The organism is Streptomyces sp. NPDC057623 (assembly GCF_042800355.1).
Classification (GTDB): Bacteria; Actinomycetota; Actinomycetes; order Streptomycetales; family Streptomycetaceae; genus Streptomyces.
The window spans coordinates 25,590-81,753 of the sequence record NZ_JBHVGZ010000013.1 but is presented as its reverse complement, the minus strand read 5'-3'; the positions used below and the strand labels follow the sequence as shown (position 1 = coordinate 81,753).

51 protein-coding genes (1 of these 51 running past the window's edge) are annotated in these 56,164 nt (G+C 72.2%); 30 read left to right on the top strand and 21 right to left on the bottom strand.

Translation table 11 applies throughout. The features are described from left to right. The 3 genes from ACFU95_RS16315 to ACFU95_RS16305 all read right to left on the bottom strand — a co-directional run. On the bottom strand, nt 1-561 hold the 5' end (the start) of the coding sequence (locus ACFU95_RS16315) for a family 43 glycosylhydrolase (RefSeq protein ID WP_383827644.1). It extends 876 nt beyond the left edge of the window; the window shows 561 of its 1,437 coding nt (coding positions 1-561); the start codon lies at nt 559-561; its stop codon lies off the left edge, out of view. After that, nucleotides 543-1,556: an arabinan endo-1,5-alpha-L-arabinosidase gene (locus tag ACFU95_RS16310; protein WP_383827642.1), complete on the bottom strand. Its 1,014-nt coding sequence runs from the start codon at nt 1,554-1,556 to the stop codon at nt 543-545. The genes ACFU95_RS16315 and ACFU95_RS16310 overlap by 19 nt, the downstream gene beginning before the upstream one ends. Before the next feature lie 163 nt (nt 1,557-1,719). Then, nucleotides 1,720-2,172, bottom strand: coding sequence for an ATP-binding protein (locus ACFU95_RS16305; RefSeq protein ID WP_383827640.1), 453 nt, complete (start codon nt 2,170-2,172; stop codon nt 1,720-1,722). A 131-nt stretch (nt 2,173-2,303) separates the two neighbouring features. On the opposite strand from ACFU95_RS16305, the gene ACFU95_RS16300 reads away from it, so the two are divergent. Continuing rightward, nucleotides 2,304-3,125 (top strand): helix-turn-helix domain-containing protein, encoded by an 822-nt coding sequence (locus tag ACFU95_RS16300; RefSeq protein ID WP_383827638.1) that lies wholly within the window; start codon nt 2,304-2,306, stop codon nt 3,123-3,125. Continuing rightward, a complete protein-coding gene (locus ACFU95_RS16295) occupies nt 3,122-3,388 on the top strand; it encodes a DUF397 domain-containing protein (protein WP_383827636.1) in 267 nt (88 codons plus the stop codon). Before ACFU95_RS16300 ends, ACFU95_RS16295 begins: the two co-directional genes overlap by 4 nt. On the opposite strand, the gene ACFU95_RS16290 is transcribed toward ACFU95_RS16295, so the two are convergent. The 5 genes from ACFU95_RS16290 to ACFU95_RS16270 form a co-directional block, all read right to left on the bottom strand. After that, complete coding sequence (locus ACFU95_RS16290; RefSeq protein ID WP_383827634.1) at nt 3,348-4,016, bottom strand: winged helix-turn-helix domain-containing protein; 669 nt, start codon at nt 4,014-4,016, stop codon at nt 3,348-3,350. The two genes, ACFU95_RS16295 and ACFU95_RS16290, sit on opposite strands and share 41 nt — an antisense overlap. A gap of 160 nt (nt 4,017-4,176) precedes the next feature. Next, nucleotides 4,177-5,400: an RNA-guided endonuclease InsQ/TnpB family protein gene (locus ACFU95_RS16285; RefSeq protein WP_383827632.1), complete on the bottom strand. Its 1,224-nt coding sequence runs from the start codon at nt 5,398-5,400 to the stop codon at nt 4,177-4,179. Nucleotides 5,401-5,533: 133 nt separating this feature from the next. Then, on the bottom strand, nt 5,534-5,785 hold the full coding sequence (locus ACFU95_RS16280) for a hypothetical protein (RefSeq protein ID WP_383827630.1): 252 nt from the start codon (nt 5,783-5,785) through the stop codon (nt 5,534-5,536). Between the two features lie 133 nt (nt 5,786-5,918). After that, the gene (locus ACFU95_RS16275) at nt 5,919-6,305 is read right to left on the bottom strand and encodes a peptidase inhibitor family I36 protein (protein ID WP_383827628.1); all 387 of its coding nucleotides are present in this window, start codon (nt 6,303-6,305) and stop codon (nt 5,919-5,921) included. A 117-nt stretch (nt 6,306-6,422) separates the two neighbouring features. Continuing rightward, nucleotides 6,423-7,556 carry a methyltransferase gene (locus ACFU95_RS16270; RefSeq protein WP_383827627.1) on the bottom strand — a complete coding sequence of 378 codons (1,134 nt, stop codon included), beginning with the start codon at nt 7,554-7,556 and terminating at the stop codon, nt 6,423-6,425. Between the two features lie 358 nt (nt 7,557-7,914). On the opposite strand from ACFU95_RS16270, the gene ACFU95_RS16265 reads away from it, so the two are divergent. Beyond that, nucleotides 7,915-8,685 (top strand): intradiol ring-cleavage dioxygenase, encoded by a 771-nt coding sequence (locus ACFU95_RS16265; protein ID WP_383827625.1) that lies wholly within the window; start codon nt 7,915-7,917, stop codon nt 8,683-8,685. Between the two features lie 66 nt (nt 8,686-8,751). Here ACFU95_RS16265 and ACFU95_RS16260 read toward each other — a convergent pair whose 3' ends face one another. Continuing rightward, a complete protein-coding gene (locus tag ACFU95_RS16260) occupies nt 8,752-9,411 on the bottom strand; it encodes a DUF4360 domain-containing protein (protein WP_383827623.1) in 660 nt (219 codons plus the stop codon). A 236-nt stretch (nt 9,412-9,647) separates the two neighbouring features. On the opposite strand from ACFU95_RS16260, the gene ACFU95_RS16255 reads away from it, so the two are divergent. After that, complete coding sequence (locus ACFU95_RS16255) at nt 9,648-10,487, top strand: intradiol ring-cleavage dioxygenase (RefSeq protein ID WP_383827622.1); 840 nt, start codon at nt 9,648-9,650, stop codon at nt 10,485-10,487. Nucleotides 10,488-10,497: 10 nt separating this feature from the next. On the opposite strand, the gene ACFU95_RS16250 is transcribed toward ACFU95_RS16255, so the two are convergent. Continuing rightward, nucleotides 10,498-11,412 (bottom strand): sulfite exporter TauE/SafE family protein, encoded by a 915-nt coding sequence (locus tag ACFU95_RS16250; protein ID WP_383827620.1) that lies wholly within the window; start codon nt 11,410-11,412, stop codon nt 10,498-10,500. A 153-nt stretch (nt 11,413-11,565) separates the two neighbouring features. Beyond that, nucleotides 11,566-13,080, bottom strand: a complete 1,515-nt coding sequence (locus ACFU95_RS16245) for an alpha-N-arabinofuranosidase (protein WP_383827618.1) — start codon at nt 13,078-13,080, stop codon at nt 11,566-11,568. Between the two features lie 194 nt (nt 13,081-13,274). Here ACFU95_RS16245 and ACFU95_RS16240 point away from each other — a divergent pair, with 194 nt between their 5' ends. After that, entirely contained in the window at nt 13,275-13,583 is a 309-nt protein-coding gene (locus ACFU95_RS16240) for a hypothetical protein (RefSeq protein WP_383827616.1), read from the top strand. A gap of 238 nt (nt 13,584-13,821) precedes the next feature. On the opposite strand, the gene ACFU95_RS16235 is transcribed toward ACFU95_RS16240, so the two are convergent. The 3 genes from ACFU95_RS16235 to ACFU95_RS16225 are packed head-to-tail and all read right to left on the bottom strand — an operon-like array spanning nt 13,822 to nt 16,966. Further along, nucleotides 13,822-14,676: a carbohydrate ABC transporter permease gene (locus ACFU95_RS16235; RefSeq protein WP_383827614.1), complete on the bottom strand. Its 855-nt coding sequence runs from the start codon at nt 14,674-14,676 to the stop codon at nt 13,822-13,824. Next, nucleotides 14,673-15,611 carry a carbohydrate ABC transporter permease gene (locus ACFU95_RS16230; protein ID WP_383827858.1) on the bottom strand — a complete coding sequence of 313 codons (939 nt, stop codon included), beginning with the start codon at nt 15,609-15,611 and terminating at the stop codon, nt 14,673-14,675. Before ACFU95_RS16230 ends, ACFU95_RS16235 begins: the two co-directional genes overlap by 4 nt. Next, a complete protein-coding gene (locus tag ACFU95_RS16225; protein WP_383827612.1) occupies nt 15,611-16,966 on the bottom strand; it encodes an extracellular solute-binding protein in 1,356 nt (451 codons plus the stop codon). The genes ACFU95_RS16230 and ACFU95_RS16225 overlap by 1 nt, the downstream gene beginning before the upstream one ends. 261 nt (nt 16,967-17,227) lie before the next feature. Between ACFU95_RS16225 and ACFU95_RS16220 the strand changes: the two genes are divergently transcribed. From ACFU95_RS16220 to ACFU95_RS16210, 3 genes are read left to right on the top strand one after another with little or no spacing between them, the layout of a single operon-like run. Next, complete coding sequence (locus ACFU95_RS16220; RefSeq protein WP_383827610.1) at nt 17,228-17,878, top strand: toxin-antitoxin system, toxin component family protein; 651 nt, start codon at nt 17,228-17,230, stop codon at nt 17,876-17,878. A 47-nt stretch (nt 17,879-17,925) separates the two neighbouring features. After that, entirely contained in the window at nt 17,926-19,140 is a 1,215-nt protein-coding gene (locus tag ACFU95_RS16215) for an MAB_1171c family putative transporter (protein ID WP_383827856.1), read from the top strand. Continuing rightward, a complete protein-coding gene (locus tag ACFU95_RS16210) occupies nt 19,137-20,543 on the top strand; it encodes an FAD-dependent oxidoreductase (RefSeq protein WP_383827608.1) in 1,407 nt (468 codons plus the stop codon). The genes ACFU95_RS16215 and ACFU95_RS16210 overlap by 4 nt, the downstream gene beginning before the upstream one ends. 52 nt (nt 20,544-20,595) lie before the next feature. On the opposite strand, the gene ACFU95_RS16205 is transcribed toward ACFU95_RS16210, so the two are convergent. The 3 genes from ACFU95_RS16205 to ACFU95_RS16195 form a co-directional block, all read right to left on the bottom strand. After that, complete coding sequence (locus ACFU95_RS16205) at nt 20,596-21,447, bottom strand: SMP-30/gluconolactonase/LRE family protein (protein WP_383827606.1); 852 nt, start codon at nt 21,445-21,447, stop codon at nt 20,596-20,598. Continuing rightward, nucleotides 21,444-22,217 (bottom strand): IclR family transcriptional regulator, encoded by a 774-nt coding sequence (locus tag ACFU95_RS16200; protein ID WP_383827604.1) that lies wholly within the window; start codon nt 22,215-22,217, stop codon nt 21,444-21,446. Before ACFU95_RS16200 ends, ACFU95_RS16205 begins: the two co-directional genes overlap by 4 nt. A 148-nt stretch (nt 22,218-22,365) precedes the next feature. Continuing rightward, nucleotides 22,366-22,842: a hypothetical protein gene (locus tag ACFU95_RS16195; RefSeq protein WP_383827602.1), complete on the bottom strand. Its 477-nt coding sequence runs from the start codon at nt 22,840-22,842 to the stop codon at nt 22,366-22,368. Nucleotides 22,843-22,959: 117 nt separating this feature from the next. On the opposite strand from ACFU95_RS16195, the gene ACFU95_RS16190 reads away from it, so the two are divergent. Beyond that, entirely contained in the window at nt 22,960-23,538 is a 579-nt protein-coding gene (locus ACFU95_RS16190) for a DUF2269 domain-containing protein (RefSeq protein ID WP_383827600.1), read from the top strand. 107 nt (nt 23,539-23,645) lie between these two features. Beyond that, nucleotides 23,646-24,500 (top strand): hypothetical protein, encoded by an 855-nt coding sequence (locus ACFU95_RS16185; RefSeq protein WP_383827598.1) that lies wholly within the window; start codon nt 23,646-23,648, stop codon nt 24,498-24,500. A 15-nt stretch (nt 24,501-24,515) separates the two neighbouring features. On the opposite strand, the gene ACFU95_RS16180 is transcribed toward ACFU95_RS16185, so the two are convergent. Both ACFU95_RS16180 and ACFU95_RS16175 read right to left on the bottom strand, forming a co-directional pair. Continuing rightward, nucleotides 24,516-25,802 (bottom strand): PucR family transcriptional regulator, encoded by a 1,287-nt coding sequence (locus tag ACFU95_RS16180; RefSeq protein ID WP_383827596.1) that lies wholly within the window; start codon nt 25,800-25,802, stop codon nt 24,516-24,518. A 2-nt stretch (nt 25,803-25,804) separates the two neighbouring features. Beyond that, entirely contained in the window at nt 25,805-25,957 is a 153-nt protein-coding gene (locus ACFU95_RS16175) for a hypothetical protein (protein WP_167348315.1), read from the bottom strand. 222 nt (nt 25,958-26,179) lie between these two features. Here ACFU95_RS16175 and ACFU95_RS16170 point away from each other — a divergent pair, with 222 nt between their 5' ends. From ACFU95_RS16170 to ACFU95_RS16125, 10 genes are all read left to right on the top strand, one after another. Next, nucleotides 26,180-27,166, top strand: a complete 987-nt coding sequence (locus ACFU95_RS16170; RefSeq protein WP_383827595.1) for a DUF3068 domain-containing protein — start codon at nt 26,180-26,182, stop codon at nt 27,164-27,166. 220 nt (nt 27,167-27,386) lie between these two features. Then, nucleotides 27,387-28,535, top strand: a complete 1,149-nt coding sequence (locus ACFU95_RS16165; RefSeq protein WP_383827593.1) for a glycosyltransferase family 4 protein — start codon at nt 27,387-27,389, stop codon at nt 28,533-28,535. 121 nt (nt 28,536-28,656) lie between these two features. Beyond that, the gene (locus ACFU95_RS16160; RefSeq protein ID WP_383827591.1) at nt 28,657-29,382 is read left to right on the top strand and encodes a class I SAM-dependent methyltransferase; all 726 of its coding nucleotides are present in this window, start codon (nt 28,657-28,659) and stop codon (nt 29,380-29,382) included. Next, a complete protein-coding gene (locus tag ACFU95_RS16155) occupies nt 29,379-33,896 on the top strand; it encodes an alpha-(1->3)-arabinofuranosyltransferase family protein (protein WP_383827589.1) in 4,518 nt (1,505 codons plus the stop codon). The genes ACFU95_RS16160 and ACFU95_RS16155 overlap by 4 nt, the downstream gene beginning before the upstream one ends. Continuing rightward, on the top strand, nt 33,893-35,296 hold the full coding sequence (locus ACFU95_RS16150; protein ID WP_383827587.1) for a condensation protein: 1,404 nt from the start codon (nt 33,893-33,895) through the stop codon (nt 35,294-35,296). The genes ACFU95_RS16155 and ACFU95_RS16150 overlap by 4 nt, the downstream gene beginning before the upstream one ends. Further along, a complete protein-coding gene (locus ACFU95_RS16145; RefSeq protein WP_383827585.1) occupies nt 35,293-36,030 on the top strand; it encodes a class I SAM-dependent methyltransferase in 738 nt (245 codons plus the stop codon). The genes ACFU95_RS16150 and ACFU95_RS16145 overlap by 4 nt, the downstream gene beginning before the upstream one ends. 24 nt (nt 36,031-36,054) lie before the next feature. Further along, complete coding sequence (locus ACFU95_RS16140) at nt 36,055-36,984, top strand: hypothetical protein (protein WP_383827854.1); 930 nt, start codon at nt 36,055-36,057, stop codon at nt 36,982-36,984. After that, entirely contained in the window at nt 36,981-37,217 is a 237-nt protein-coding gene (locus ACFU95_RS16135; RefSeq protein WP_383827583.1) for a Trm112 family protein, read from the top strand. The genes ACFU95_RS16140 and ACFU95_RS16135 overlap by 4 nt, the downstream gene beginning before the upstream one ends. Beyond that, nucleotides 37,214-38,017, top strand: a complete 804-nt coding sequence (locus ACFU95_RS16130; protein ID WP_383827581.1) for an FkbM family methyltransferase — start codon at nt 37,214-37,216, stop codon at nt 38,015-38,017. The genes ACFU95_RS16135 and ACFU95_RS16130 overlap by 4 nt, the downstream gene beginning before the upstream one ends. Continuing rightward, entirely contained in the window at nt 37,983-38,582 is a 600-nt protein-coding gene (locus tag ACFU95_RS16125; RefSeq protein WP_383827579.1) for a hypothetical protein, read from the top strand. The genes ACFU95_RS16130 and ACFU95_RS16125 overlap by 35 nt, the downstream gene beginning before the upstream one ends. On the opposite strand, the gene ACFU95_RS16120 is transcribed toward ACFU95_RS16125, so the two are convergent. Then, nucleotides 38,572-39,447 carry a RimK family alpha-L-glutamate ligase gene (locus tag ACFU95_RS16120; protein WP_383827577.1) on the bottom strand — a complete coding sequence of 292 codons (876 nt, stop codon included), beginning with the start codon at nt 39,445-39,447 and terminating at the stop codon, nt 38,572-38,574. The two genes, ACFU95_RS16125 and ACFU95_RS16120, sit on opposite strands and share 11 nt — an antisense overlap. Nucleotides 39,448-39,589: 142 nt before the next feature. Between ACFU95_RS16120 and ACFU95_RS16115 the strand changes: the two genes are divergently transcribed. After that, nucleotides 39,590-40,657, top strand: a complete 1,068-nt coding sequence (locus ACFU95_RS16115) for a MerR family transcriptional regulator (RefSeq protein ID WP_383827575.1) — start codon at nt 39,590-39,592, stop codon at nt 40,655-40,657. Between the two features lie 48 nt (nt 40,658-40,705). Here ACFU95_RS16115 and ACFU95_RS16110 read toward each other — a convergent pair whose 3' ends face one another. Then, nucleotides 40,706-41,398 carry a FadR/GntR family transcriptional regulator gene (locus ACFU95_RS16110; RefSeq protein WP_383827852.1) on the bottom strand — a complete coding sequence of 231 codons (693 nt, stop codon included), beginning with the start codon at nt 41,396-41,398 and terminating at the stop codon, nt 40,706-40,708. A gap of 218 nt (nt 41,399-41,616) precedes the next feature. Between ACFU95_RS16110 and ACFU95_RS16105 the strand changes: the two genes are divergently transcribed. The 9 genes from ACFU95_RS16105 (at nt 41,617) to ACFU95_RS16065 (ending at nt 56,121) form a co-directional block, all read left to right on the top strand. Continuing rightward, nucleotides 41,617-42,972, top strand: coding sequence for an SLC13 family permease (locus ACFU95_RS16105; protein ID WP_383827573.1), 1,356 nt, complete (start codon nt 41,617-41,619; stop codon nt 42,970-42,972). A 93-nt stretch (nt 42,973-43,065) separates the two neighbouring features. Next, nucleotides 43,066-44,517 (top strand): acyl-CoA synthetase, encoded by a 1,452-nt coding sequence (locus tag ACFU95_RS16100; RefSeq protein ID WP_383827571.1) that lies wholly within the window; start codon nt 43,066-43,068, stop codon nt 44,515-44,517. Beyond that, nucleotides 44,510-45,868 carry a carboxyl transferase domain-containing protein gene (locus tag ACFU95_RS16095; protein WP_383827569.1) on the top strand — a complete coding sequence of 453 codons (1,359 nt, stop codon included), beginning with the start codon at nt 44,510-44,512 and terminating at the stop codon, nt 45,866-45,868. Before ACFU95_RS16100 ends, ACFU95_RS16095 begins: the two co-directional genes overlap by 8 nt. 157 nt (nt 45,869-46,025) lie before the next feature. Then, a complete protein-coding gene (locus tag ACFU95_RS16090; RefSeq protein ID WP_383827850.1) occupies nt 46,026-46,376 on the top strand; it encodes a CU044_2847 family protein in 351 nt (116 codons plus the stop codon). Next, complete coding sequence (locus ACFU95_RS16085) at nt 46,373-48,046, top strand: trypsin-like peptidase domain-containing protein (protein ID WP_383827567.1); 1,674 nt, start codon at nt 46,373-46,375, stop codon at nt 48,044-48,046. The genes ACFU95_RS16090 and ACFU95_RS16085 overlap by 4 nt, the downstream gene beginning before the upstream one ends. 28 nt (nt 48,047-48,074) lie before the next feature. After that, entirely contained in the window at nt 48,075-49,079 is a 1,005-nt protein-coding gene (locus tag ACFU95_RS16080) for an AAA family ATPase (protein WP_383827565.1), read from the top strand. Beyond that, nucleotides 49,069-54,144 (top strand): SAV_2336 N-terminal domain-related protein, encoded by a 5,076-nt coding sequence (locus ACFU95_RS16075; protein WP_383827563.1) that lies wholly within the window; start codon nt 49,069-49,071, stop codon nt 54,142-54,144. Before ACFU95_RS16080 ends, ACFU95_RS16075 begins: the two co-directional genes overlap by 11 nt. A 237-nt stretch (nt 54,145-54,381) precedes the next feature. Continuing rightward, nucleotides 54,382-55,416, top strand: coding sequence for a rod shape-determining protein (locus ACFU95_RS16070; protein WP_383827561.1), 1,035 nt, complete (start codon nt 54,382-54,384; stop codon nt 55,414-55,416). Between the two features lie 387 nt (nt 55,417-55,803). Then, nucleotides 55,804-56,121, top strand: coding sequence for a DUF1876 domain-containing protein (locus tag ACFU95_RS16065; protein ID WP_383827559.1), 318 nt, complete (start codon nt 55,804-55,806; stop codon nt 56,119-56,121). Nucleotides 56,122-56,164 lie beyond the last annotated feature (43 nt).

Sequence of the window (56,164 nt, the reverse complement as noted above, 5' to 3'; positions counted from 1 at the left end):
GGCGCCGCTGACCGTGTACGGGTTGGACATCGGCGCGATGACGAGGTTCTGGGTGCCGCTGGTGATCGCGCTGCCCAGCATGTACAGCCGGCCGTTCACGTTCAGCACGCTCGGGTCCAGCATCCAGGCGGAGTTGAGCTGTCCCTTGTAGGTGTACGGCCCCATGGGGTCGGAGCCGGCGCTCTCCAGCACATGGCTGCGCTGGGTCGGGTTGTAGTCGGCGATGTTCTGCCCGGCGACGTAGTACAGGTACCAGCGGCCGTTGAGGAAGTGCAGCTCCGGGGCCCAGATGTTGCAGCAGCGCGAGGCCGCGTCGCCCTGCCACACCTGGACGCTGGGGGCCGTGGCCAGCCCGGCGAGGGTGGTGGACTTGCGGATGGTGATGACGTCGGTCCAGCTCGTCGTCACCAGGTAGTAGTTGCCGTCGTGGTACGAGATCCACGGGTCGGCACCCTTGACCGACTTCACCGGGTTCGCGAACGAGGCGGCACTGGCGGAAGGCTGGCCGATCGAGAGGGCCAGCAGCAGTGCCGCCAGCAGGGTCAGTAGGCGACGGGCCATCCGCTGCTCCAGTTCAAGAGGTTGACGCCCAGCTTGGGCGTGCCGTTGTCGTTGCCGTCGTAGTAGTGGTAGACGATCAGGTCCCCGTCGGCGTCGTTCATGATCGACTGCCCGCCGGGGCCGATGACGCTGCCGTGCGACTCCAGGACAGGGGTCCCGCCGTTGTTCATCATCGAGACGCCGTTCCTGTCGGAGTACGGCCCGGTGATGCTGGTGGCGCGCCCGACCTTGACCTTGTAGGTCGAGCTGGTCCCGGCGCAGCAGGTGTCGTAGGAGGCGAAGAGGTAGTAGTAGCCGCCCCGCTTGACGATGAAGGGCGCCTCGACGGCCTTGGTCCCGGTGGGGCGGGAGGCGAGCGAGTAGCGGGTGGTGTTGGAGCCGAGCTGCTTTCCGGTGGACGGGTTGATCTGGATCATCTTGATCCCGGTCCACCAACTGCCGAAGGACAGCCACCACTTGCCGTCGTCGTTCACGAAGAGGTTCGGATCGATGGCGTTGAAGTCGCTGGAGGAGCCGGAGGTGTAGACGGTGCCCTGGTCCGTCCAGCTGCCCGGCTGGCCGGTGGTGGAGGTGGCGAGGCCGATGGCGGAGGTGTTCGAGCCGAACTTCGAGACGGAGTAGTACATCAGGTACTTGCCGCCGTGGTACGAGATGTCGGGCGCCCAGGCCTCCGGTACGGAGGAGTAGTTCGACCACCAGCCGGGACGGCTGCCGAACGCGTCGGCGCCGTTTCTGAAGGCGGTGCGGTCGCTGGAGGTCTTGCTCGCGATGCCGCCGCCGGTGGCGTAGAGCAGGTACTGGCCGGACGAGGTGCGGATCATCGACGGGTCGTGGGTGACGACGTCGCCGGTGACACGGCCGGGGTTGGGGTACGCGGAGGCCGTGGAAGGGATCAGGGCCAGCAGGGCGGCGGCGGGGAGGGCGATCAGGGCGGTTCGCTTGCGGAGGGTGCGGCGGGCACGGGGCGTGCGGGAGGTGCGGGAGGTGGGGCTCATGCGGTCCTCCTTGCGGTGGGGGTGACAGGTCGGTAGATATCCGGCCAGCAAATGGTCGACATCTCGAACAGTGCTCGCAAGTTCGAACGGACCGTAGAATCGAACCACTTGCGCGTCAATGGTCCGCGCAGCAACAGCTGTTCCCGGGTGGCGGGCAGGCCGGCTACCGCCCTGACCCGCGCCCCCGGACCACGGCCAGCCACCCCGGCAGATCGACCTCGGCACAGACGGTCTTGCCGGGCGACCCGTCCCGCTCCACCACCTCCCACCGGGAGGCCAGCGCCTCGACGAGAACAAGGCCGCGACCGTGTTCGTCGAGGGGGTGCGCAGGCGGTACGTCTCCGGGTTTCGGGGGGTGGGACTCCGTACGGGTGTCACTGACCTCGATACGGATGCTGCCCGTCGGGAGGGACACCCGCAGCTCGAAGTCCCGGCCGGGGACCCGGCCGTGGGTGACGGCGTTGGCGGCCAGCTCGGCGACGATCGCGGCGACGGCGTCGGAGGCGGTACTGCCGAGCGGGACGCCCCAGGCGTGCAGCTGGTTCAGGGCGAGGTGCCGGGCGAGGCGGGCGCCGCGAGGAGTGGCACTGAGGCGCTGGGTGAGCGGAACTGGCATGCGCTCAATCTGGCGGTGGTGCGCGGCAGTTCACCAGGCGAGAGGCGCGTACGGTGCGGGAGCGTACGCGGTTACCTGCTGGACAGTACGCGTGACTGACCGTGACCATGTACTGCGGGAGGTGACCTGCCTTGGTCGAGTGTGGTGAGCCGGAGTCGTCGGACAGTCTGCGGACGTTCGGGGCGGTTGTACAGGCCCTGCGGGAGCATGCGGGGTTGAGCAGGGAGGAGTTCGGGGACCGGGTGGGTTTGTCGAAGCACACGGTGGCTTCGCTTGAGTTGGGGCGGCGAATGCCGGATCCGACGTTCCCGGAGCGGTCGGAGCCGGTGCTGGGGAATACGGGGGCGCTGACGAGGGCGGCTCAGCATCTGGCTCGGCAGCCGGGGTTGGCGGCTTGGTTTCGGCGGTGGGCTCAGCTGGAGACCACGGCGATCACTCTGTACACGTACGAATGCCGGTTGATTCCAGGGCTGTTGCAGACCGAGGAGTATGCGCGGACCCTGTTCACGAACCAGCTGCCGCCGCTGAGCGACGAGCAGATCGAGGCGCAGTGGGTAGCGCGCGCGGAACGGCAGCGGTTGCTACGGGAGCGGCCGAACACGGCCTTCGCTTTCATTCTGGAGGAGCATCTGTTCCGGCGGCACACGGGTGGGGTGGAGGTCACGCGGGGGCTCATCGACCATGTGCTGGAGATCGCTCAACTGCGGAACGTGGAGCTTCAGATCATGCCGACGGAGCAGGAGACGCACGCGGGACTGGACGGCCCAATGCGCCTGCTGGAGACGCCGGAGAACAAGTGGTTCGCCTACTGCGAGGGACAGGAAAGCGGCCAGTTCATCGCTGACTCAAAGGTGGTCAGCATGCTCCAGATGCGGTATGCCAGGATGCGCTCACAGGCTCTCACTCTCAAAGACTCTATGAGCCTGTTGCAGCGGATGCGAGGAGACCTATGAGCACCGGCGAACTGGCCTGGTTCAAGAGCAGCTACAGCGGCGGGTCCGGCGACGACTGCGTCGAAGTCGCCCTCTCCTGGCACAAGTCCAGCTACAGCAGCAGCGGTTCGGGCGACTGCGTAGAGGTAGCCACCTGCCCCCACACCATCCACGTCCGCGACACCAAGCACCGCACGGCGGGCCCCACGCTCACCCTCTCCCCCGCCACCTGGACGGAGTTCCTCACGCACGTCCGTCCAGAAGGGCCAGCCCCAGCGGTGTAACGGAATGCAGTACGGCTTTCCCCGCCCTGCACGTGCTGAGTAACCCGGCCCTGCGCAGGATGCCGACATGATGGCTGGCCGTGGCCGGGGCGATCCCCGCGTCATGGGCGAGTTCCGTGGTCGTCACCCCGTGCTCAGCAACCGTTTCGAGGATCCCGGCCCGGGTGCGGCCAAGGAGGGCGTTCAACGAGCGGAGCCCTGCCGTGCCCCCGCTCAGGACCGTCTCGTGGGTCATCGGGTAGACCACGACGCACGGCAGCCCGGGATCCTTCAGCAACGTCGGCTTGCGCCAGCAGAAGTACGACGGGAGGACCAGCAGCCCCCGTCCGTCGAGCCGGACGTCACGATCCGTCGCCCCCAGTCCCGTCACTTCAAGGACCGGTCGCCGCCAGACGAGGCCGGGGTGGAGGGAGCCGAGCAGCGCACCGAGGTCGCCGCCCGCCAAGTACCGCCCGTGGACGGCGCGTTCGGCGTCGAAGCGGGCGCGTACCTGGCCCCACCAAGGGGCGAGCGCGGTGGCGAAGTAGCCCCGGAACGAGCGGGCGAGATGGCCGACGGCCTCCTTGTCACCGTCGGCGAGCGGCCTCGCCCAGGACGGCAGTCGTCGCCCGGCGCGGGACAGTTCCACCAGGTCTCCCCGCAGCCGCTGCCGTGGCGTCGACAGCAGGGCGCCGATCCCGGCGTCCAGGCCACCCGTGCCGGCCGCCGGGGTGAGGAAGTCAGCCGATTGACATGCTCCTCGTCCTGAAGGACGAGGATTCTGGCCTTCTCTACCGGTTGCTGTGCCGCTACGCGGCACGGTCTCCGGTCGGGAATCCGTGGCTTCCTGTTTCTTCGCGCTGTGCCGGGATCGCTCCTGGTCTTACCGGCGCTCCGCAGGCTGACACCGCCAGTCCGGCGGCCGTCTTCACGTTGAGTGCGGCGTTGGTGTCCCGGTCGTGGACGGCGCCGCAGGCGGCACAGGTCCATTCCCGGACGTTCAGGGGTTTGGGTCCGTCCTTGACCCCGCAAGTGGAGCAGGTCTGGGAGGTCGGCTCGAACCGGCCGATCTTGACCAGGGTGCGACCGAACCGTTCCGCTTTGTACGCGAGCATGCTGAGGAACGATGACCATCCGGCGTCGTGCACGGACTTGGCCAGCTTCGTGCGGGCCAGTCCCACAACCGACAGGTCCTCCACGGCGATCCCTTGGTTCTCGGAAATCAGCTTCGTGGAGAGCTGGTGGTGGAACTCACGGCGCGCGTCAGCGACCTTGGCGTGGGCGCGGGCGACCTTCAAGCGGGCCCTGGCCCGGTTCTTCGATCCCTTCTGCTTGCGGGACAGCTCCTGCTGGGCCTTCTTCAGCTTCTTCTCCGCACGCCGGAGGAAGCGCGGAGAGCCGATCTTCGTGCCGTCGGACAGGACCGCGAAGTGGGTGAGGCCGAGATCGATGCCGATGGTGCGGTCGGTCTCGGGCATCCGCGCTTGGTCGGCGGCGGGGTCGGTGTCGATGACGAAGGAGGCGAAGTACCGTCCGGCCGCGTCCTTGATGACGGTGACGGAGGTGGGGGCGGCGGGCAGGGTACGGGACCACTTCACCTTCACCGCGCCGATCTTCGGCAGGTTCAGACGGCCGGCGTCAGTGATGCTCCAGCGGGCGTTGGCCGTGAACCGGATCGACTGCCGGGCGTCCTTGCGTGACTTGAACCGGGGCGGGCCCAGTTTTGGCCCCTTCCGGGTGACCTTGAGCGAGGCGAAGAAGTTCCTGTAGGCGGCCTCAGCGTCCCGCAGAGACTGCTGGAGGACGACGGCCGACACCTCCCCCAGCCAGGCCCGTTCCGGAGTCCGTTTCGCTTCCGTGATCAGGCATGTGGACAGCTGCCCGGCCGTCGGGAACGGCTCCCCGGCCTTACGAGCGTCCTCGCGGGCACGCACCGCGTCGTTGAACACGACGCGTGCGCACCCGAACGCCCTGGCCAGCACGGCCTGCTGAGCGGCGCCGGGGTACAACCTGAAGGCGTACCGGAGCTGCATGACGATCACACTAGGCAAGTCGAACCCACGTCGTCACCGGGAACATGTGAACGATCCGTCACCGTCACGAAGCAGGGTCCGGCTCCGCCGGAACGAGACCGCGACGCTCCGCGTCGCAGCCACAGGATTCGCTTCACCCCCGGCCTGAAGGCCGGAGCACTGCGAATGATCTCCGGTAGCCGACGGGTGGGGCGAGGCGTAGTAACGGGCGTACACCTGCGGCCAGTTCGCGACGCACTCTGCCCCGCCAGCCGCCGAAGACCGCGGATCCGGTGTCCGTCTGGAGCATGTGCATGCTGAGCAGCGCCTCCCACATGGGGTCGGGAGCCTGCGCCAGCCTGATGCCCGCGAGATCGTCGTCGCTGAAGTGAATGCGTACCGCCATGTGAGCCATCCCCGTTCGGCACATCGTGCGTGCCCTCACATGGTCCGAGGATCTTCGGCTCTTGCCATCCTCAGATGTCATGGGGCTGTCCCCCTCCGGGCAGAGGGGGACAGCCCAAGTGGCCGTAGACCTGTCAGCAGGGCTCGACGGAGCTGACCTGGTCACGGACCGGAGACGCCAGGTCCAGCGCCTGGCCGTCCAGGATCACCTGGATCTCGTTCTCGTAGTCCGCGTCCCGGTACAGGCACCACGAGTCGCCGGAGATGTTCTTCACCGACCACACGTGGTCGTTGAGACCGCCCGCCAGCTGGCCGAGGTTGGACGCCCCGTCGGACAGCGAGTAGTGCGCGCCGCCGCCCTGCCCGTCGTGGTAGATGCAGAACTCGGACGGGTCGCAGGGCCAGGTGGCCGGGTCGCCGGCCGCCTGCGCGGACGTGGGAACCGCCAGCATGGCGAAGCTGCCGACGAGGGCTGCCAGGCCGAGGGAGAGACGACGCTTGCGAATGGAGCGCATGGACATGAGGTGCTTCCTTTCCCCGTTGTCGTGCGTACAGCGACCAGCCTGCGCTCCGTACACCCGCACCCGCACCCGGCTTCGATCTGGGTCGAATCGAACCCGGAGGAGTCATGGTCACGGTCACGACGCGGCGAGCCGCCACAGTGACGTGACCTCCGCGGCGCGTGCGGCGTGCAGAGGATCAGCGGTGTCCCTCGCTCGTGGGTGGCGGGGCCTGGTGTCGGTTCGGTCCAGCACGCGCAGGCCCGCCGCTTCGATGCCCGCGAGGAGTTCGCCGCGTGTCCTGAGTCCGAGGTGCTCGGCCAGGTCCGACAGGATGAGCCATCCTTCGCCGCCCGGTTCGAGACGGGCGGCGAGTCCGGCCAGGAAGTCGCGGAGCATGCCGCCGCCCGGGTCGTAGACGCCTTGCTCCACGGCGGAGGTGGGCCGGGCCGGGATCCAGGGCGGGTTGCAGACGACGAGGTCCGCGCGTCCGTCCGGGAAGAGGCGGGGGCCCACGATGTCGACGCGCCCGGTGAGGTCCAGTCGGCGGACGTTGTCGCGTGCGCAGGCCAGGGCGCGCGGGCTGATGTCGGTGGCCACGACGTGGTCGATCCCCCGGCGGGCGAGGACGGCCGCGAGCACTCCCGTCCCCGAGCCGAGGTCGAACGCCGTACGGCGGCCCGCGCGCCGGTCCGTGGGCGCGGGGAGCGGGGCCTGTGCGACAAGGTCGACGTATTCGCCCCTGACCGGGGAGAACACGCCGTAGTGCGGGTGGACGCGAGCGCCGAGGGCCGGTACCTCCACTCCCTTCGTCCGCCACTGGTGCGCTCCGGTCACGCCCAGCAGTTCGGTGAGCGAGACGGCCATCGGCCCGGACGGCGGGCCGTACGCCTCGGTGCACGCCTGGCGCACGTCGGGGGCTCTGCGCAGGTCCAGGCCGTAGTCGTCCGCCAGCAGAACGAGGAGCCTGCCCAGCACGCGGGCCCGGTGGCCGCGGGCACGGCGGTGCAGGTGGAAGGCGTCCGCCGGGCTGTCGCCTCGCAGGGGAGGCTTCCGGTCGATCCGGCGGCCCATCGCCTTCAGCAGCCGGCGGGCGTTGTGGAAGTCGCCGCGCCACAGCAGGGCGGTGCCTTCGCAGGCCAGACGGTGGGCGGTGGCGGCTGTCGTACGGTCGTCCGCGCCGACGACCCGGCCCGGCGGCGGGGTCGCGTTCTCGGAATGCCAGCGGGCGGAACAGGGGGTGTTCGTCTCGGTCCAGTGGATGGTGGACACCACGTACTCCTCGTGATCGTCGTGATCGAACGCGCGGGGGCACGAAGAGCACTTCGACGAGGAGCACGGCGAACGGCCCGTGCCGCGGCACGGGCTCGTGTGTCAGGGCAGGTGGGGCTACCGCTCCCGCGTCGAAGTGCGCGAGGAGGAGTCGAAGACAACCATGCCGACAACCATGCCGAGAGTCATGACCAGCCCTTTCAGACGATGACTGTCAGAGGATCGCACAGCCGCGGAGCAGCGGGGCAGGGCGGAGGTCCGCTGGGTGATGTGGCGTGTCCGACAAGAAACTTGACGGTCTCTCACTTTGCCCAACTGACAGCCCATCAACAGTATCCGTCCCTACGGTGCCGTGCTCATGACAGACACTTCAGAGGCAACCCCCACCCCGATCGGCCGCCGCACCGTGCTGATCGCCACCGGCGCCGCGGCCGCCTCCCTGGCCGTCACCGCCGCCGCGCCCGAAGCCCCCACAGCCGAGGCGGCCGGCACGGCCCCCGTCGCCGCCGCGGCCGTCTGCACCCTCACGAAGGAGATGACGGAGGGCCCCTACTACCTGGACGGACAGCTCGTCCGCGCCGACATCAGCGAGGACAAGACCGGCATCCCGCTGGAGCTCACCCTCACCGTCGTGGACGACGACACCTGCGCACCGCTGAACAGCGCCCTGGTGGAGATCTGGCACTGCGACGCCCTCGGCGAGTACTCCGGCTTCGTCGGCAACAACGGCCACAACGAGCCCGACAACGGCACCTTCCTGCGCGGCGGAGTGCTCACCGGGCCGGACGGCGTCGCCGAGATCACGACCGTGTACCCCGGCTGGTACCGCGGCCGGTGCGTCCACATCCACGTCAAGGTGCACACCGACGTCACGCTCACCGCCGACGGCTCCTTCACCGGCGGCCAGGAACTCCACACCGGTCAGCTCTTCTTCGACGAGACGACCACGACCCGGGTCGCCGCACTCGCCACCTACGCCGCCAACACCGTCCCGCGCACCACCCTCGCCCAGGACGGCATCTACGACGACGGAGGCGCCGCGTCCGGGCTGCTCACCCTGACCGCGCTGGGCACCTCGCCCTCCGCGGGGTACGCGGGTGCGCTGACCCTCGGGGTGGAGAGCAGCTGACCCCGACCGACCGGCAGAAGGCCGCGCCCGGCTCCCCGCCGGGCGCGGCCTCAGCCATGTGCGGGACTACTTCCCGGGGCACTCCTTCCACGCCAGGTGGTACACCGTGCTGATGTCGCCGTCCGTCGAGTCCATGGTCATGAAGCTGACCTTGCTCGACGAGGACGAGCCGAGGTTCACCCGCAGCTCGGTGTTGATGTTGAAGTTGCGCTGGACTCCGCAGGGCGCCCAGACCAGTTGGGCCCAGTCCGTCTCGTCGGTGGCCTGCCAGTTGTCGTTGAGGGGGCCGCTGTAGGCGTGGTTGCGGTACTGCGTGTTCGGCGAGCCCTGGAAGTAGTACGACGCTCTCTGCATGGCGTTCGAGCCGGACTGGAGGGCGGCGAAGCCGCGGTAGTCGGCGCTGGCGATGGCGTAGGTGAAGCCACCGGGGACGTGCACGACCAGGCTGAGCTGGCAGTTCTTGCGGAACGCCGTGGGGTCGGAGTTGCCGCCGACCTGGGCGAGGTAGTCGCTGTAGGTCACGGTGAAGGCGGTGTTGTCCTCGGAGACCGCGACGGCGGTGGTGCCCTGGGGGCAGCCGGAGCCGTTCACCGTGGCGACCTTGATGACGATCTTGTCCGGCGGCGGGTTCTCGAACGCCGGGGCCGCCTGCGCGGGCAACGCCGCAGTGAGCAGACCGGCCACTGCGCCGCCGCTCAGCAGGTATCTCAGGAGTGCACGTGCCATGGAGCTCTCCTCGGGGATGGGGGGTGGCTGCGCGCCCGACCCACACTCCACGGTTGAATCTTTGAAGAAACGGTGGGGTTTCTGTGAAGACCGGAGGCGTTGGAATCGTAGGAAGCCACCTGAGGGGTGGCCAGGGTGAACTCCAGCCATTTACAGCCGAGTTGGGCGATGCATCCCCAGGTCATTCACAGCCGCACATGCGGCTTCTCCTCAGCTGCACCCCTAATTTCCTTCACATGACGGGAAACGCAGCGCACGACTCAGAGCACAGCGAGCAACGACCCGGCACCCACCGGCGAGACCCGGGCATGCGGCGTCGCCGCGTCCTGATCGGCGGTGGCGGTGTCGCCGTGGCGGGCGGGCTGGCCGTCGCCGGGATCGCCTCGGCCGACACCACCACCGAGGAGAGCGAGGCGTCGACCACCGCCGCGACGGAGGCCGCCGCCTCCGCCAACGCCGGCGTCTGCGTCCTCAACGCCGAGGTCACCGAGGGTCCGTACTCCCTCGAAGGCGCCCTCGTACGGGAGGACATCCGGGAGGACAAGGAGGGCTTCGAGGTCCGGTACACCTTCACCGTCGTCGACACCGCGAACGACTGCGCGCCGCTCGCGGACGCCCTCGTCGAGATCTGGCACTGCGACCATCTCGGCGAGTACTCCGGCTTCGTCGGCGGCAACGGCCACCAGGAGGAGGACAACGGCACCTTCCTGCGCGGCGGCCAGATGACCGACGACAGCGGCCAGTGCGACATCACGTCCATCTGGCCGGGGCACTACGTCTCGCGCGCGGTGCACGTCCATATGCGGGTGCACACGGACGTCACGCTCACCGACGACTCGTACACAGGCGGCGAGATCGTTCACACCGGGCAGCTCTTCTTCGACCCGGACATCAACACGGAGATCCAGGCGACCTCGCCGTACTCGGAAAACACCACGCGGGAGACCCGGTTGGCGGACGACGGCATCTACGACGACGGGGGCGCGTCATCCGGTCTGCTGGCCCTGACGGCACTCGGTGACAGCGTGTCCGACGGCTACAAGGCGACCTTGACAGTAGGCGTCAGCACCGCCTGACACCCGTCGGTCAGGTGCTGACGGGCTGCCGCTCCTCGACGGACTCGGTCCCGGCCGCCTTCCCTTCCTTCAGGTGGGCGCGGATCGAGTACGTCAGGGCGGCGGCCCACAGCGCGTACAGGGCGACGTACACCGCCACGGCCGTCACCCCGGAGACCGTCAGCCAGTCGCTGTTCAGCAGGGTGCGGACGTTGGTGACGAGGATGACGCCGCCCACCGCGGAGCCCAGCACCCGGGGCGGCAGGATGCGCACCAGCCAGGCGGCGACCGGGGCGGCGACGAGGCCGCCGGCGAGGAAGGCGGCGACCCAGACGAAGTCGATGCCCTGCGAGCCGAGCGAGAACAGGAAGCCGAGACTCGCGGCGACCGCGACCAGGAACTCACTGGTGTCGATCGAGCCGATGACCTTGCGCGGCTCCATCCGGCCGGAGGCGAGCAGGGCGGGCGTCCCGACCGGGCCCCAGCCGCCACCGCCCGTCGCGTCCAGGAACCCGGCGACCAGGCCGAGCGGGGTCAGGAAGCGGCGGCGCAGCGGCAGGCCCACGCGGTCCTTGGGCAGGCCGCGGAAGGTGAAGCGGGACATGACGTACACGCCGAGGCCGAGCAGGATCAGGGACATCAGCGGTGCGGCCACGTCGGTGGACAGCTTCGACAGCACGGTCGCCCCGAGGAAGGCGCCGACCGCGCCGGGCACGCCGATCTTCCCGACGACCTTCCAGTCGACGTTCCCGAAGCGCCAGTGCGAGGCGCCGGACATCAGCGTCGTACCGATCTCGGCCAGATGGACGGTGGCGGACGCGGCGGCCGGATTCGTACCCAGCGCCAGCAGCAGCGTGGTCGAGGTCACCCCGTACGCCATGCCGAGGCTGCCGTCCACGAGCTGGGCCCCCAGGCCCGCGAGGGCGAGCAGTATCAGCGTGCGCATGCGGCCGGTCCCGTCTTTCCGAGGTTCCCTACCGGGTTGGTAGGGATGGACGGGACCAGACCCTAGGGCATCTGCCTGGGGGCGAGCTGTGGGTATCCGAGGTGTGGGACGGATGTCCGAGGCGTGGACCCCGGCCGGGCCGGGGCGTGGACCTCAGCCCAGCCGGATCACGTTCCAGGACAGCGGTTCCAGTACGGCGGTGAGGCGGCCGTCCGTCAGCGCCGTGCCCTCGACCGCGTGCGGGGCGACCCGCTCGGGGGCGTCGGCGGCGTTCCGGGCGTCCGGGTCGGCGTCCGCGAGGGCGCTGTGCTCCACGACCCGCGCCAGGTCGAGGCCGTTCAGGGCGACCTCCAGGGGCAGCGCCTCGGTGCGGCTGCGGTTGACCGCGAACACGGTGACCGTGCCGTCCTCGGCGCGCACGGCGGTGGCGTGCAGCAGGTCGGCCTCGCCGTACTTCTTCGTCTCGTACGTCGGGGAGGCCACGCGGACGTCCAGGACCTGGCCGCGGCCGTACCGCGAGGCCTGCGCGAAGGGGAAGAACGTCGTCTGCCGCCAGGCCGCGCCGCCCGGCTCGGTCATGATCGGGGCGATCACGTTGACCAGCTGGGCGAGGCAGGCGACGGTGACGCGGTCGGCGTGCCGCAGCAGCGCGATCAGGAGCGAGCCGAAGACGACCGCGTCCATGACGCTGTAGTTGTCCTCCAGCAGGCGGGGGGCCTCCGCCCAGTCCCGCTCACCGGAGTTCTCGATCTCGTGCCACTCCGAGATGTACCAGACGTTCCACTCGTCGAAGGAGAGGTTGATCTTCTTCTTCGACTTCAGCTTCGCGCCGATGTGGTCGGCGGTGGCGACCACGTTCTCGATGAAGGACTCCATGTCGACGGCGGAGGCCAGGAAGGAGTCGATGTCGCCGTTCTCGGGCTGGTAGTAGGCGTGCAGGGAGATGTGGTCGACGAGGTCGTACGTCTCCTCCAGGACCGTCGCCTCCCAGGCGGCGAAGGTCGGCATGGACTGGCTGGAGGAGCCGCAGGCGACGAGTTCGATGCCCGGATCGATCTGACGCATCGCGCGGGCGGTCTCGGCGGCGATCCGGCCGTACTCCTGGGCGGTCTTGTGGCCGGTCTGCCAGGGGCCGTCCATCTCGTTGCCGAGGCACCAGAGCTTGATGCCGAAGGGGTCCTTGTCGCCGTGCGCGGCACGGAGGTCGGACCGGGCCGTGCCGGCGGGGTGGTTGGCGTACTCCTGGAGTTCGAGGGCCTCGGCGACGCCCCGGGTACCGAGGTTGAGCGCCATCATGGGCTCGGCCTGGGGGCCGACCTTCTTCAGGAAGGCGATGTACTCGGAGAGGCCGAAGCGGTTGGTCTCGGTGGAGCGCCAGGCGAGGTCGAGGCGGCGGGGGCGGTCCTCGACGGGGCCGACGGAGTCCTCCCACTTGTAGCCCGAGACGAAGTTGCCGCCGGGGTAGCGGATGGCGGTGACGCCGAGTTCCCGGACCAGGTCCAGGACGTCGGTGCGGATGCCGTCCTCGTCGGCGGTGGGGTGGCCGGGCTCGAAGATGCCGGTGTAGACGCAGCGGCCGAGGTGTTCCACGAAGGAGCCGAACAGGCGGGGGTTGACCTCTCCGACGGTGAATGCGGGGTCGAGGGTGAAGCGGGCGGTGGTGCTCATGGGCGCCTTTCGGGGTGGGTGGTTCTTGTTGCGTTGGCGGGTGCGGGTTGGTGGGGGCTGGTCGCGCCCACGCGGCGGAGCCGCATGTCGGACACAGCCCCGCGCCCCTAAGCGGCGATTGGCCAGCCGTTGGCCGTCCAGTGCAGCTTGTTCAGTCCCAGCTTGGGGGCGCCGTCGTCCTCAGCGTCGTCATAGTGGTACGCCAGCCAGTCCTGGCCGCGGTCTCGGTACACCGACTGGCCGCCCGTCCCGACGTACCGTCCATGTCCCTCCAGGAGCAGGTCGCCGCCGCCCTCCAGCAGCTGCTGGTCCAGTACGAGCCGAAGGCCAGCCACAGGTGGCCGTCGGCTCGGACGATCGCCGGGTCGATGGCGTTCCAGGAGTCGGTGGTCCCGGAGGTGAAGGCGGGGCCGTGGTCGGTCCAGGTGCCGGGGAGACCGGACGGGGACGCGGTCACGTCGATCGCCTCCTGGTTGACGAGCCAGGAGGAGACGACGGCGTAGTAGAGCCATTGACGCCCTCGCCTGCTGAAGAGCCGACGATTCCGGCCTGCACCACGTCGTAGCGCATCCGTGGGTTCCTGCTTCGACAGCCTCCGCCACGCAGGTTCGCGTGGTCTTACGTGGCCTCCACAGGCCTGACTTCCCGCCCGCCCGGCGGTAGGTCCGGCAAGTGTTCTGCCGGACAAGGCCACCTTGGCGATGGACCGGGCACGCACTTGGCGACTCCCGCCCTGTCGCGTCACTGTCCCGCCAGTCCCGTGTGGGCGACGCCCGCCACGATCTGCCGCTGGAAGAAGACGAACACGACGATCAGCGGCAGGCCCGCCATCAGGCCGCCGGCCATGAGCTGGGCCCACTGGATGCCGTAGGAGTTCATGACGGTCGCGATGCCGTTCGGCATGGTCATCAGGTCGGGGTTGTTGGTCACCATGTACGGCCACAGGAAGTTGTTCCACGACGCGATGAAGGTGAAGATGCCGACCGCCGAGAGGGACGGGCGGGCCAGCGGGACCACGATGGTGAAGAAGACGCGCCAGCGGCCCGCGCCGTCGATGAAGGCGGCCTCCTCCAGCTCGCGCGGGATGCCCTGGAAGAACTTGTAGAGGATGTAGACCATCGCGGCGGGCGCGCACTGCGGCAGGATCATGCCCCAGTACGTGTCGACCATCCCCATCTGCTGGACGGTGGTGAAGAGGGGGACCCCCAGGACCGCCGGGGAGATCATCAGGCCCGCCATGACGACCGCCATGAGGGCGCCCTTGCCGCGGAACTCGGTGCGGGCGAAGCCGTATCCGGCCAGTGCGCTCACCAGCAGGACGACGGACGTCACACAGACCGAGACGACCAGGGAGTTCACGAACCAGTCCGTGATGTTGCCCGTCTCGAAGAGGGCCTTCCACGCCTGGCCGGTCCAGTCCCGCGGCGGCCAGTGCGGGGGTACCTCCACCGCCTCGGTCTCCGACTTGAGGGACGTGAACAGGCCCCAGGCGAAGGGGGCGAGGAAGACGACCGAGACGGCCGTACCGAGGAGGGTGAGGATGATCTGGCTGGGGGTCCACGCCTTGCGGGGCTTCGTCGGAACGGCGGTGGTCATCGGGCGCCCTCCTCACGGTCGCGCAGCAGCCACATCCTCGCCAGGGCCACGGCGGCGATGAGCACGAAGAAGATGACGGAGATCGCGGAGGCGTAGCCCACGCGGTAGCTGGTGAAGCCCTCTTCGAGGGTGTACTGGACGAAGGTGCGGGTCGCGTTCTCCGGTCCGGGGCCGAAGTCCAGCATCACCACGGCCTGGTCGAAGACCTGGAGCGAGGCGAGGATCTGGAGCGCGATGACGAGGCCGGTGATGTTGCGGAGCATCGGCAGGGTGATGTGGAGCATGCGGTGCCAGGCGTTCGCCCCGTCCAGCTTCGCGGCCTCGTAGAGGTGGTCCGGGATGGACTGGAGCGCGGCCAGGAAGAGCAGGAAGCTGAAGCCGACCGTCCACCACAGCGTCATGATGACGATGGCGAGCATGGCGTACGACTTGTCGGTGAGCCACGGCGTCTCGATGCCGAAGACGTGGTTGATCATGCCCGTGCCGGGGTTGAACAGCCACTGCCAGAGGTTGCCCGCGACGGTGGAGGGCAGCAGGAACGGGGCGAAGAAGCAGAGCCGCCACAGCCATTTGCCGCGCTCGATGTGGTGGGCCAGCATCGCGAGGAGGAAGGCGATGACCGTGATGCAGGGCACCACCAGGAGCGTGAAGTACGCGCTGTGGCCGAGGGCGTCCCACATCAGCGGGTCCTGAAGGGCCTCGCGGTAGTTGTCGAGGCCGACGAAGTTCGCGCCGTCGCCGGAGATGTTGGCGTCCGTGAAGCTGAGGTAGACGCCGCGCAGCAGCGGCCAGATCACGAACAGCGCGAACAGGGCCAGGAAGGGGGCGACGAACCAGCCGCCGTGCTGGAAGCCCTGTTTGCGGCGGAGGGTGGCGCTGTCGGCGGCGGTCCTGGCGCGTGCGGGGGCGAGGGCGGGCTGAGCGCTGGTCGCCATCATGCGGCCGTGCCTCCTTGTGCGGCTGTCCTGCCGTCCATGGGGTTCTTCATGGCGAGCAGCTGGGCGAGCGCGCTCTTCATCCGGCGGGCGGCGACGTCCGGCTTCGCGGAGCCCACGGTCGAGGAGACGACGACGGGGCCGATGCGCTGGGCGAGGATGCCGGTGGAGCCCGCGAACCACACCTTCGGCTCGGTGGCCTGGTGGTCCATGGCCGAGACGTACTCGCTCTGCGGCTGGAGCTCTCGGTACGCGGCCGTGGACAGGGTGGGTGTGTAGGCGGGTATGTGACCGCCGGCCGCCCACTGCTGGGCGTGCGTGACCACGTACGCGGCGAGCCGGTGGGCGGCCGCGTTGGTGGCGCCGCCGCGGTCGGACTGGTGCGGCAGGACGAAGGCGTGCGACTCGGCGTGGGTGGCCTGCTCGCCGAAGACGGGCGGCAGCGGGGTCGCGCCGTAGTCGAGCTTCGCGCCGGAGAAGACGGGCACGGACCAGTTGCCCTCCCAGGCGAAGGGGGTCCCGTTGAGGAACTGTTCGGCGCCGACGGAGCCCAGGGCGGGGTCGGCGTATCCGTCGGTGATGTGGCGGCGCAGGAACTCCAGGACCCGCGTGGCCTTGTCGGTGTCAAAGGTGACCTCGGTGTTGGCGGCGTTGAACCAGGTGCCGCCGAGCTGGGTGTAGAAGGCGACGAAGAACCACCACTGGAAGTTCTGGTCGTTGCCCCACAGGCCGATGGTCTGGAGCCCCTTCCTGGTGGCCTTCCTGGCCTCCTTGAGCATGTCGAACCACTCGTCGGTCGACGTGACCGGCACGATCCGGCCGTCGTCGCCGAGCAGCCCCGCCTGCTTCAGGACGTCCTTGCGGTAGAAGCAGAGCTGGACGTGGATGTCGAGCGGGAGGGCGTAGAGCTTGCCGTCGATCACGCCGCGCTTCCACAGCGCGGGGTTGTAGTCCCGCTCCCGTACGCCGTACTCGGCGAGCAGTTCGACGTCCCAGGGATCCAGCAGCCGGCCCGGCGAGAAACCGGGGACCCGGCCCATGTGCATCACGCCGAGGTCGGGTGCGCGGTTGCCGGCGGCGGCCATGGCGAGCTTGGTGTAGAAGGGGTTGCCCCACTGGAGGGTCGAGTCCTTGACGTCGATGTCGGGTTCGGCCTCACGGAAGGCGTCCAGCATCGCGATCATGTTGGCGCCGTCGCCGCCGCTGAAGAGGTTCCAGTACCGCACCCTCGTACGCGCGTCGGAGGCGAGCGCGTCGGCGCCCGTGCCCAGTGCCGCGAAGCCGAAGCTGCCGGCCACCGCGAGTCCCCCGGCGGTGGCCAGAAGTTGCCTGCGATTCAGGCCAGGTAGTCCCATTCCCTGCCCTAACTATTCGAGATATCGAATTGTGCACGTAACTTCGAACGGGACCGTAGGCGGCAAGCGCTTTCTAGTCAATGGGTCCTGCATGAATTCCGAGAGGCGGAGGGCCGGGGGCGGGTGCCCCCTGCCGGCCGGGCTCCCGGCGGAACGGCGGTCGTTCCCGCTTGAACCACGGCGCCCGATCGCATGACGCGGACACGGGGGGCCGCGTAGGCTCGAACGGCCCGCCGAGCGGCGGGGGAAACAGGGGGTGCGATGGACATCGCGGGCGCGCGCAAGAGTGCGGCCCGGGTCGCTGCGGTGCTGCGGCCGAGGCTGTGGCGCTCTCGCTCCGCTTCCGGAATGCGCGACCTGGCCTCCGACCTGAGCGCCGCCCTGCGTGCCAGACCCCACCCCCCGGCCGACGTACGGGAGTTGTGCCGCGCGCTGTGCGCGGAGATGAGCGGGCGGCGCGGCGGACGGCCCGTCGAGCTGCGGTTCGAGCGGTTCCCCGACGAGATCGAAGTGACCGGGCTGTGGGTGGAGTTCCAGGACTTCGACCTGGTCATCGTCGAGGAGCGGGCCGAGGCGATGCAGCAACTGGTCATCCTCGGACATGAGTTGTGGCATCTGCACGCCGGGCACGGCCACCACCACACGGCCGGTACGGCCGCCGCGCACGCCCTCGCCGGCAGGCCCGGCTGGAAGGACGTCGCCCTCACGGTGGCCGCCCGCAACGGCTCCCGGGAGCGCGACGAGGCCGAGGCCGACGACTTCGGACACCGGCTGGCCGCCACGTTCCGGCCGCTGCTGTCCGGGCGGGGGGCGGACGCGCCGCTCGGGCCGGTGCAGCGTTCCCTGGGGTATCGCGGACGTCACAGCGGCGGGCGGGCGCGCGGGAGCGGGAGCGGGAAGGTGACGCGGTGACGCTCGCTGCCGGGCCGGCGACCGGGCTGGCTTGGGGCCCGGCCCGGCTGGCGTCGGACTCCTCGACGCTCTTCGGTGACGTCCAGATCTCCTTCTGGATCCCGACCGCCGCCCTCACCGCCGCCCTGGCGATCAAGCTGCCCAGCATCGTCAGGATGTGGCGGGACCCGCTGCTGCGCGCCGTCGGCGGCCTGCTGCTGTTCGCCTGCGCCGTGTTCGTCTTCGCCGCGCCGAGCACCATCGCCTGGACCAACCGCGTCACCGGAGTGCCGAACATCTCGGCGCCCTGGGTGTATTCGCTCATCACCGCGCTGTGCGCGTCGTGGCTGCTGCTGATCATCGCCTGGCGCAACGGCCTGGCCAACCGCTCGGCCGCGACGCGCCGCGCGACCCGCTGGGTCGTCTCCGTCTACGTGGGTGTGGTCATCGCGCTGTGGGTGCTGTTCGCGCTCGCCGACACCCCCGTGGAACGGCTGCGGGACCTGGACACGTACTACGCCACGACGCCCTTCATGCGCGAGCAGATCCTGCTCTACCTGCTCGCGCACACCGTGGCCTGCACGATCACGGCCCGGCTGATCTGGAACTGGATCCGCACCGACGGCCTGGACGCCTGGCTGCGCTGGGGCCTGCGCTTCCTGGGCGTCGGCTACGCGACGAACCTGCTCTTCGACGCGTCCAAGCTCACCGCCGTGTTCGCCCGCTGGACGGGGCACGACCTGGACTGGCTGAGCACCGACCTGGCACCGGCGGCGGCCTGTGTCTCCGCGTCCCTGGTCGCGGTGGGCTTCATCCTCCCGCACACGGGCCAGTACCTGCACGAGCACTGGCGGATCCGGCTGCGCCACCGGCGCCTGCGCACCCTGTCCGCGCTGATGCGGTCGGTGACCGGCGGACGTGAGCCCTTCACCCTGCGCGGCACCGCCGAACTGCGGCTGATCCGCCGGGAGACGTTCATCCGTGACGCGCTCCTCCAGGTGTCCCGGCACCTCGACGAGAACCTGCGCGGACGGTCCTACGACGCGGCCCTCGCCCTGGGCCGCGAGCCCGCCCGCGCGGAGGCCCTCGCCGCGACCGTGATGCTGCTGGACGCCATCGACACCAGGCAGCGCTCCCCGGAGGCCGACGCCTCCCCGTCGGGCCCCGACACCGCATACCTGCTGCGGGAGATCCAGGCCGTGTCCCGAGCCCTCCGTCACCCCGACGACATCGAGGCGGTACGCACCCGAGCGGCCGCCCCGGCAGAGAGTACCCGCGCATGAACGAACGCCCCGCCCCAGACGTCAGAACCGCCGTCGTCCTGGGGGGATCCCACTCCGGCATGCTCGCGGCCCGCGCGCTCGCCGGGTTCGCCGACCGCGTGGTCGTCGTCGACCGGGACGCGCTGCCCGCCGGGCCCGACCCCCGCAAGGGCCTGCCGCAGGCGCGGCACGCGCACATGCTGTGGTCGGGCGGGGCACGGGCCATCGAGGAACTGCTGCCGGGGGTCACCGAGGTGCTCCGGGAGGCCGGGGCACGCCGGCTGCCGGTCACCACGGACATGGTCGCCCTGTCGGCCTGGGGCTGGTTCCGGCGCTGGCCCGAGTCGCACCATGTGCTCCTGGCCGGCCGGGACCTGCTGGACGCGACGATCCGCGCGCAGGTCCTCGCCGACGAGCGGATCGAACTGGTCGAGCGGGCGGAGGCGGTCGGGCTGACCGGCACGGCCGCCGCCGTGACGGGCGTACGGGTCCGGACGGACGACGGCGCCGAACGCACCCTCCCCGCCTGTCTGGTCGTCGACGCCACCGGCCGCGGCTCCGGAGCACCCAAGTGGCTGACGGCGCTCGGGCTTCCCGCACCCGAGCGCCGCGAGGTCGACTCCGGCCTGGCGTACGCCAGTCGCCTCTACCTCGCCCCCGAGCACGCCCGGGACCACTTCCCGGTCGTCAACGTGCAGCCCGATCCGCGCGACGGCGGGCCGGGCCGGGCGGGCTTCCTGCTGCCGATCGAGAACGGCCGGTGGATCGTCACCCTCTCCGGCACCCGCGGCGGCGAACCGACGGCCGCACCCGAGGACTTCGTCCCCTTCGCCCGCGAGAAGCTGCGCCACCCGCTGATCGGTGAACTGCTGGAGAACGCCGAACCGCTGTCCGCGGTCTCCTGCACCCGCGCCACCGTCAACCGCCGCTTCTTCTACGAGCGGATGCCGGCCTGGCCGGACAACCTCGTCGTCCTCGGCGACGCGCTCGGCGCGTTCAACCCGGTCTACGGCCACGGTCTGGCGGTCGCCGCCCAAAGCGCCCTGATCCTGCGGGACTTGACACGACAGCACGGGCCGACGGCTCCCGGCCTGGCGCGCCGCGTCCAGCGGGCGATGGCCCGCCCGGTCGCCGCCGCCTGGGACATGGCCATCGGCCAGGACGTGTTCTACCCGGGCGCGACGGAGAGCGGCCCCACGGTGCGGGAACGGCTCGTGGCCGCGTACGTCGCCCGACTGATGCACACCGCCACCGGCAACGGACGCATCGCCCGCCGGGTGACGGACGTGACGTCGCTGGAGCGGGGTGCGGAGGCTCTGCTGGCCCCGTCCGTCCTGCTGGCCGCCGCGATCGGCCCGCTCAAACCGGGGTTGAGCGGGCCGCCGTTGACGGCGGAGGAGCGGAAGGCGGCGGGGTTGCGGTAGCGGCGGCGGGCCTTGCGTGGCCGAAGGGGCGCTCGCCCGCCGTCCGGCTGCCTCAGCCGGCGAACGCCGGCTGCGCGAGCCCCTTGCCCGCGCCCGGAACCACGAAGACCGAGCCCGACAGCGGAGGCGGCGAGGCGAGGCCCACGCGGGCCGTGGTGATGTACAGGTCGGTCAGGTCGGGTCCGGCGAAGGCGCACGCGGTGACGCGGGGCACCGGAAGCGGGACCACGCGGTCCAGCTCACCGGTCGGCGTGTACCGGCGTACCGCGGCGCCCTCCCACAGGGCCACCCACACACATCCCTCGGCGTCGACGGTGAGGCCGTCGGGGAACCCGGCGCCGTCCTCGATCCCGGCGAGCGGGCGGCGGTTCACGGCACGGCCGTCCACGAAGTCGAAGACGTCGACCCGCCGGGTCGGTGAGTCGATGTAGTACATGAGCCGCCCGTCGGGGCTCCAGCCGGTGCCGTTGCTCACCGTCACGTCGTCGAGGATCACCTCGAGGGCACCGTCACCGGTGATCCGGGACAGCGTGCCGCCTCCCTGGGCCTCGTCGTAGCGCATGGTGCCCGCCCACAGGGAGCCGTCGGGGGCGACGGCGGCGTCGTTGGCGCGGCGGCCGGGGACGGGCTCGTGGTGCAGCCAGCGGAAGGAGCCGTCCGGGTCCAGCAGTCCCACGCCGTCCCGGAGGTTCAGCACCAGGCCGCCGGCGGCGCGTGGCTTGACGGCGCCGATGTGATGCGGGGTCGTACGGACCGAGCTACGGCCCGAGGCGGGGTCGTAGGTGTGTATCCGCGACCTGAGGATGTCGATCCATATGAGCCGGCCGCTCGCCGGGTCCCAGGTCGGCCCCTCGCCGAGCTCCGCCTCGGCCCGCACGGCCACCTCGTAAGCGGTCGCCGTCATGCCACGCTCCGGTGCCCGAGGCGCTCCGACAGCTCGGCGGCTCCCTTGGCGGCGAGCTGCTCCAGCTCGACGCGCCGGTCGTCGCTCCAGCGGATCATGGGGACGGAGATGGAGAGGGCGGCGACCACCTGCCCGGTACGGTCCCGCACGGGCGCGGCCACGCACGACACGTCCGGGTTGGACTCCTGGCGTTCGACGGCGATCCCCCGCTGCCGGATCCCGGCGAGGGCCTCGCGCAGGGCGCCGGGGTCGGTGATGCTGTTGGGTGTCATGGCGATGAGCTGGGCGTCGTCGTCGATGCGGGAGGAGAGCTCCGGCTCGGAGAGGGAGGCCAGCAGCATCTTGCCGACGGACGTGCAGTGGGCGGGCAGCCGCCGCCCGGCGGCGGACACCATGCGCACCGCGTGCGTCGAGTCCACCTTGGCGATGTAGATGACGTCGGTGCCTTCGAGGATGGCCACGTGTACGGTCTCGTCACAGGTCTCGGCGACGGACCGGGCGACCTGCTGCCCCTCGGCCGCGAGGTCGAGCTGCTCGGCGTACCGGCTGCCGAGCTGGTACGGCCGTACGCCGAGGCGGTACCGTCCCGGCTGACCCGGCACCTGGACGATGTACGACCGGGCGGCGAGCGTGGTGACCAGCTCGTGCACGGTGGTGCGCGGCAGCTGGAGCTTGCGCACGATGTCGGGGGCGGACAGCGTGCCGTCCCCGTCGAGGAAGAGCTCGAGAATGTCGAGAGCCCGGGTCACGGCTGGTACGAGGCGTCCCACGTCCGGCATCCTCCCTTGGATGTCAGGCTGCGTTCGAAATTTCAACAGCCGATCGGAATAACGAACACAGGCTACTCAAATTGCGTTTGCCCCGGCAATGGCCTTGCGCGGACCGACTCGAAAGCTCCGCGGGCGACAGGCGCCCACCTCAGCTCCCGGGCGTCCCCGCGCTCACGAACGCCACGTCGAAGTCGGTCGTCCACTTCTCGCCGTCGGGTGACTGTTCCCAGCGGCCCTCGATGGTGTCGCCGTCGGGGCTGACGGTGGCGGTGAGGCGCTGGTGGAAGCCGGGGGCGGTGCGCCACTGGTGCCAGGTACGGTCGGTCATCGTGGCCCGGTAGACGCGGGCGACGCCGCGGCCGTCGGCGTAGAGGACGGTGAACTCGTCGGCGGTGTCGTCGTAGCCGATCATCGACACGGTGGGGAAGGGGGCGTTCGGGCCCCACTCCCCGGGGAGGGACGTCCCGGGGCCGACGTCCGTGCGCTGGACGAGGAAGGTGCCGCCCTCCAGCCAGGCGAACTCCGTCCGCAAGGGGCCGACGGTGCGGCCGGCGGCCCACAGGTCCCACTCGCCGACGAACGGGTCCAGCCGGCGCAGGGCGGGGTGGGGTGTCGGTTGCCGCATCGGGGTCTCCTCCTCGGACGAAGCAGCCGGAGCGCCGCCGGGTACGCCCACGCCAGTACACGGGGTTACTCCCCCTGTCAGACGTGCTCGCCGCCGGTGCCCGGCACGGTGTTGTCCATGCCTTCCACATCCTCTGCCTCTTCGCCTCCCTCTTCCACGTCATCCAGGAAACTGAGCCGTCCCGTCCGCCGGGCCGCCCTGGTCGTCCATGTGATCGCCTCCGCGGGCTGGCTCGGGCTCACCCTCGGGCTGCTCGCGCTCGCGGTCACCGCGGCCGGCACCGGGTCCGCGGTGACCGTGGAGGCGTCGGTGCGGGCGATGAAGCTGTTCGCCGACTGGCTGCTGCTGCCGGTCGCGTTCCTCACTCTGGCCAGCGGGCTGGTGCTGTCCCTGGGCACGCGGTGGGGGCTGGCTCGGCACCGCTGGGTGTACGTCAAGTTCTGGCTGACCCTCGCCACCATCACCGCCACGGCCTTCGCCCTGCGCCCCGGCCTGGGCTCCACCGTCGCCGCCGTCGCCGCGGGCGAGCCGCTGCCCGATGCCACCGGCCTGATGACGGGGCCGATCGTGTCGCTGTCCGCCTACGTCTTCATGACGGTGATCTCGGTCCTCAAGCCCTGGGGCCCGACCCGCCGGGGCCGCCGCCTGCGCGCCGAGTCCGCCCGGCCCACCCGGTCCGCACGGCAGAATGCCTGACCCGGCAAAGACGCCGCTTCACGCACAAGTACCGCACAGCAGGCAACCTCCACCGCCCCGGCGGCGACCAGCAGGTGAAGTCCCGTCCCCCACCAAGGGAGTTCACCATGCGCACCCGTCCAGCACGTCTCGGTGCGGTACTCGCCGCGGTCATCGCGTTGATCGCCGCGCCCGCCGTCACCGCGGCCCCCGCCCAGGCGGCCGATCAGTGGAGTCCGCCCGCCAACCTCGTCCAGCCCCTGGGCGAGGTCTGGAACCACGTCGAGTCGACCTACCCCGACCTGTACGGCTTCCGGAACTACGGCTGGGACCAGGTCATGGCCAACCGGGGCAGCGTCAACTACTGCGTCCGCTGGGAGTCCGACGCCCCGGTCAGCGCCGCCCTGCGCGACCAGATCCACGCCGCGCTGAAGAAGCAGTTCGCGAAGTGGATGGCCGCCATGGTCGAGAGCAACGGGACCGGCACCAACGCCTGGCCGTACACCAACGTGCCCGTCAACATCGTCGGCTGGGCCGTCAAGAACCGCTCCACCCTCCAGTGGACCGACAACTCCGTCGACATCTACACCGGCATGCTCGACGGTGGCGGCGCCCCTCAATGTGCCCCCGACTGCGGCCGCTTCTTCCACCAGGACGGCAACTACTCCAGGTGTCCGGGCGGCGCCGCCCGCCACTACGACCAGTCGCTCTGGCTGACCAAGGGCTTCCAGGGCGGCGCCGGCGGCGACTGGGGGCAGCGGGTCGGGCAGGAGTACTTCACCTCCGCGCTCGGCCAGGAGAACATCCACATATATCTGCACGAGGTCGGCCACACCTTCGGCCTCGACGACTTCTACGACTGGTCCCCGACCGGCCAGTGCTGCTTCCTCATGAAGGCGGGATCCGCGGCGCAGATCACCGACTTCGACAAATGGATGTTCCGGGACTTCTGGCGCCATCTGAAGAGCCGTTACGGCCTCTGAGTCACCACTGAGCCGCTACTGACGGGGGCTCTCGCCGAGGGCCCCCTTCAGCCTCTGCGCCCGCAGCACCAGCTCCAGTTCGAACCGGCGGTCCGGGTCGTCCATCTCGTCGCCCCACAGTTCGCGGATCTGACGGAGGCGGTACCGGACCGTCTGGGGGTGGACGCCAAGGCGCGCCGCCACCTCGGGCGCCCCTCCCCTGGTCTCCAGCCACGCCAGTAACGTCTCCGCCAGCCGCCGGCCGTGCGTGGGCCCGCAGTGCTCCAGCGGCGCCAGGCACCGCACCGCAAGGTCGTCGATCAGTTCCTCGGGCTGGAGCAGCACCAGCGCCTCGGTGTGCTCGGTACAGTACAGGACGTCGCCGGCCGGCAGCAGCCGTCGTTCCATCAGGCGTACGGCCGCCTCGGCCCAGCGCAGCGACTTCGCCGCGTCGGCCAGGGGGACCGGAGGCCCGATCGCGCCGGACCAGCCGGTCAGCGCACGGTGCAGCAGTTCGGGGCGGCCGCCGGCGTCCGGCTCGGGGACGACCATGCGCGGTTGCTCGTACTCCATGTCGAGCAGTACCCCCTGTCCCACGGCCGGTGCCATCGCCTCCCGCGCCGGGCGCAGCAACACGCCCACGGCGACCTTCTCGGGCAGCGGCCAGCCGATCCGGGCCGCCCGCTCCGTCAGGGCGTCCGCCGGATCGCCCCGGTGGTGTTCCGCCAACAACAGCTCCATCAGGCGGCGTTGGAGACGTAACCGCTCGCCCGCCTGGCGTGCGGCCGCCTCCGCGTAGCCGCGCACCGACTGGTCGACCAGGCCGTCCAGGTACTCGTAGCCCGCGTCCACCAGCTCGTACATCGCGGGCGGCGGGATCTCCACGCGCTGCCCGATCTCGGCGAAACGGCGCCAGGCCAGCCGTACGCCCATCCGGTAGATCGCCTGGAGCGAGTCCAGGGAGCGGCCGCCCAGGCCCTCACCCCGGCCGAAGTCCTGGAAGACACCGGGCGGGACGGTCGGGCGGCCCTCGGAGGTCTCCAGGTGCTGGACGAAGACCTCGATCGCGCGGCGGATGCCGACCAGGGCCATCGGCTCGCCCGACTCGTCCAGGACCAGGGGCAGATGCGGGTACTCACGGCGGATCTCGCACAGGATCTGCTCGGCGAGGGCCGGGGCGTCCGCCATCACCAGCTCCGCGAATCTGCGGACCTGGAAGCGGGGTACGTCCCGCCAGGCCGAGCGGGGGGCGACGGCGGGGGAGGTCGTGGCGGGAGGGGAGGGAGGGGAGGGGGTGGCGGAGGTCGCGGGAGTGGCGGCCACGGTCAACTCCCCTGGCCCGCTTGCTCGTAGGTGATCAAGGGGGTGTTCGGCTGGTCGGGCGTCGCTTCGAGCAGCGCGACGACGCCGAGCGCGGCACCCACCGCGAGTACGGCGGCGAGCGCGACGGTCAGCGCGGCGGCGAGCAGTCTGGACATCGCAGGGTCAGCCTCTCTGCATCCGGAGGTCGTCCCCACCCCGGTGGCGCCAGCCTGAACCCGACCCCTGCCTGTCGGCTTCAGTCTCGACAAGCAGGGGCGGCCCGTCAAGACATTGACACTCCGTCAAGGGGCGCCTACGGTTCCCGGCCCAAGAACGGCCAGGCAACGACCGTGCACCGAACGTGCAATCGACCACGCGTCAATCCCCAGGAGTGCCGGATGCGCCGTACAGCCTCACCACTCTCGTTGATCCTGCTCGGCCTCGGCACGTTTCTGCTGGTACTGGCGCCGATGCTCGCCTGGTACGTGGCCCCGCGTGCCGCCGTGAACCCCATCGACATCGACACCACCGCCGAGTACAAGGGCACCGGAAGTGTCTTCGACACGGACAAGATCGAGACCGTGCCGGACCAGGAAATCACCGTCACCCAGCGGGTGCGGGGCAATGTGGCGGAAAGTGAGCGCAGCGGCAACGCCGTCTGGGACGTGATCACCACCGTCGACACCGACAAGTCGCTGCCGGCCGCCGACCCGCACGACGCGCTGGACTTCACCCCGCACCGCTGGGTGATGGACCGGAAGACGACCCGGCCGGTGCACTGCTGCGAGGAGTCGCCGTACATCGAGGGCGAGGCGTATCTGAAGTTCCCGTTCGACGTGGAGAAGCGCTCCTACCAGTGGTGGGACAACACCGGCGGCACCACGATCACCCTGCGCTACGACGGCACCGAGAAGGTCCAGGGGTACACGGGATACCGGTTCACCGGCACGGTCGCGCCCCGCAAGGTCGGCACCCGGCTCGTCCCCGGCAGCCTCGTCGACGAGCCGGACCGCCCGCAGGTGCTGGCCGAGGAGTGGTACTCCAACCACGGCTTCGAACTCGTCGTGGATCAGGCCACGGGCCGGGTCGTCTACGCGCAGACCGGCCCGCGCCGCACCCTGCGGGCTCCCGGCGGCGACAAGGACGCGGCGGTGCTCCTGGACAGCGAGAAGATCGCGTTCACCACGGCCACGCAGAAGGAGGCCGTACGGCAGGCGAAGCGGGACAGCGGTCAGCTGCGGATGGTGGGCGAGACCTTGCCGGTCGGGGCTGCTGGGGCAGGATTCGCGCTTGCGGTGGTGGGTGCCGTTTTGGTGGCACGAGGACGTAAGCAGCCTGAATCTCCCGGTACGGTCGAGATGCCCCAGCCCTCGCTCACGATGTGACGTGACGTCAGCTCTAATTGAGCCCGAAATTGTCACGCCGGTGAGTAGCCGTGGCGAACCGCTGGGCGAAAACTGTCCACCCCCACCCGGACACAGCCTGTCCACAGCCCCCTCAAGACGATCGTAAGAAGCCCGAGAAGCCCCACTTTCCTCCCCACAGGAACCCAACCCTCCCTCCCCCCACGCCAGGTTCCGCACCCTGAGACGAGTTGGAGCACCCATGCCCCAGCACGTGCCCTCGCTGCGCGCCGATCTCCCCCCGGCGTCGCAGCACCACCCTCCGGCGCCTCCCCCACATCCGCGCCGAATCGCTTTTCTCGCCCACCGCGACCTGGGCAACGAGGCCGCCGGCGGCTCCGAGCTGCTGGTCGACCGGCTTGCCGACGGGCTGACCCGGCTCGGCCACCAGGTCACCCTGCTGTGCGGCGGCCCGGCCGCGTACCGCGACTACCGGGTCGTGTCGGCCGGTGGCTCCTACGGCCACTATCTGCGCGCCCGGTCCGCCTTCGCCCGTCAGGTCGGCGACTGCGACCTGCTGGTCGAGGTCTGCAACGGGATGCCGTACTTCGCCCCACTGTGGCATCGCGGGCCGACGTTGTGCCTGGTCAACCATGTGCACACCGATCTGTGGCAGATGCGGTTCGGCGGCGCGATGGCGCCTGCCGCCCGGCTCGGCCGAAGACTTGAGCACTGGGCGCTGACGGGGGCGCAGCGGCGGAGCCTGCTGGTCGCCGTGTCGCCGTCGACCGCGCACGCGCTGCGGGCGATCGGCGTCGAGCGGGAGCGTATCCGTGTCGTGCACAACGGGGTCGAGGAGCCTGGGCCCTTGGGTGAGCGTTCGCCGGAGCCGTTGTTCGTGGCTGTCGGGCGGCTCGTCGAGTACAAGCGGATCGATCTGCTGCTGCGGTTGTGGGAGCGGGTGCGGCCGGTCACCGGTGGGCGGCTGGTCATTGTCGGGGACGGGCCTGAACGGGAGCGGCTGGAGCGGCTCGCCGGGCCCGGTGTCGAGTTCACCGGACACGTCTCCGAGGCCGAGAAGCATCGGCTGCTGTGCGCGGCCTGGCTGCTCATGCACCCCTCTGCCGTGGAGGGGTGGGGGCTTGTCGTGACCGAGGCCGCCGCCCGGGAGACGCCGGCCATTGCCTTTGACGTGCCCGGACTGCGGGATTCCGTCGTGGACGGGGAGACCGGGGTGCTCGCCGCCGGTGAGTCGTCCTTTGCCGCTGCGTGGTGCACGCTCGCGTTGTCCGGGCATCGGCGGGAGTCGATGGGCAAGGCCGCGCGTGATCGTGCGGCGCGGTATCGGTGGGACCGGACTGTGCGGCAGTTTCTTGCGGTGGCCTCGGAGGCCGTGTGCCGTGATGCCTAAACGCCGTGTTGGTCAGATTGTCTCGCGGCTGCGGGACCGTCGTGGCTTGTCGCGCCCACGCGGCGGAGCCGCACATGTCACAGCCCCGCGCCCCTTGAGGGGCGCTCCAGAGCCCGGCGCCATGAAGGACCCCTCGTTTCGGCGGTCGCTGGCCCTCTTCCGCGCGTTCATGCGAGAAAGGGACGACCCCGAGGCCTGCTACTCGCTCCTCGCCCGTGACTCCGTCGACCAGGTCGAGGCCGCCGACGGTCCCGTCGCCGGGCGTACCGTCGTGGACGTAGGCGGTGGCAGCGGGTACTTCACCGAGGAGTTCCGGCGGCGAGGTGCGTATGCCTACCTCTTCGAGCCGGACACGGCGGAACTCGGTGCGAAGGCGCCCGAAGGGGCCGTCATCGCCGACGGATACTTGCTCCCCCTGCGGGACGGCGTCGCCGACGTCACCTTCTCCTCCAACGTGCTGGAGCATGTGGCCGATCCGCAGACGTTCCTGAGTGAGCTGGCGCGGGTGACGCGGCCCGGTGGGCTGGTCTACGTGTCCTTCACCAACTGGCTGTCCCCCTGGGGCGGCCATGAGTGGGCCCCCTGGCACTACTTCGGCGCCGAGCGGGCCCGCGCCCGTTACCGGCGCCGTACCGGACGGGCCGCCAAGCACACCCTCGGCGAGAACCTCTTCGCCGTGCACATCGGCCCCACCCTGCGGCAGGTCCGCGCCCGGGACGACGTGGAGATCGTCTCGGCGCGCTCCCGTTACTGGCCGTTCCTCGCGGAGGGCGTCGTGAAGGCGCCGGGACTGCGCGAGTTCGCCACCTGGAACCTCCTCCTCATCCTCAGGCGGTGTCCACCATGACGACGACCACGGTCCAGGCCCCTCCCCCGGCGGCGGTGCCCACCTCCGCGCCCGCCTCCGGTCCGCCGGAGGGGCCGCGGTCGCGGCGCTGGCTGCTGGGGTTCTGGGCCGTGGTGTTCGTGCTGTTGCTGGCGGTGCAGCCGGGGCGGCAGACGTTCGACACCAAGCTGGGTGTGACCGTCGACCCGGGGCAGTTCCTCGCCGACCTCGGGCAGTTGTGGCAGGACGAGGGCAGTTTCGGCGGGATCCAGAACCAGTACTCGGGCTATCTGTGGCCGATGCTGCCGTTCTACTGGCTGGCCGACGTCGTACGGCTGCCGGTGTGGCTGGCGGAGCGGCTGTGGCTGTCGCTGATCGTGTCGGTCGCCTTCTGGGGCGCGCTGCGGCTGGCCGAGCGGCTGCGCGTGGGAAGCGGGGGGTCGCGGCTGGTGGCGGCCGCCGCGTACGCGCTGTGGCCCGTCTTCACCATCGTCGTCGGATCCACGTCGGCTGCCGCGCTGCCCGGTGCGCTGCTGCCCTGGGTGCTGCTGCCGCTGACCGACGAGCGGTACGCCGCCCGGGTCGCCGCCCTGCGATCGGCCCTGGTCATCCCCTTCATGGGCGGCGTCAACGCCGCCTCCACGCTGGCCTCGCTGCTGCCCGTCGGGCTGTATCTGCTCTCCCGTCCGCCCGGGCCACGGCAGCGGAAGCTGATCGGATGGTGGGTGCCGGGTGTCCTCCTGGCGACCGCCTGGTGGGTGATCCCGCTCCTGCTGCTCGGGACGTACGGCGAGAACTTCCTTCCGTACGTGGAGAGTTCGCAGACCACCACCGAGACCATGTCGGCGACCGAGGCACTGCGCGGCGGCGGGAACTGGGTCGCCTACCTGCACTTCGGTGAGGCCTGGCTGCCGGCCGGATGGGCCGTCGCCTCGGCCGTCGTCGTGATCGTGTGCTCGGCGCTCGCGGCCGGACTGGGGCTGGCGGGACTGGCCCGGCGGGACATGCCGGAGCGGCGGTGGCTGGTGCTGACCGTGGTGACGGTCGCGCTGATCCTGCTCGCCGGGTACGGCGGGACGTTCGGCGGCCCCTTCCACGGGGTCGTGCAGGACTGGCTGAACGGCGGGCTCGTCCCCTTCCGGAACATCTACAAGTTCCAGCCGGGGCTCGCTCTGGCACTGGTGCTGGGGCTCGCCCATCTGGTGGGCGTGGCCGCCGAGGCGCGCGGCGCGCGCCGGGTGCGGGGGCGGCGGTTCGCTCCGCTGGTCGCGGCCGTGCTGATCCTGCCGGGGCTGATGTGGCCGTATCTCAACGGGTCCATCCTCAACCCGGGTTCCTTCACGGAGATCCCCAAGTACTGGCAGGCCACGGCCGACTGGATGGAGAAGTACTCCCCCGACGCCCGCGCCCTCGTCGTGCCCGCCACCGCGCACGGCATCTACACCTGGGGCTCCACCATCGACCAGCCCCTGGACGTCCTCGCCGACTCGCGCTGGGCGCAGCGGGACTACGTCCCCTTCGGCACGCCCGGCAACCGGCGTGCGATGGACGCCGTCGAGCAGGCGCTGACGGGTGGGGGTGAAGTGCCGGGGCTGGCCGACTACCTGAGCCGTGCGGGTGTCTACTACGTCGTCGTCCGCAACGACCTCGATCCCGACCAGATCGGCCAGGTGCCGACCACTACAGTGAAGCGGACCCTGGAGCAGTCCGGGTACGAGCGGGTGACGGGACTCGGGCCGATCATGACCGGAGGGACGATCGCCCCCGGGACCCCGCTCCAGGTGGAGGGGCTGTATCCGCGGCAGCGGGCGGTGGAGATCTACCAGCCGGTCGGCGCGGACGTGCCGCGTCCGCACCAGGCCGGGCTCCAGCCGGTCGCCGACACGGCCGTGGTGTCCGGCGGGCCGGAGGCGTTGCTGCCGCTGGCGTCCGAACTGCGCGGCCGGGCTGGCGTGTTGACCGGGGACAACCATCCCGGGCTCGGCTCACCGCAGGTGCAGGTGATCGGCGACGGGCTGCGGCGCGCGGACACCCGGTTCGGGCTGGTCAACGCCAACACGTCGTACACGTACACCCGCGACGAGCGCAACGCGCCCGGCGCCGCGCAGGACGCCGGGGAGAAACCGCACCAGATCCTGCCCACCACCGGCCTCGACCACCAGACGGTGGCCGAGCTGCGCGGCGCACGGTCGGTGACGGCCTCGTCGTACGGCAGCTGGCTGTTCCACCTCCCGCAGTTCGACCCGGTGAACGCCTTCGACGGCAATCCGGACACGGCGTGGACGGAGGGTTCGGAGGGCTCGCCCGAGGGCGAGTGGCTGCGGATCGGCTTCGCGGGCGGGTCGTACGACATGCCGTCCTCGTTCAAGGTGTCGCCGCTGCCGCAGGAGGGCGTGCGGGAGGCGCCGACGCGGGTGCGGGTGGAGACGGAGAAGGGGGCGGTGAGCTCCTTCCTGCGGCCCGACGGCTCGGCGCAGACGGTCAAGGCGCCTGCGGGCGCGACGAGTTGGATGAAGCTGACGATCCTGGACTCGGTGTCCCGGCGGGCCGGGCTGACCGGGGCGGGTTTCTCCGAGATCGACCTGCCGGACGTACAGGTGACCCGGCTGCTGCGGCTGCCCGCCGACGCCGGGAACACCGGTGCCGCCGCCGAGATCGTCTCCCTCTCCCGCACGGCCGACCCGGCCGGGCTGTCGGCCACGGGTACGGAGGCCGGGCTGCACCGGCGCTTCACGACGTCCACGGCCGGGACGTACGAGGTGCGGGCGAGCGCGGTGCCGGTGGCGGGCGAGGAACTGGACAAGTTGCTGTACAAGGTGGCGCCGGAGCAGCGGAACCGGATCGTCGCCACCGCCGACTCGACGGCACGGCTGGGCACGGGCCTGTCGCCGCGCAACCTCACCGACGGCGACCTGACCACGGCCTGGATCGCGGGCGACCGGCCCACGATCCACCTGCGCTGGCCCGGCAAGCAGGCGGTGGGAGAGGTCGTGCTGGCGCCCGCGGGCGGCCTGGCCACGCGTCCCACCGAGGTGCACATCAGCTCGCCGGACGGTGCGGTGATCGCCGGGGTCGACGAGAACGGCTGGGTCCGCTTCCCCGCCATCACGACCGACCGGCTGGACATCACGATCACGGCGACGGCCCCGCTGACCCTCTACAACCCGATGGTCGGCGAGGACCTGCAACTGCCGGTGGGCCTGACCGAGGCCTACGTTCCGGCCCTCGACCAGTACCGGACCCCGCAGCCGAAGGGCACCCGGCCGTTCACGCTGCCGTGCGGGGAGGGACCGGTCGTCGCGGTGGACGGGGAGCTGTACCGCACGAGCGTGCGCGGAACCGTACGGGACCTGATGGAACGGCGGCGCGTCGAGGTGACGCTCTGCCAGCGAGGCAGGGACGACGCCGAGTTGCGGCTCGGCTCCGGTGACCACCGGGTCGAGTCCGGGGACGCCGGGCCGCTCACGCTCACCGACGTGACCCTGACGCGCGGCACGGTCGACGAGGCCCCGACCGCCGGGCGTGAGCTGGGGATACGGGACTGGCTCGGCGACCGGCGCGCGGTGACGGTCGGGTCGGGGGCGGCGAGCTACCTGACCACGTACGAGAACTTCAACGACGGCTGGCACGCCACGCTGAACGGCAGGGAACTGACACCGGTACGGCTGGACGGCTGGCAGCAGGGCTGGCGGATCCCGGCGGGCGCCGGCGGCACGGTCGAGCTGTCGTACGAGCCCGCCGTGCTGTACGAGGGCGGGCTCATCGGCAGCGCGGTGGCGATCGCCCTGCTGGCCGGGCTGGCCCTGTGGCGGCGCCGGGCCCCGAACCCCGACGAGCCCCAGGCCGCTCCGCCCCTGCCGGGGCTGTGGCTCGGAACCGTGGCCGTGACGGTGGTGGCCGTCTTCGTCGCCGGGTGGTTCGCCCTGCTGGTGCCGGCCCTGGCGGTGGTGGCGTGGCGCAGGCACACGCTGCTGGTGCCGATCGCGTTCGCCGCCCTCGCCGGGGCGGGCGTCGCGGCGGCGACCGGAGCCGGGGAGCCGGTGGGTGCGGCGGCGGGCACCTTCGGTCCGGCGGCCCAACTGCTGGCGCTGATCGGGCTGTTCGCCGGTGTGGTGGCGGTGCGGGAGCCGGCGGGTGCGGCCGCGGGAGCGGGCGGTCCGGGCGATCCGGGCCGGGGAACCGGCGGTCCCGGCGCCACGGCCGTACCGCCACCGGTCGCCGGAGGCGGCCTCGCGGGTACGGTCGCACCGGAGGCGCCGACGCGGCCGTTGCCGCAGCGCCGGCGCGGGCGCAGTCCCCTCGGGACCGAGCCGCCCGGCCCGGCGGACCCCGGCCCGCGGCCCGAGTCGGGGCCGACGATCTCCGCACGCGGCCCCGGCGGCCCGGACCCGGATCCGCCGACCGCGCGCGTCCGCGGGTTCGGCAAGCCGAGGTTCCGGGCGAGCCGCCCCGACGGCCCGACCGGGCCCGGGGGCACGACGGCACCCGCGGACCCGCCGGAGCCCGAGGACACCCGCAGGGGGGACGCCACATGACCGCGCTCCAGCAGCCCCCGCGCGCCGACGGCCCCCCGCGGCCGCCGGTACGCGTCCCCTTCCCCGTCGTGGACGAGGTCGCCCGGCACTGCCTCCAGGAGGAGGAGCCGGAGACGGTGCACATCGAGGTGCATCTGCCGGGGCGGCTGGACGCGCCGCGGCTGCGGACGGCCTTCGGCCAGGCGCTGCTCCGGCATCCGCGCATCCTCATGCGGGAGGCGCCGGGACAGTGGTACCGGCGCCGGTACGAGTGGGAGCTGACGGCGGAGCCGGACGTGGAGGTGGTGGGCTTTCCGGCAGCGGGGCGGGACGCGTTGCGGGACGCGAGGACCCGGGCGCTGACACAGGCGCCGCCGCTGTCGCTGTCCCCGCCGATCCGGGTGGAGGCGGTGAAGGCGGCGGGGCCGGGGTCGGGGCGGATCGAGGGGAGCGAGGCCACCGACGCCGTGGGGGCACGGCCGCGCGGAGCCGACGGTGCGATGCCGCACCCGGCTCAGGGCACCGTTCTCTTCCTCACCATCAACCACACCGCCCTGGACGGCCCCGCCTGCCTCCGCGTCCTGGCCACCGCCGCCGAGCTCTACAGCGGCCGGGACAACTCCCCCGCGGCGCCTCCCGTACGGACGACGTCCGACCCGCCCCCGCCCGCCGAGGGCACGCCGTCCAACTGGTCCCAGCCCGCGCGGGTGGCGCCCGGCACCCCCGAACCCTCCCCGGGCAACGGCATGCTCGTCACCGAACTCCCCCTCCCCCACCGCCCCAAGGGCTCCCCCTACACGGTCAACGACCAGCTCATGGTCGCCACGGCCCTGACCATCGCGCACTGGAACCGGGAACACGGCGCCCGCCCCCGCCCACTGCGCATCACCATGCCCGTGGACGACCGCCCCCGCGACGCCACCATGCCCATCGGCAACGGCACCCGACTGGTCGAAGTCCCCTTCAGTCCGGCCGAGTTGGCGGCGCACGAACCCGCCGGCATGCCCGCCCTCCTCCACCGCACGGCGACCCGGACCCGCGCCCTGAAGTCCCTGCCCCGCCCCCAGCTCGGGCACGGCGCCTCGCTCCTCACCGCTCCCTGGGCCCCCGTCGCCGTCCGCGCCGCGCTCACCCGCGGCCTGCGCAGAGCCGCCGCGCCCTGGACCTCCACCACCCTCCTCAGCAACATCGGGCGTATCCCCTACCCCCTGGACTTCGGCGAGGAAGCCGGCCGCGCGCATGCCGTGTGGTTCTCGGCGCCCGCCCGGATGCCCCGCGGCCTCACCGTCACCACGGCCTCCACCGCGGGCCGCCTCCACCTCGCCCTGCGCTGGTCGCGCGCCCTGCTCAGCCACGGTGACGGCGCCCACCTGCGGGACCTGTTCGAGCACTACCTGCACACCACGGAGGTGGCCCCGTGACGACCTCCCCCGTGCGGCCGCGCGAACTGCGCGACTTCTACGAGGACCCCGCCGTCCCCGTCGCCTCCGGCACCCCGCGCAGCCGCCGCCAGGCCCGCATGCTCGCCGAGGCCCTGGGCCCGGCGGCCGCGGGCCGCACCCGCACGATCCTCGACATCGGCTGCGGCGACGGCACCGCCGCGGCCACCGCCGCCCCCTACCTGCCCGGCCACCGCGTCGTCGGCATCGACTGGTCCCAGGACGCGCTGCGACGGGCCCGCACCCGGATCCCGTACGCCGTGCGCGGTGAACTCACCGGCGGCGGGCTGCCGTTCCGAGCGGGCTCCGCCGACGCCGTGCTGTTCAGCGAGGTGATCGAGCATCTCGTCGACCCGGACGCCGCCCTGGACGAGATCCGCCGGGTGCTCCGCCCCGGCGGCCATCTGATGCTCTCCACGCCGAACCTGGCCGCCTGGTACAACCGCGGCCTGCTGCTGGCCGGGGTGCAGCCGGTCTTCTCGGAGGTCAGCCTGCGGGGCATCCACGGACGGCCGGGGCGGGAGGTCGTGGGGCATCTGCGGCTCTACACCGCCCGTGCGCTGCGGGAGTTCGTGGCCGCGTCCGGATTCGAGGTCGTACGGCTGGCGGGGGCGCCCTTTCACGGCGTACCGCGTCCGCTGCGCCCCCTCGACCGGCTGGCCTGCGCCAGAGCGCCGCTCGCGTCGATCCTGCTGCTGCACGCACGACGGACGTAGGGGGCGTGGACCATGTGGTGGGGAGTGGCCGCGGCTCTGCTGGCGAACACCCTGTACAGCCTCGGTTTCGTCCTGGAGAAACGGGCGCTCACCGCGTTGCCGCAGGTGAGCGTCCGGCAACCGGCCCGGCTGCTGCGGCTGGTGCTCGGCAGTCCGCTGTGGATCGGCGGCTCGCTCGCCCTCGCCGCCGGGTTCGGGGCGCAGCTCGTGGTCTACCGCACCCTGCCGATCGCCGCCGCGCAAGGGATCTTCGTCTCCGGGCTCGTCCTCCTCGTACTGTTCTCCGCCCGGCTGCTGGGCGAGGAGACCAGCGGGCGGGAACGGTACGCGCTCGGCGCGATCCTCGCCGCGCTGCTGATGGTGGTGCTGTCGCTCAAGGAAGGGCCCGACGGCGGGGAGACCGTCGGCCGGGCCGCCCCGTATCCGCTGATCCTGCTGGTGTGCGTGCCCTCCCTCGCGGCGGGCGTGTGGCTGTACAACTCCGCCGAGCGCAGGGCCCGGCACCGGCACCGGCTGCCGACGACCGGCGTGGAGTACGGCGTGGCGGTGGGGCTGCTCTACGGGGTCAGCTCGCTCGCCATCAAGGGGGTGTCGAGCCGGCTGACGGGGAGCGGGATCGGCGACGCCCTGCTGGGCCTGCTGCGCTCCCCGTACCCGTATCTCCTGCTCTTCACGGGGGCGTTCGGGCTGGTCATGTCGCAGGCCGCGCTGCAACGCTGCCGGGCCTCGCTGATCGTGCCGGTGTGCACGACGGTGACCAGCGTCTACACGGCCGTCCTCGGCACGCTGTCGTTCGGCGAGACGCTGCCCGAGGACCCGCTGCGGCTGACGCTGCGGGTCGCGGGTACGGCGCTCGCCGTCACCGTCCTGCTGTCGATGCCGAGACACGACCCGCCCGCCCCGCCGTCTTCTCCCCAACACCCCATCAGCGCCAAGGAGTTGACCCCACCATGAAGCCCGACGACCCGCTGCTCCAGATCCTGGCGTGTCCGCTGGACAAGGGCCCGCTGCACCTCGTCGTTCCGGACGGGCCGGAGCACGCGGAGGCGGCGGCCGAGGCCCTGTACAACCCGCGCCTGCACCGCCGTTACCCGATCGTGGACGGCATCCCGCAGCTGCTGCCGGCCTCCGGGGAGCAGGTCTCCGACGACGAACACGAGGAACTCCTCCAGCGGATGGCCCCATGACCCTGGCCGCGAGCATCGCCCCCGTCCTGCCCACCCGCCTGGTCGCCGCCGTCGCCCGGGCCGTGTACCCGCGCTTCGAGCCGGAGCTGGCCCGGCTGGCGGAGCTGTGCCCCGCCGGGTGCGGGACGGCCGTGGACGTCGGCGGATGGTACGGCCCCTGGACGCGGCGCCTGTCGCGCCGGGCCCGCCGGGTGGTGACCGTGGAACCGGTCCCGCACCTCGCGCGGCTGCTCGCGGCGACCGCTCCGCCCAACGTGCGGGTCGTACAGGCCGCCGCGGCCGAACGCCCCGGCGCGGCCCGGCTCTGGCTGCCGCCGCACGACGCGGGCGACCGGGGGGTGTCCTCCCTGGTCCGCCGCAACATCCACGCCACGGCGCTCCCGGTCAGCTGTGTCACCCTCGACGAACTCGGCCTCAAGGACGTCGGGTTCGTCAAGGTCGACGTGGACGGCAGCGAGCTCGCGGTGCTGCGCGGCGCGACGGCCATCCTGGCGCGTGACCGGCCCGCCCTCTTCATCGAGCTGGAGTCCCGCATCCAGCCGATCGGGCCGGTGGTGACGTATCTGTCGCTGCTCGGCTACGACGGCTGGGTGCTGCCCGGCCGCGACTGGGTGCCCCTGAGCCGCTTCCCGCTGGAGACCCACCAGGCGGAGACCTCGTACGTCGTCACCCAGGGCCTGCTGCGCCGGGTCCTGCCCTTCCGCGGCCCGCGGTACGTCAATTCGGTCCTCTTTCTCCCCGACGGCCGCCGCCCGGTCGGCGACGATGGATCGCATGCCCTCCGGAAAGCACCCCGCTAGCCCCTTCACCCCCCTCGACTTCCAGCTGGTGCTGCTGCGCCGCATGGCCGACCACAACCCGGACCTCGTCGAGGACGCCCGCCACCGACTGGGCGTCTCGGTCCCCGACATGCGCGAGGCGAACAAACGCTGGCAGGCGATGATCCGCTCCCCCCGGGCCCGCGGGGCCGCCTCCCGCTACCGCTCGGTGCTCGGCGCCCCCGAGTCCGTCCTCACCCGCAGGATCGGCGACCTGGACTGCGAGGCCCGGCTGTGGCCGGTCCCGCTCTGGCCCGACCTGCGCTTCGAGGTGCTGCTCGCTCCGAACGGCGCGGTGTGGAACGAGTGGCTCGTCCGTGCCCCGGGAGCCGCGGGCCCGGCCCTGCGCACCCTGTCCGACCTCGCCCCCTGGTCCTGCACGGTCGACGAGGCCGCCCGCGCCTTCGCCCCCGCCCGCCCGCTGGAGGGGACGGCGCCGACGCGGTGGGGGCTCGGGTTCACGGCGCCGGACGAGGCGGGGGTGCGGCGGCAGGTGGTGGCCGAGTTCACGTGGGGGTTGCTGCAGCGGGTGGCGGTCAGCGGCTAGCCGCCGTCACGATCGCCTCGACCACGCGCGGCACGGACGCCGTGTGCAACGAGAGGAACAGATTCGGCTCGACCAGCTCCAGCTCCATCACCCGCGGCTCCCCGTCCTCCCCGTCGACGAGGTCCACGCGCGCGTACAGCAGCTCCGGAGCCTGCGGTACGGCGGCCAGGGCGCGTTCGGCGACGGTGAGTTCGGCCGGGGTCGGGGTCCAGGGCTCCAGGCCGGGGTGGGCGACCTTGCGCTCGTCGTAGGGCGTCCCGGGCGCGAGGACGGCGCCCTTGCGGCTGGCGTGCAGCAGGCGGCCGCCGTAGAACTGAAGCGCCCGTTCGCCGCTGACGTCGATGCCCCGCACATAGGGCTGCACCATCGCGGTGAACCCTTCCGCGTGCATCCGCGCGAGCTGCCGTACGGCCGTGTCGTGCTCGTCGGGCGTGTAGCGGGCGGCGAACCGCGCGCCCGCGCCCGAGGTGGGCTTCACGACGTACTCGTGGTCGAGGGGCAGGCCGTCGGCACCGTCACCGGGGGCGAGGTAGCGGGTGGGCACGACCGGCACCCCGGCGGCGGCGAGCTCGCCGAGGTACCGCTTGTCGGCGTTCCACCGCACCACCTCGGCCGGGTTCGCGAGCCGGGTGACCTTGCCGCACCGCTGCGCCCACGCCAGGAACTCGGCCGCCCGCCAGCTGTAGTCCCAGGTGGAGCGGATCACGGCGAGGTCGTAGCCGCCCCAGTCGGCCCGCTCGTCGTCCCAGTACACGCTGTCCGCCTCGGCCCCGGCCTCCCGCAACGCCCTGACCAGCACGGGCAGGTCGCTGTCGACGCTGACCTCGGGGCCGGGACGGCAGGTCACGAGGGCTATTCGGGGCACGGTGGGCTCCTTCGGGCGGAACGGGCGGGCGGATCGCAGGTTAACAAGCGCTTCCGGAACCGGGACAGGCCGCTTGACCTTCACCTTCGGTGAAGCCCCAGCATCGGTGCGAGGAACCGGCGAGGGGCGGGAGGAGACCGGGATGCGCGAGGACATGCTGACGATCGGGGCCTTCGCGAAGGCCTGCCGGCTGTCACCGAAGGCACTGCGGTTGTACGACGAGCTGGAACTGCTGAGGCCCAGCCGGGTCGACCCGGACACCGGGTACCGGTACTACGCCGTCGCGCAGCTGGAGCAGGCGCGGCTGGTGGCGTGGCTGCGCCGGCTGGGCATGCCGCTGGCCCGGATCCGTCAGGTGTGCGCACGGCGACCGGCCGACGCCGCCGACGAGATCCGCGCCTACTGGGCGCAGGTGGAGGCGGAGACGGCCGCGCGGCGGGACCTCGCCGAGTTCCTCGTCGGACACATGTCGGCGACACCGAGGAAGGACACCACCATGCTGGAACTGCGCTACTGCGCGCACTCGGACCGGGGCCTGGTCCGCCCCTCCAACCAGGACACCGCCTACGCGGGCACCCGGCTGCTCGCCGTGGCCGACGGCTGCGGGCCGACGGGCGGGCCCGCGAGCCGCGGGGCGGTGGAGGCGCTGCGCTTCCTGGAGGCGGCGGAGGTCGGTGCGGACAACGTGCTGAACCTCCTGGAGGACGCGGTGCGGGACGCGGCGGACGCGGTCCGGGACGCGGCCGACGGCACGGCGGAGGTGGGTACGACCCTGACGGCCCTGTTGTGGACGGGCTCCCGGCTGGCCCTGGTGCACATCGGCGACTCCCGCGCCTATCTGCTGCGCGACGGCGCCCTCCTGCGCATCACGGACGACCACACGGTGGTCCAGTCGATGATCGACGAGGGCCGGCTGACCCCGGAGGAGGCCACGACCCATCCCCAGCGCGCCCTGCTCCTGAAGTGCCTCTCCCCCGCCACGTCCGAGCCCCCGGACCTGCGCCTCCGGGACGCCGAGCCCGGCGACCGCTACCTGCTCTGCTCCGACGGCCTCACCTCCGTCGTCCCGGACGCCCGCATCCGGCGCCTCCTCACCTCCGCCCCGGCCCCGGACGCCGCCGTCCACGCCCTGATCGGCGCGGCGAACGAGGCGGGCGGGCCGGACAACGTCAGTTGTGTGGTCGCGGACGTGGTGGAGGGCGCCGCCTGACCTCGGGCCGTCACCCGCGGGGGCCGAGGGGGCCGACCCCCGGGGCCCCTACGGCTCTCGCTCGCCCTCCGGCTCCCAGTCCAGCAGCCGCACCTTCGCGACCGTACGGACGTGACGCCGCATGGCCGCCGCCGCCTGGCCGGGGTGGCCCGCCTCGATCGCGTCGAGGATGGCCTGGTGCTGGGCCAGGGAGCGGGTGGGGCGGTGCGGCTGGCGGAGGGACTCGGTGCGGCTCTCGGCGATCTGGTCGGCGATGGAGCGCATGAACTCGGCGAGGATGCTGCTGTGGGCGGCGGCGGTGACCGCGGCGTGAAAGAGGCGGTCGCCCTCCACTCCGTGTCCGTCCTCCCCGATCTCCCGCGCCATGTGCGCGAGGGCCGACCGCATCGCCGCGAGGTCCTCCTCCGTGCGGCGCTCCGCGGCCAGTTCGGCGAGTTTCGTCTCCAGCGCCTCACGGGCCTCCAGGACGTCGGGGAGGCGTCGGCGGCGCTCCACCATCCGCTCCACCGGCTCCACGTCGAGGCTGTCCCGCACGAGGTATGTGCCGCCCCCGTGCCGCACCTCCACCAGGCCCTGCACCTCCAGGACCACGATCGCCTGCTTCACGGAGGCCCTGCTGACCCCCAGCCGCTGGGCGAGGTCGCGCTCGGTCGGCAGCCGGTCCCCGGCGCCGAGGCCGCCCTCGGCGACATACGCGCGCAGCCGGTCGAGCACCTGCTCGTAGAGGCGCTGCTTGGTCATGGGGCGCAGGGCGTCGTCGGTCACGGGTCCCCCTCTCGCCGGGAGAGTAACACCGGGGCCGGTCACTGGACTGGTGGCTGAGCCAATTTCCGCGCACCCCCTTGACGTGCCCCCGCCGTGCGCCCACGCTGTCCAGCCAGCAGACCAGATTGGCTCAGCCACTCAACCACCGCCGACCGTCCTCACAACCGCCCCGGGACCCAGAGACGGGAGCCCGTATGTCCCCCGAACTCATCTCGATCCTCGTCCTCGCCGTGGTGTTCGTCATCGCCACCACCCGCTCGATCAACATGGGCGCGCTCGCCTTCGCCGCCGCCTTCGGGGTCGGCACCCTCATCGCCGACCTCGACGCGGACGGCATCTTCGCCGGCTTCCCCGGCGACCTCTTCGTCGTCCTCGTCGGCGTCACCTACCTCTTCGCGATCGCCCGCTCCAACGGCACCACCGACTGGCTGGTGCACGCCTCGATCCGGCTCGTACGGGGCCGGGTGGCGCTCATCCCCTGGGTGATGTTCGCCATCACCGGCGCACTCACCGCCATCGGCGCCGTGAGCCCGGCCGCGGTGGCGATCGTCGCGCCGATCGCCCTGAGCTTCGCCGCCCGCTACGGGATCAGCCCGCTGCTGATGGGCGCCATGGTCGTGCACGGCGCGCAGGCCGGCGGCTTCTCGCCGATCAGCATCTACGGCTCGATCGTCAACGGCATCGTGGAGCGGGAGAAGCTGCCGGGGAACGAGGTGTCGCTGTTCCTGGCGTCGCTAGTCGTCAACCTCGTCATCGCGGCGGTTGTGTTCGTGGTGTGTGGAGGGCTCGGGCTGTGGCGCCAGGGTTCCGTGACAACGGGCGCAGGTGACACCCCCCAGGGGCGCGGGGAACTGCGCGACCAGCCACAAACGGGCGGCACCAAACAGACAACAGATCCAGGCTCCACCCTCACTCGTCCCGCCCCCACCCCCACGGACCTCGCCGCCACCCACCTCACCCCCGCCCGCGTCGCCACCCTCACCTCCCTCGTCGCCCTCGTCATCGCCGTCCTCGCCTTCGACCTGGACGCCGGTCTGACCGCGATCACCCTCGCCGTCCTGCTGAGCACCGCCTGGCCGGAGGACAGCCGCAAGGCGGTCGGCGAGATCGCCTGGCCGACGGTGCTGCTGATCTGCGGTGTGCTCACCTACGTCGGCGTCCTGGACGAGATGGGCACCATCACCTGGGCCGGCGAGGGCGTCGGCGGCATCGGCGTACCGCTGCTGGCCGCCGTACTGCTCTGCTACATCGGCGCGCTCGTCTCGGCGTTCGCCTCGTCCGTCGGCATCATGGGCGCGCTCATCCCGCTGGCCGTGCCGTTCCTGACGCAGGGCGAGATCGGGGCCGTCGGCATGGTGGCCGCGCTCGCGGTGTCGGCGACGGTCGTGGACGTGAGCCCGTTCTCCACGAACGGCGCGCTGGTGCTGGCCGCGGCGCCGGACGTGGACCGTGAGCGTTTCTTCCGGCAGCTGATGGTGTACGGAGGGATCGTGGTGGCGGCGGTCCCCGCGGTGGTGTGGCTGGTGCTGGTCGTGCCGGGCTGGGGGTAGGCCGGGGGCGACGACAACAGTCGGTGTCCGTCGGCCGGTTGAGCGGAACCGTTGAACAGAACAGTTGAGTCGAGCACTTAAGGAGTACGACGCGTGTCCTCTCTCTTCCCGGCCCTGACGGACGCTCCGGCGGAGCGAGCCGCCCTGCGGTTCGGCGACCGCTCCCTGACGTACGGCGAGCTCGGCGCCGCCTCCGGTGCCCTCGCGGCGCGGATCGGCGGGGCGGGCAGAGTGGCCGTCTGGGCGACCCCGGCGCTGGAGACCGCCGTGGCGGTACTGGCGGCGCTGGAGGCCGGTGTCGCCGCCGTACCGCTCAACCCGAAGTCCGGGGAGAAGGAGCTCGGGCACATCCTGTCCGACTGCGCGCCGTCGGCGGTGCTGGCCGCCCCGGGCGACGAACTGCCCGCCGCTCTCGGCGACCTGGAGCGCGTCGACGTCGACACGCGGGCCACCGCCCCCGGCTCGCGCCCCGCCCCGCCCGCCTCCGACGAGGACCCCGCCCTGATCGTCTACACCTCCGGCACCACCGGCCCGCCCAAGGGAGCCGTGATCCCGCGCCGGGCGGTCGCGCACACCCTGGACGCGCTCGCCGACGCCTGGCGGTGGACCGGCGAGGACGTACTCGTGCACGGCCTGCCCCTGTTCCACGTCCACGGCCTGGTCCTCGGCATCCTCGGCCCGCTGCGCCGCGGCGGATCCGTACGGCACCTCGGCAGGTTCAGCACGGAGGGGGTCGCGCGCGAGCTGGACGACGGCGCGACCATGGTGTTCGGCGTGCCGACCATGTACCACCGCATCGCCCAGGCCCTCCCCGGGGACCCGGGGCTGGCGCAGGCGCTGGTCAAGGCCCGCCTTCTCGTCTCGGGCTCGGCCGCGCTGCCCGTGCACGACCACGAGCGGATCACGGCCGCGACCGGGCAGCGGGTCGTCGAGCGGTACGGCATGACGGAGACCCTGATGAACACGAGCGTCCGCGCGGACGGCGAGCCGCGGGCCGGCACGGTCGGTGTCCCGCTGCCCGGCGTGGAGCTGCGGCTGGTGGAGGAGGACGGGACGCCGCTGCCGTCGTACGACGGCGAGACGGTGGGCGAGATCCAGGTGCGCGGGCCGAACCTGTTCACCGAGTACCTGAACCGCCCCGACGCGACGACCGCGGCCTTCACGCAGGACGGCTGGTTCCGGACCGGCGACATGGCGGTGCGCGACCCCGACGGGTACGTCCGGATCGTCGGCCGCAAGGCGACCGACCTGATCAAGAGCGGGGGGTACAAGATCGGAGCGGGCGAGATCGAGAACGCGCTCCTCGAACACGCGGGGGTGCGGGAGGCGGCCGTCACCGGTGAACCGGACGCGGACCTGGGCGAGCGGATCGTGGCGTGGATCGTCCCGGCGGATCCCCAGGCACCGCCGTCCGCCGAGGAACTGGCGGCCCACGTCGCCGCCCGGCTGGCCCCGCACAAGCGCCCGCGCAGGGTCCACCACCTCGACGCCCTCCCCCGCAACGACATGGGGAAGATCATGAAGCGGGCGCTGACCCATGACTGAGCGGCGCCTGTCGGCACGGGAGGCCATCGGGCGGATCGCCGACGACGCCACGTTCACGGAACTCCCCCACCCGGCCCGGGAGTCCGGGCCGGACGGCCCCCTCGGCTGGCAGGGCTACGACGCCTCGCACGCGCGTGCCGCCGAGCGCACCGGCGAGCAGGAGTCGGTCGTCTGCGGCACCGCGAGCGTGGCCGGCACGCGGGCCGTGCTGCTGGTGTTCGAGTTCGGTTTCCTGGGCGGCTCGCTCGGCGAACGCACCGGGGACCGGCTGGAGTCGGCGTACGCCTACGCCCGCGCCCACCGGCTCCCGGTCGTCCCCGTGGTCGCCACGGGCGGCAGCCGGATGCAGGAAGGCATGCTCGCCCTGACCCAACTCCAGCGCGTGGCACGCCAGTCGGTCCTCACCCGGGAGGCCGGCCTGCCCCAGATCGCGGTCCTGCGCGACCCGACGACCGGCGGCGGCTGGGCCACCCTCGGTGCGGGCGCCGACGTCGTCCTCGCCCTCCCCGGCGCCCAGGTCGGCTTCGCGGGCTCCCGGGTCCGCCCGCCGGACGCGGATCCGGCGGCGTACACGGCGCAGGCGCAGGTGGCGGCGGGGGCGGCGGACGCGGTCGTCGGGCCGCAGGAGCTGCGGGAGGTGCTGGGGCGGTGGCTGGGCCTGCTGGCCGGTCCGGCCGCCGGGGAGGCGCCGGTGCCCCACGCCCTGGGCGCGCGGGACCTCCCCGCCACCGGCTGGGACGCGGTCCGGCGGGCCCGCGACCCGCGACGCCCCCGCGCCGGGCACTACCTGGACGCCTGCTTCGCCCACCGCGTCACGATCAGCGGCGACCGCTGCGGCGGCGCCGACCCCGACGGCATGCTCTGCGGGTTCGGCGCGCACGAGGGCCGCACGGTCGCCTACGCCGCCCAGACCGGCACCGCCACCCGCCCGGCGGGCTACCGCACCGCCGCCCGGCTGATCCGCCTCGCGGACCGGCTCGGCATCCCGGTGCTGACCCTGGTGGACACGCCGGGTGCCGCCAACGACGCGGCGGCGGAACGGCAGGGGGTGGGCGCGGCGATCGCGGACCTGTTCGGGGCGGTGGCCGGGGCTCGCGTCCCGATCACCACGCTGGTCGTCGGCGAGGGCGGCTCGGGCGGGGCACTGGCCCTGGCGGCGCCCGGCAACACCTGGGCCACGCCGGACAGCTACTTCTCCGTCATCGCGCCGGACCTGGCGGCGGCGATCCTCAAGCGCGGGCCGCAGGAGGTGGAGGCGACGGCGGACCAGCTGCGGATCCGGCCGCAGGACCTGGTGGAGCTGGGGGTGATCCGGGGAGTCGTCGACGGGCCGGGCGGGAGCGCGTCCTAGGCCGTGTCCGCAACGTCCCGTCAACGTCCCGTCGTCCCCCGGGTGGGGTCCGGCACGCTCCGCGAATCCCGCACACCCGAACCCGGGACATCCTCAAGCACCGTCCGTAACAATGGAGTTCGTCGAGGTCACACACCACGGGGGAGCGAGCGGCGCCATGGACGGGTTGATGGAGTTCGAGACCGACGGCGGCGCGCGCGTCGTCGTGGAGGGCGTCGACGACGAGTCCGGCGCCCGGCTTGTGTCGCGCGGTGACGGCCCAGCCCGGGCGGCCCGCACCTTCGAGAGCGCGCTGGACGGGGTCCGCGCGGCGGCGGACTCCGCGTTGCGGGTCTTCCGCGACGGGTCGCTCAAGCCGGACACCGTGGAACTCGAATTCGGCGTGAAACTCACCGCGGAGGCCGGGGCGGTGATCGCCAAGGGGTCGACGGAGGGGCACCTGGTGGTGAAGCTCAGCTGGTCACCCGACCGGGCACCGGCGGATCAGGAGCCCGCCGACCGGTCATGAGCGACGCTGCCTGGCACGCCCGGATCGTCTGCGGGAACGAGGTGGGCGCGGGCTTTCTGGTCTCACCGCGCCGCGTGGTGACCTGCGCCCATGTCGTGCGGTGGAGCGGCACGTCGGCAGTGACGGTGACCTTCCCCAACAGCAGGGAGTTCAGTGCGCTGCCGGCCACCGTGGCCGTCCACGGCGGCTGGTCGGGCGGCGCGGCCGACCCCGGCGACCTGGCCGTCCTGGAGCTGGAGCGCGAAGTGCCGCTGGCGCCCGCCCAGTTCGCGCCGCCCGGCACCGAGCTGGGCGACCCCGCCCCCACCCTGGTGGCGTACGGCTTCCCCAGGGGGTACGACGAGGGCATGCTCGCCCGGTACCAGGCCGTGCCCGGCGCGCTGGTCTCGGACGAGTGGCGCCAGCTGGAGGCCGTGACGGCCCACGGGCAGCCCCTGGCCGCCGGGTTCAGCGGCGCGGCGGTGACGCTCGCGGACGGCCGGGTGGTCGGCATGGTGTCGACCGTCGCGAGCGCGCGGGACGTCAGGGTCGGCCGGATGCTGCCGACCCAGGTCATGGCCCGGCACTGCCCCGAACTGGGCGAGCTGGTGCCCACCCCCGACCACCACCCCGACGCCGTACGACGGCTGTACTCCCTGGTGCGCCGGGCGGTGGCGCAGGAGCTGGACTGCGACGCGAACCGGCTGTACGTCGACGCCGTCGGCCCCTTCGGCCCGCCGCTTCCAGGCACCGGATTCACCTCGCTGGGCGCGGCCGCCGGGTATGTGCAGTGGGAGGTGCCCGGCGCGGAGGCGGTGACCCGGTTCGCCGAGCGGCTCCAGGAACTGCTGGACCCGCCGTCCCCCCGGCCTCCCGTGGCCGCCGCCGTCCCGCCGTGGTCGCCGATCCTGGTCGAGATCGAGCACAGCGGCGCCGGCCCCGACCAGGTCACCGTCGAGGTGTCCGCCTACCGCGAGGGGCAGCGCCGACGGGTGGGCGCGCAGCGCCTGGCGCGCGGTGCCGTCCGGGAGTACGTCCAGCGGCACATCGACGACGCCTTCACCCAACTCGCGCCCGACGCCGAGGAGTTGATCACGTTCGTACTCCCTCGTGAGTGGCTGAACGAGCCGGTGGCGCGCTGGGAGTGCGGCGCGGCGGACTCCACCCCGCTGGGCTGCGCCTATCCTCTCGTCGTCGTGGACCGGTCCCGGCTCCGCAGTGGGCAGCTGCGCCACCAGCTCGCCAAGAAGTGGCACAGGCTGGACGTGCGTGCCCGGACGCAGCTGCACCGCGTGGACTGCGGCTCCCCGGAGCGCCCGCCGAGCCTGCGCAAGCGGCTGCGCGACGCCGACGCCGACCTGGCCGGCTTCTCCTTCCCGCCCACCGCGGCGCGCCCGCACTTCGAGGCCGGCCTCAACACCCCGGTGCCGGTGCTGCTGTGGCCGCGCACGGGCTGCGCCGACGCCCAGCACGAGGGCCCCTGCTCCGGCGCCGCGTTCCTCGACGCGCTCAGCGAGTCGGTCGCCGGGGTCGCGCCCACCGAACTGCCCCGCCGTGTCCGGGAGTTGCGCGAGACCGCGGACGCCGACGACGATCCGGAACGGCACTGGGCGCAGGACGTCCAGCTCCTGTGGGACGACCCACGCTGCTTCCCCGAACCCGCCGCCAGCCTGCACTCCCCGGTCGCCTGAGCCGCCGTACCCCACGGAGAAGAGACCCATGCCCCTGTGGCCCGTCTACACCGGCACCAACGAGCCGCACGACGGCATCACCCTGCTGCCGCCGCCCCCGCCCTGGCGGGCCTTCAACGGCGGTCCGGTGCTCGGTCCGCCGGAGGAGACCGCCGACGCCGACGCCGTCTCCCCGGACCGTACCCACCGCGCCGAGACGTACCGGGCCACGGCGCAGACCGTCCAACTGGTCAACGCCGCCCTCTACCTGAGGCGGCCCCTGCTCGTGACGGGCCCGCCCGGCACCGGCAAGTCCTCCCTGGTGTACGCGGTCGCGCGCGAGCTGGGGCTCGGCCCGGTCCTGCGCTGGAACATCACCAGCCGCAGCACACTCCACGACGGCCTCTACCAGTACGACCCACTGTCCCGGCTGTACGCGGCCAGGAACGCGTCCGCGGCGGAGGCCGGCATCGAGGACCATCTGCGCCTCGGCCCGCTCGGCACCGCCCTCCTCCCCTACGCCCGCCCGCGCGCCCTCCTCATCGACGAGATCGACAAGAGCGACCTCGATCTGCCCAACGACCTGCTGAACGTGCTGGAGGAGGGCCAGTACGAGATCCCCGAGCTGATCCGCACCGCCCGCGACGCCCCCACCGCCGACGTGATGATCGACGGCACCGACCAGCGGGTGGCGGTGGAGGGGGGCCGGGTCCGCTGCCGGACCTTCCCGTTCGTCGTCCTCACCAGCAACGGCGAGCGCGAGTTCCCGCCCGCCTTCCTGCGCCGCTGTGTCACGCTGCGCCTGCGGCAGCCCGACGACCGTCATCTCGCCGACATCGTCCGCGCCCACTTCGACGGGGAGCCCGACGCCTACGCACAGACCCTGATCAGCCGGTTCCTGACCCGGGTGGGCGGCGGCGACCTGGCCACCGACCAGCTCCTCAACGCGATCTACCTGGCCCGCTCCTCCGGCCTGGACGTCGAATCCCTGGACGAGCTGGCCGAGCAGCTGATGCCGTACCTGAGTGAGGCGTCGCCGACCGATGCCTTCTGAGAGCGCCGGTCGGCGCCCGCCGCTGGTCCGCCTGGCCGACGTGCTGGCCGAGGCGGCCGGCGGGGTGCGCCCGACCCCGCTCGAACTGGCCGAACTCCTGTGGCTGGCCCGCCACATGGAGCCCGGGGAGCCGGCCCCGGAAGCCGCCGCCGAGGAGACGCCCGCCCCTGACGCCCCCGCGACGACACCGCCTCCCGCGCCTGAGCGGCCGCACGACGGCGTTACGCCGTCACCCCGGCCCACGCGCGTGGAGCCCCCGCGTGCCCCGCTCCACCTCCCGGCCCCGCGGGGACCGGCCCCGGCCGCGCCCCCCGTCCCGCACTCCACCCTCCTGGCCCCCGCGCCCCCGATGCTGCGCCACCCCCTGGCCCTGCAGCGCTCCCTGCGCCCGCTCAAACGCCGTACCGACGCGCCCGACCGCCTCGAACTGGACGAGCGGGCCACCGCCGACCGCATCGCCCGGCTGGGCGCCGCCCCCGAGTGGTGGCTGCCCGTGCTGCGCCCGGCGCGGGAGCGCTGGCTGCGGCTGAACCTGGTGTACGACGCGGGCCCCACGATGGCGGTGTGGCGCCCTTTGATCCGTGAACTGCACACGGCGCTCGCCCAGTCCGGCATCTTCCGCACGGTCACGGTCCACCGCGCCGACCCCGACGGCGGCGTGCGCCCCGGCACCCCGGCGCCCACCGACGGACGCACGGTCACCCTGCTGGTCAGCGACTGCATGGGCCCGCAGTGGCGGCAGGGCCCGGCCGGCCCGGGCTGGTTCGGCACGCTGCGCCGCTGGGCGCACCGGATGCCGCTGGCCGTCGTGCAGCCCCTGCCGGAGCACCTGTGGCGGGACACGGCCCTACCCGCCTCCCCCGGCCGGCTGTCGGCACCGCATCCGGCGGCGCCCTCGGCCTCGCTGGCGTTCGTGCCGTACGACGGGCCGGATGCCGCGCCCGAGGGTGCGGTCGCGCTGCCCGTGCTGGAGCCGGGCCCGGACTGGCTGGCGAACTGGGCCTCGCTGGTCGCGGCGCCGGGCGGCCGGGAGTTCCCCGGCGCCGCGGCCCTGCTGAACGGACCGCGGCCAGGCGACCGCGACGACCGTACGGACCTCACCGGCCTGTCCCCCGAGGAGCTGGTCCTGCGCTTTCGCGCGACGGCCTCCCCGGCGGCGTTCCGGCTGGCCGGCCATCTCGCGCTGGGCCGCCCGGACCTGCCGGTCATGCGCCTGGTCCACGCCGGGCTCGAACCGCACCCGCGCCCCCAGCACCTCGCCGAGGTCATCCTCAGCGGCATGCTCACGGGCGTGCCCGGCCCGCCCGGTTCGTACGCCTTCCGGGACGGGGTGCGGGAGCTGCTGCTGCGCAGCCTGCCGCGGACGGCACGCGAGCGGACGACGGAACTGCTGGCCCACGTGGGCGGGTTGATCGACGAGCGGGCCGGCACGGCACCGGGCGAGTTCCGCGCGTCGACACCGGCGGCGTCGGGTACGGCGACCGTGGTGGACGCCGAGCCGTTCGCCACGGTGCGTCCGGAGAGTGTGCGGGCGCTGGGCGGAGGCGGACGGGCGCCGGTTCCGGGACCGGGCTCCGGGCCGGGGTCTCCTCAGGAACCCGCGCCGAGGTTCGTGGGCGGCCGCTACCGGCTGCTGGAGAAGCTGGCGCCGCACTCGGAACAGTGGCGGGCCCAGGACACGGAAGCGGACCGGATCGTGACCGTGCGGCTGCTCAAGCCGATCACGACTCCCGACTGGCGGGCCGCGTTCCACCGGGGCGCACAGGTGCTCCGAGACGTCGACGACCGCCATGTGGCGACCGTGCACGACTTCGGGTTCGACGCGGAGTCGGCCTACCTCGTCACGGAGTACCTGGACGGCACCGACCTCAACTCCCTCGTGGCGGGCAGCGGTTACGACCTCCCGGCGCCCCTGCTGATGTCCGTCGCCGCCCAGCTCACCCAGGCCGTCATGGCCCTGCACGACGCCGGTGTCGCCCACGGCGGCCTGGCCATGTCGCGGGTCGTCCTGCTGCCCGACGGAACGCTCAAGCTCGCCCCGACGGGGCGGCCCTCGGGGGCGATCGCCGAGGACCGACAGGCGCTCGGCTCCCTCCTGTTCGAGCTGGCGGCGGGCTCGTCCCCTCCGAAGGGGGCCGGGATCCAGCCGCACCGACTGGTCCATCTGCCGCTCGCCCTCCAGCAACCGTTCGCGGACGCGCTCACCGCACTCATGTCCGCGAACCGCGCGAGGCAGGGCCTGGACCGGCTCGTCGAGCTGAGCCTGTCCCCACTGCCCTATGAGTCGTACGACCGGCGCAGCTACCACGTTCTGGGCCCCCTGCGGGCCGAGCTCTCGGACCGCCCCCGCCATCTGCCGCCGGACTGCGCCGCCATGCTCGCCATGCTGCTGTTCAAGCACGGCCGCGCGGTGACCCACGACGAACTCAGGGCCGGGGTGTGGGACCCGGACGACCGGCCGGCGAACACCGAGGGCGAGCTGAGCAGGATGGCCTCCCGGCTGCGGATCTCGCTGGGCTCCGGCGCGCTGGCCTCGCACTCCGGCGGCCGCTACGCCCTGCACACCAGCGTGGACTACGTGGACATCGTCCACTGCGACGAACTGGTCCGCCGGGCCGACGAGGCCCGCGCGGCCGGATCCTTCGCCGACGCCCGGGCCCTGGTCACCGAGGCGCTGGGCCTCTGGAGCGACGACGACGTCCTCGCGGACGTCCCCGGACCCGCCGCTCGCACCGCCCGCACCCGCCTCCAGCAGCTCCGCCTCGGCCTGCTGCGCGCCCGCGCCGAACTCGACCTGGAAATCGGCGAGTTCGAGCGGGCCGCCACCGACCTCACGGAGCTGCTGCGGCTCCACCCCTCCCGTGAGGACTTCCGCCGCCTGTACCTCATCGCCCTGCGCCGCCAGGGACGCGTCGAGGAAGCCGTGGAGGTGTACGAGGAGTACGAGGTGTCCGGCGGGCAGAACCCCGAACTGCTGTCCTTGGGGCGGGAGTTGCGTGACGAGTTCGAGGATGCCTCGAACGGCTCGGCGGACGGCACCCCGTACGAGGAGCTGTCCGACGCGGCCACCGACACCGACACCGCCTACGGCTTCGCCGCCGCCCCCTACGAGCTGCCGGAGGGCTTCATCCTTCCGGAGGACGGCCACCCGAGGCCCCGGGAAGAGCTGTCCGAGAACGTCCCGCACCCCCAGGACCACTCACCGGACAACCTGTTCCACCTCGAGGACACGCTGTCGGCCGAGCAGGTCGAGGACGCCTACGACGAGCCCCCGCCGGACCTCGAACCCGAGGAGGAGCCGGACACCGACCAGCGTGACTGCGTCGGCTTCGAGTTCGTGGACGGTCCGCCGACCGACGAGGCACGCGCCGAGCTCCGCCGCCTGGTCATGATCCTGGTAGAGGCGAGCGGTTTCGTCCCGGGCGAGTACCTGCTGAGGGACACGGACCGGGGCTTCACGCTGCTGCTGCGGCCGTACCTGGACGGAGCCCCCCTCTTCCGGGCGACGGTGGCCGGGCTGCCGGAACTGCTGGGCCGCCTGGAGGGCCGGCGTCTTCGGGTCGACTTCTGGGAGGCGCGGTTCGGGCCGGGCGAGGGCGAGGTGCACAGCGACCGGCCCGACACCGGGGCGGTCACGGCCGCGCTGAACGTGTCCGGGCTCCAGGCGGTCATCGCCGTCTCGGAGTTCTGGCACTTCGTGGAAGTCTCGGAGAGCTCCCTCGGCGCGGACCGGTTCACACAGCTCGGCGACGCCACGGGGTGGTACACCACCGTTCACCCCACCGAGATGCCCGACCCGTCCGCCGCGACCGTGCTGATCGACATGACCGACATGCTGCGCAGTCCGGCCTTCGCCCGCACATCCGAGCCCGCTCCGTCGGCCGGCCCGGCGGTGGCCGGCCCCTTCCCCATGCCGTCCGACGGACAGATCCCCCTCCCCGGAGGCGAGAGCGAGATCGTCGTCTCTCTGCCCGGCGGCGAGCTGGTCCCCGCGGACTACGCGGTCGTCCGCTCGGCACCCGAGCACGTCCGCGCGACGTGGCACTACTTCGAGGTCGACCCGACGGAGCGTCGCCTCGCCCCCGAGGACGTTCCCGGCGTCGAGGTGAGGTGGCGCGTCCGCGACCCCGTGACGGCCGCGAGCACTCCGGACCTGGACCTGCCGGAACTGCTCACCGGCACGCTGCTCGGCGCGCGGGGCTCGTACGGCAACGAGCTCACGCGAGCCCTGGGCGACAGGCACGTGCCCGGCTACCTCGTGCACTGGTCCCTGCCGACCGTGTTCCGGACCGCCGCCGCCCGCACCCTCGCGCACTGGACGCGCCCCGCCGGTTCCTCCAGATCCTCAGCCTCTCCGTCGGACCTGATCGTCCGCGCCGAGTGCGTGCTGATCGGCTTCGACGGAGTGCTGACCCGGCTGTACACGGCGGACGAGGAGAGGCAGGTCCTGCGGGACGTCGCCCGTCTGATCCTGGAGGAGCGTGATCCAGAGGACGCCCTGTCCGGGCGCCCGCTGCTGGAGGGGGAGGGTCCGGTCCGGCCGCTGGAGGGGTACGCCAACTCCCTCGACCTGCTGCGGGCGTTCGCGGGTCACGAACTGGCCGAGGAGCTGCGCGGCTGGGTCGACCGGCACGACGTGCTGGCGGCCAGTACCGCGCGCCCCGTCCCCTCGTCCAGCCAGTTGGTCAACGCCCTGCACGCGGGCGGGGCCCGCCCTGCCGTGGTGACCGACCGGGCGGGGCCGGCCGTCGTGAAGCACCTGGAGTGGCGCGGGCTGACCTCCCACGTGCCCGGCGGGGTGCACGGCCGCGGCGCGGATCTCACCCGCCTCATGCCGGACCCGTATGTCCTCCAGCAGGCTCTCGACGGGCTCGGTGCGCGCGCCGCCGACTGCGTGCTGATCGGGTCCACCGTTGCCGAACAGCTCGCCGCCCGTGCCGCCGGTGTGCGGTTCATCGGCTTCTGCCCGAACGAACAGACCCGGACGCGGCTGCGCGCGACGGACGACGACGTGCTCCTCGTCTCCAGCCTCCGCCCGCTGCTCACGGCCGCCCGGTACCGATGAGCCGCGCGGGGACGAACCGGCGTCTCGCGAGCGACCCGCACCAGGGATGACAGACAAACCCCCATTCAGCCGCACCCCACCCGGCCCCCTCCAAAAGGCGCCCCCCACTACACAGACCGCACCATCGATGTCAAGGAGCCCCGCCGTGCGGCGGCCCCGCAATCACGACCCACATCCCAAGCGAGGCCCGCCACCCACCCGGCGGACCCATGGTCTGCGTTTTCGGGAGGACCCCCCATGACCGCCACGCTGGAGCAGCTCCGCCGCTGCCACTTCGCCGTCGACCTGGGGGCGGCCAGGACGCGCGTCTACGTGAAGGGCGCCGGCCTCGTCGTCGACCAGCCCTCCGCCGCCGCCGTCAACACCCGCACCGGCGCTCTCATCGCGGTCGGCGAGTTCGCGGAGAGGATGACCGGCCGCACCCCGGACTACATCCGCGTCGTACGGCCCGTCTCCGGCGGCACCGTCGTCGACATCGAGATGGCGCAGCGGATGCTGCGGCACCTGCTCGGCGACAAGATGCGCCGCGCCCTGCGCCGCAAGCCCTTCCTGCGCGCCGCCGTCTGCACCCCGCACGACGCCGACCCGCTCGCCCAGCGCGCCGCCATCGAGACCCTCGTCGGCCTCGGGGCCCGGCGGGTCGAACTCGTCGACACCCTCATCGCCGCCGCGGTCGGGTGCGGTCTGCCCGTCGAGCAGCCCGAGGCCAGCATGATCATGGTGTGCGGGGCGGCCGCGACCGAGGTCGCCGTGCTCTCCCTGGGCGCCATCGTCACCGCCGAACGCATCCGTGTCGGCGGCGAGGCCGTGGACCACGCGATCGTGCAGCATCTGCGGCACCAGCACGAGCTGATGCTGCCCAGCCAGAACGTACGCCCGCTCCAGCTCGCCCTGTCCGGGAACGGGCTCACGCCGCAGGGCCCGTCCTCCACGGAGATCCACGGCCGCGACGTCTGCACCGGCCTCGCCCGTTCCGTCCAGGTCGACACCGCCGCCGTACGGGACGCCATCCAGACCCCGCTCACCGCCGTCCTCGACAGCATCGGCAAGGTGCTGCGCGACTGCCCGCCCGACCTGGTGGCCGACCTCGCCGACCGCGGGATCATGATGGTCGGCGGCAGCGCGCTGCTGCCCGGCTTCGACGAGATGCTGCGCCAGGCGACCAGCATGCCCGTCCACATCGCCGAGCGCCCCGACGTCTGCGCGGTGCAGGGCCTCGGCACCATGCTGGAGGGCAAGATCGAGCCCATGGAACTGGACCCGGCCACCTGAGCCGGGCGCCCGGTCCCCCGACGTCTAGTACGGCAGAATCCGCCCCGAGGGCGTGCGCCGGTCGATCTCGCCCCTGGTGTCGCGGGGAGCGGCGGGCCGGCGGGTGACACGAACGCGAACGTGGGTCTGGCGGTTCATGGCGCCCTCCTCGTATCTCGGGTCCGTTGCGACCAGCCTTCTCTCCGCAACCTTTCGGCACATCGTGCCCACGGAGGCACTTGTCATGCCTCTGCGGGAGGAGCGGATGGGTGCGCGGCTAGTTCCCCGGGATGAGTACGCCCCTGAGAGCACGGCTCCGACCGGAAGGTCACCGGCTCGGGCTGGCCCCGGCCCGGCAACAGGCGCACGCTCGTCAGTAGGGCCCTCAACCGTACGGGAGTGATCTCGATGGCGGACAAGAAGACGGCAGACAAGAACAAGAACTGGACCGTCCAGATCCACATCACCGAGGACGGCGACGACACCCGCGCCGAGGCCGTGCTGACCACCCAGGACATGTCGCAGGACCCCTCGACCGTCACCGGCCGGGGCGTGGCCCACCGCAATCCGATCGACCGGCCCATCCCCGAGATCGGCGACGAACTCGCCGCCAGCCGCGCCCTGGAGGACCTGGCGATCAGACTCCACGACATCGCGTCGGACGACATCGTGGAACTGGCCGGCCCGGTCGACCAGGGCGGCAGCCGGGCGTGGGAGAGGCCTTAGGTCGTGTCCGCAAAGTCCCGTCGTCCGCCCGGAGGGCGGGCCC

Coding starts and splice junctions, on each gene's coding strand:
- ACFU95_RS16245 (WP_383827618.1), bottom strand. CDS start 13,080: ATGAGCACCACCGCCCGCTTCACCCTCGACCCCGCATTCACCGTCGGA.
- ACFU95_RS16125 (WP_383827579.1), top strand. CDS start 37,983: ATGGATCGCATGCCCTCCGGAAAGCACCCCGCTAGCCCCTTCACCCCC.
- ACFU95_RS16260 (WP_383827623.1), bottom strand. CDS start 9,411: ATGGCACGTGCACTCCTGAGATACCTGCTGAGCGGCGGCGCAGTGGCC.
- ACFU95_RS16185 (WP_383827598.1), top strand. CDS start 23,646: ATGCGCACCCGTCCAGCACGTCTCGGTGCGGTACTCGCCGCGGTCATC.
- ACFU95_RS16080 (WP_383827565.1), top strand. CDS start 48,075: ATGCCCCTGTGGCCCGTCTACACCGGCACCAACGAGCCGCACGACGGC.
- ACFU95_RS16115 (WP_383827575.1), top strand. CDS start 39,590: ATGCGCGAGGACATGCTGACGATCGGGGCCTTCGCGAAGGCCTGCCGG.
- ACFU95_RS16220 (WP_383827610.1), top strand. CDS start 17,228: ATGGACATCGCGGGCGCGCGCAAGAGTGCGGCCCGGGTCGCTGCGGTG.
- ACFU95_RS16225 (WP_383827612.1), bottom strand. CDS start 16,966: ATGGGACTACCTGGCCTGAATCGCAGGCAACTTCTGGCCACCGCCGGG.
- ACFU95_RS16205 (WP_383827606.1), bottom strand. CDS start 21,447: ATGACGGCGACCGCTTACGAGGTGGCCGTGCGGGCCGAGGCGGAGCTC.
- ACFU95_RS16295 (WP_383827636.1), top strand. CDS start 3,122: ATGAGCACCGGCGAACTGGCCTGGTTCAAGAGCAGCTACAGCGGCGGG.
- ACFU95_RS16235 (WP_383827614.1), bottom strand. CDS start 14,676: ATGACCACCGCCGTTCCGACGAAGCCCCGCAAGGCGTGGACCCCCAGC.
- ACFU95_RS16230 (WP_383827858.1), bottom strand. CDS start 15,611: ATGGCGACCAGCGCTCAGCCCGCCCTCGCCCCCGCACGCGCCAGGACC.
- ACFU95_RS16075 (WP_383827563.1), top strand. CDS start 49,069: ATGCCTTCTGAGAGCGCCGGTCGGCGCCCGCCGCTGGTCCGCCTGGCC.
- ACFU95_RS16285 (WP_383827632.1), bottom strand. CDS start 5,400: ATGCAGCTCCGGTACGCCTTCAGGTTGTACCCCGGCGCCGCTCAGCAG.
- ACFU95_RS16070 (WP_383827561.1), top strand. CDS start 54,382: ATGACCGCCACGCTGGAGCAGCTCCGCCGCTGCCACTTCGCCGTCGAC.
- ACFU95_RS16160 (WP_383827591.1), top strand. CDS start 28,657: ATGAAGGACCCCTCGTTTCGGCGGTCGCTGGCCCTCTTCCGCGCGTTC.
- ACFU95_RS16165 (WP_383827593.1), top strand. CDS start 27,387: ATGCCCCAGCACGTGCCCTCGCTGCGCGCCGATCTCCCCCCGGCGTCG.
- ACFU95_RS16130 (WP_383827581.1), top strand. CDS start 37,214: ATGACCCTGGCCGCGAGCATCGCCCCCGTCCTGCCCACCCGCCTGGTC.
- ACFU95_RS16090 (WP_383827850.1), top strand. CDS start 46,026: ATGGACGGGTTGATGGAGTTCGAGACCGACGGCGGCGCGCGCGTCGTC.
- ACFU95_RS16275 (WP_383827628.1), bottom strand. CDS start 6,305: ATGTCCATGCGCTCCATTCGCAAGCGTCGTCTCTCCCTCGGCCTGGCA.
- ACFU95_RS16195 (WP_383827602.1), bottom strand. CDS start 22,842: ATGCGGCAACCGACACCCCACCCCGCCCTGCGCCGGCTGGACCCGTTC.
- ACFU95_RS16150 (WP_383827587.1), top strand. CDS start 33,893: ATGACCGCGCTCCAGCAGCCCCCGCGCGCCGACGGCCCCCCGCGGCCG.
- ACFU95_RS16250 (WP_383827620.1), bottom strand. CDS start 11,412: ATGCGCACGCTGATACTGCTCGCCCTCGCGGGCCTGGGGGCCCAGCTC.
- ACFU95_RS16255 (WP_383827622.1), top strand. CDS start 9,648: ATGACGGGAAACGCAGCGCACGACTCAGAGCACAGCGAGCAACGACCC.
- ACFU95_RS16135 (WP_383827583.1), top strand. CDS start 36,981: ATGAAGCCCGACGACCCGCTGCTCCAGATCCTGGCGTGTCCGCTGGAC.
- ACFU95_RS16170 (WP_383827595.1), top strand. CDS start 26,180: ATGCGCCGTACAGCCTCACCACTCTCGTTGATCCTGCTCGGCCTCGGC.
- ACFU95_RS16110 (WP_383827852.1), bottom strand. CDS start 41,398: ATGACCAAGCAGCGCCTCTACGAGCAGGTGCTCGACCGGCTGCGCGCG.
- ACFU95_RS16085 (WP_383827567.1), top strand. CDS start 46,373: ATGAGCGACGCTGCCTGGCACGCCCGGATCGTCTGCGGGAACGAGGTG.
- ACFU95_RS16210 (WP_383827608.1), top strand. CDS start 19,137: ATGAACGAACGCCCCGCCCCAGACGTCAGAACCGCCGTCGTCCTGGGG.
- ACFU95_RS16305 (WP_383827640.1), bottom strand. CDS start 2,172: ATGCCAGTTCCGCTCACCCAGCGCCTCAGTGCCACTCCTCGCGGCGCC.
- ACFU95_RS16310 (WP_383827642.1), bottom strand. CDS start 1,556: ATGAGCCCCACCTCCCGCACCTCCCGCACGCCCCGTGCCCGCCGCACC.
- ACFU95_RS16265 (WP_383827625.1), top strand. CDS start 7,915: ATGACAGACACTTCAGAGGCAACCCCCACCCCGATCGGCCGCCGCACC.
- ACFU95_RS16190 (WP_383827600.1), top strand. CDS start 22,960: ATGCCTTCCACATCCTCTGCCTCTTCGCCTCCCTCTTCCACGTCATCC.
- ACFU95_RS16155 (WP_383827589.1), top strand. CDS start 29,379: ATGACGACGACCACGGTCCAGGCCCCTCCCCCGGCGGCGGTGCCCACC.
- ACFU95_RS16105 (WP_383827573.1), top strand. CDS start 41,617: ATGTCCCCCGAACTCATCTCGATCCTCGTCCTCGCCGTGGTGTTCGTC.
- ACFU95_RS16280 (WP_383827630.1), bottom strand. CDS start 5,785: ATGGCGGTACGCATTCACTTCAGCGACGACGATCTCGCGGGCATCAGG.
- ACFU95_RS16095 (WP_383827569.1), top strand. CDS start 44,510: ATGACTGAGCGGCGCCTGTCGGCACGGGAGGCCATCGGGCGGATCGCC.
- ACFU95_RS16065 (WP_383827559.1), top strand. CDS start 55,804: ATGGCGGACAAGAAGACGGCAGACAAGAACAAGAACTGGACCGTCCAG.
- ACFU95_RS16175 (WP_167348315.1), bottom strand. CDS start 25,957: ATGTCCAGACTGCTCGCCGCCGCGCTGACCGTCGCGCTCGCCGCCGTA.